This is a genomic window from Terracoccus sp. 273MFTsu3.1 (genome assembly GCF_000383675.1).
Taxonomy (GTDB): Bacteria; Actinomycetota; Actinomycetes; order Actinomycetales; family Dermatophilaceae; genus Terrabacter.
The window spans coordinates 1-57,249 of sequence record NZ_KB911822.1; the positions used below are offsets into that span (position 1 = coordinate 1).

Sequence of the window (57,249 nt, forward strand, 5' to 3'; positions counted from 1 at the left end):
AGAGGCTCCCAGCCAGACTACTGGGTTGATAGGCCGGATGTGGAAGCACAGCAATGTGTGGAGCTGACCGGTACTAATAAGCCGATAACTTGACTTACAAAGATGCTCCGCGTCCACTGTGCAGTTCCCGAGATACAAACGGGAACACCACCCACGTGATTTGATATCTCCATAGAGTTTCGGCTGTCATAGCGAAGGGGAAACGCCCGGCTCCATTCCGAACCCGGAAGCTAAGCCCTTCAGCGCCGATGGTACTGCACTGGTGACGGTGTGGGAGAGTAGGACGCAGCCGGACAACCATTCACGACAACCCCGCCAGGACACCTGGCGGGGTTGTCGCATTCCCACACCCTTTTCACGCCATTGTTTCTGTGCAGCACAGGCACGGGCGTTCACAGCCGAGGCTCCCGCCGCTATTTTGGGGGGCACCCTAGCGCTAGGAGGGCCTCGTGGGCACGGTGGTCATATACGCATCGGTGTCGGTGGACGGCTTCATCGCTGATGACGGCGACCAGCCCGGCCCCCTCTTCGACTGGCTGACCGACGGCGACGTCCCCTTGGACGAGAGTGGCGTGCTGAAGGTGTCACAGGCCTCCTACGACTACGTCCGGCCGTACTGGGACCCAGATCGGCGTGACCGTCGTCGGCCGTCACGTCTTCGACCTGACGGACGGCTGGGACGGGAAGCCTCCGGGCGGGATCGACCACGTCGTCGTCGTGTCGCATCGGGGGCCGCCCGACGGCTGGGACCCCGAGGCGCCGTTTCGCTTCGTCGACGGCGTCGAGGCAGCCGTGGCCGTGGCGCAGGACCTGGCGGGTGGTCGGCTCATCGAGGTCGCCGCCGGCGACGTCGGTGGTCAGGTGCTCGCCGCGGGCCTGGTCGACGAGGTGCGGATGGATCTCGTGCCCGTCGTCTTCGGTTCCGGCAAGCGCTACTTCGGGTCGGTGAGCGCACAGCACCTGTTGGACGATCCTGACGTGGTGCTCCAGGGCGACCGGGTGCTTCACCTGCGCTGGCGGGTGCGCGGCTGATCGAGCAACCGACCCGAGCGCGGCGCGAGCACGTCCCCTCGGACGGTGACACACGGCCGGTTCAGTGGCCGAGCGCCCCGGCGGGATCGCGGACGAGCTCGTCGAGGGCGAGCAGAGCCGCGCCCGTGGCGCCGGGCGCGGGGTCGTCCGACGCGATGACGACGCGGGGACTGATCCAGCGCGCCGACAGCACCCGCCGGCCGAGGATCTCCTCGACGTCCGGGGTGAGCAGGTCACCCACCTGCGCGAGGTGTCCGCCGAGGACGACGGTGGGGATGTCGAGCACGTTGACGACACCCGCGAGGGCGACTCCGAGGGCCCGGGCCGCCGACTGCGTGGCCGCACGCGCCTCCTTGTCGCCGGCGTGGGCCCGCTCCGCCAGCTCCGACGGCGTGGTGGACGCGTCGAGTCCCGCGGCGTCGAGCATGGCGAGCCTGCCGGCATACTGCTCGAGGCAGCCGGTGGAGCCGCAGCGGCAGGGGGGTCCGTCGGGGTCGACGCAGACGTGGCCGATCTCCCCGGCCCAGCCGTGACGGCCGGTCATGACCTCGCCGTCGACGACGACAGCTCCGCCGATGCCCACCTCGCCGCTGAGGTAGACGAAGTCCTGGGGCTGGCTGTCGCGGCCGGGCGCCGGATGGGCGTACGCGTGCGCGGCGAGGTCGGCCTCGTTGCCGATGCGCAGGGGCAGACCTCCGAGGGCGGTCTCGAGCGCGGCACCGGGCGCGACGCCTTCCCAGCCGAGGTTGGGGGCGCTGAGCAGGCGGCCGTCCTCGACGTCGACGATGCCTGGCAACGCCAGACCCGCGCCGACGACGTGGCAGCCCGCGGGAGCGCCCTCGAGGACCCGGCCGGCCATCGTCCCCAGACGCCGGAGGGTGCTCCCGGGCCGTGAGCCGGCGAGGTCGGCGGTCACGAGGCGCTCGGCGAGCACCGCCCCCGTCAGGTCGACGAGGCGTGCCGCGAGGTGACCGACGCCGACCTGGAGGCCGAGCGCGGCGAAGCGACCGGTCGAGGCCCGCAACGGGGTCGCCGGACGGCCCGGTCGCCCCGGCCCGCCGACGACCGACTCGACCTCGTCGAGGATGCCGCCGGCGACGAGCTCGTCGACGAGGCGCGAGACCGTCGACCGGGTCAGTGAGGTCGCGGCCGCGACGTCCGCGCGCGACGGCGGGGTGTCGGCGGCGAGGACGGTACGCGCGACAAGGGCGAGGTTCGCGTGGCGCAGGCTCGCCTGGCGCAGGTTGGCCATGCCTTGACCCTAGCCGGTCCACGACGTAAGTTGCATGACAAAACTAATCCCTCTCGAGGAGTCGCAATGACGCGCCAGCCCACCCCCGACGACAAGTTCTCCTTCGGTCTGTGGACCGTCGGCTGGACCGGCACCGACCCCTTCGGCGGCCCGACGCGTCCCGTCCTCGACCCGTGGGAGTACTCCGACAAGCTCGCCGAGCTCGGTGCGTGGGGCATCACCTTCCACGACAACGACGTCTTCCCCTTCGACGCCGACGATGCGACCCGCGCCCGCATCACCGGCCAGCTCAAGGACGCGACCGACCGCGCCGGCCTCACCATCGAGATGGTCACGACGAACACCTTCAGCCACCCCGTCTTCAAGGACGGCGGCCTCACGGCCAACGACCGCGGCGTACGCCGCTTCGGGCTGCGCAAGGTGCTGCGCGCCGTCGACCTCGCCGCCGAGATGGGTGCGTCGACGTTCGTCATGTGGGGTGGCCGCGAGGGCAGCGAGTACGACGGGTCGAAGGACCTCCACGCCGCCTTCGACCGCTACAAGGAGGGCCTCGACACCGTCGCCGGCTACATCAAGGACAGGGGCTACGACCTGCGGATCGCTCTGGAGCCCAAGCCGAACGAGCCGCGCGGCGACATCTTCCTGCCGACCGTGGGGCACGCGCTCGCCCTCATCGCCGAGCTCGACCACGGCGACATCGTCGGCCTCAACCCCGAGACGGGGCACGAGCAGATGGCCGGCCTGAACTACACGCACGCGCTCGGCCAGGCGCTGTGGAGCGACAAGCTCTTCCACATCGACCTCAACGGCCAGCGCGGCATCAAGTACGACCAGGACCTCGTCTTCGGGCACGGTGACCTCGTCTCGGCGTTCTTCACCGTCGACCTCATCGAGAACGGCTTCCCCGGGGTGCCCGACGGGCCGCGCTACAGAGGCCCGCGGCACTTCGACTACAAGCCGTCGCGCACCGAGTTCATGGACGGGGTGTGGGAGTCGGCCAAGGCGTGCATGGCGATGTACCTCCTGCTCGCCGAGAAGGCGGCCGCCTTCCGCGCCGACCCGCGCACCGCGGAGGCGTGGGCGTATGCCGGTGTGCTCGACCTCGCCGAGCCGACCCTGGGTGCCGGGGAGTCGCTCGAGGACTTCCTCGCGACGGACGACGGCTTCGACGCGGAGAAGGCGGCCGAGCGCGACTACGGCTTCGTCCGGCTCAACCAGCTGGCGCTCGAGCACCTCGTCGGCTGAGCCGCGCGAGCGTCATCCCGGCAGCCGGTGTCAGTCGACGCAGAGGCAGAAGGGGTGCCCGGCCGGGTCGAGGAAGACGCGGAACGACGTGCCCGGCTGGTTCTCGTGCCTGGTCGCACCGAGCGCGAGCACCTCCGGCTCGGCCGCGTCGAGGTCCTCGACCATGACGTCGAGGTGCATCTGCTGCGGCACGACCTGGCCGGGCCACTGGGGCGTGGTGAAGTCCTCCACCTGCTGGAAGCAGATGCACTGGCCCGTCTCCGTGTCGCGGATCTCGCCCCACCCGTCGGACGCCTTGACCGTCCAGCCGAGCAGGGTGCCGTAGAAGGTGGCGAGTGCCTCCGCGTCGGGGCAGTCGATGACGAAGCTGGGGTAGCGAGCGATGGCCATGGCGAGAACGTTATGACCTCTCCCGGACGAAAGGCGTCCGTATGCCGCGGGCGTCTTTCCCGTCCTCGTGGCGGTCCGGCGTCGGCGGGCCTCGCTACCCTCGGAGCATGGGGCACCGCATCTTCACCACCTCCGTCGCGTCGGTCTATCCGCACTACGTCGCCAAGGTCGAACGCAAGGGCCGCACCAAGGCCGAGCTCGACGAGGTCATCGAGTGGCTGACCGGCTTCGACGAGAACGCCCTCGACGAGCACCTCGCGTCCGAGACGACCTTCGAGGACTTCTTCGGCCAGGCGCACCTCAACCCCAACGCGTCCGCGATCACGGGCACGGTCTGCGGCATCCGTGTCGAGGAGGTCGAGGACCCGCTCATGCAGAAGATCCGCTACCTCGACAAGCTCGTCGACGAGCTCGCCAAGGGCAAGGCGATGGAGAAGGTCCTCCGAGCCTGACGCGCCCCGCTCTCACGTCACGAAGGTGGCCCCGCTGCTGCGGGGCCACCTTCGTGCTGTTGCGACCGGACCGCGCACCTGTGGTCAGGCGGCGTCCCGAGTCTCGAGTGCGGCGACGGCCTGGGGGCGGAAGCCCTTGAAGGTCATCCAGATGCCGACGCTGAGCTCCCAGGCCGCGATGGGCAGGGTGAGCAGGAACGAGGCCGTCGAGACCTGGTCGAAGATGCCGAAGAGGTTCGCGATGAACGCGGCGAACAGCAGGGGCGCGCCGACGAGGCCGATGGTCGGGATGAGGCGGGGCACGAGGCGCGAGCGGTAGAGCAGGGTGCCGAAGAGCAGGGCGTTGAAGACGGGCATCAGGCCGGGGCCGAAGAGGAAGGTCCAGTTGCGGACCTCGACGAGGGCGTTGGCGGTGACCGTCATCGCTGCCGGGTCGGCGCCGGAGCCGGCGAAGTCCTGGCGCATCGTGACGACGGCGAGCAGGCTGACGACGCCGATCATGACGACGGCGGCCTCGACGAGGCGGGAGGTCACGAAGCCGAGGGCCAGCGACCCGTTGACCCGCTTGACCACCGAGTAGACCGCCACGGCGGACCCGATCGCGGTGAGGGCGTTGACGGCGTCGAGCAGGCAGCCCACAGCACGCGGGTGTCCTGGCCGGCGCCGGTGACGTAGGCGGCGTCGCTGAGCACCGGCCCGATGAGGATGAGCGCGGGGATCGAGGAGAGGAAGGTCAGCAGGTAGAAGATGCCGGCCGCTCGGGCGTGGTTGCGGGTCGGGTCCGCTGTCGTGTCGGACGGGTGGGTGGCGAGGGATGGCGCGGTGGTGGTCATGTCAGGCTCCTCTGGGGGTGGTGTCGGGGTGGTGGGGTGGGCACGGCTCAGCAGCGGTCTCGACCTGGCAGACGGAGACGAGCGGCAGTCCGATGTCGCGCAGCCGCAGCAGCAGGCCGTGCAGGGCCGCCTGGTCGACGACAGGACCCACGAGTCGGGTGATGCCGTGACCGGTGGTCAGGGTCATGCCCTCGAAGGTGGCTTCCCAGCGGGGGTCGAGCCGGCCCTGGAGGCGGATCTCGTACCACCCGGATCCGTCCGGGTCGGGGGCTGCGGTGTTCATGTCCCGCACGCTAGGAGCCGACGTGGTGAGCGGGGATCACCTCATGTGGTGAGCGCCGTGGTGATCCCTCCGGGACCTCCGCGCTCGCGCCGTCCTCAGAGCAGCCCGAGCTCGCGCGCCTTCGTCACCGCCGCCCGCCGCTCGTTGACGCCGAGCTTGGCGTAGACGTTCTTCGTGTGCGTCCGCATGGTGTTGAGCGAGACGTAGAGCTCGCTCGCGATCGCCGGACCGCTGAGGTCGCTGGCGAGCAGCCGGAGCACGTCGAGCTCGCGCGCGCTCAGCGGGTCGACGAGCCCATGCCGCGGCGCCGCGGGGCTGACACCAGCGAACGCGTCGAGGAGGCGACGGGGATAGCGCCACCCGGGGTCGCGTCGGACGAGGGCCCCGAGCAGGTCGGCCATCGGTGGTCCCTCGCCGACGAAGACCCGTGCGTAGCCCTCCCTCTCGGCCAGACGCAGCGCCAGCGTCAGGGTGTCGAGCGCCCGCTGGGGGTCGCTCCGCCTGGGGCTGGCGTGTAGGGCGAGTGCCTGCAGGGCGAGGATCTCGATCAGGGTGCCGGTCCGCCCACCTTCCTCGGCCGCGACCCGCACCCGGTCGAGGAGTCCGTATGCCGCAGCGCGCGCGGCCCCGTCGGCGCCCTTCTGGCACAGCAGGATCCGGGCGAGGGTGAGGTGCTCGAACTCGCGGACGTAGGCCAGGTCGTCGTCCGCCGTCAGCTGCCGCGCGCGAGCCCAGTCGAGGGCCTCGTCGAGGCGGCCCTGCCTCACGAGCACTCGTGCCCGCCGCGCCGCGACGGGGCACACGTCCGGCGAGAAGTCGCCGACGTAGACCCGCTCGGCCTCCTCGAGCAGGGTCGCCGCGCCGGAGAGGTCCCCCTCGGTCTCGAGGAGCCGTGCACGGGCGACTCGCCACCGGTAGGGGTGCTGCGGCAGGCCGAGGCCCTCGCCCAGAGCCGCGACCTGCTCGAGGTGTGCCGTCGCCGCCGCGATGTCGTTGCGCTCCAGCGCGATCTGGCTCAGACCGACAAGCATGTCGGCCTCCCCGCGCAGGGGTCCGTCGACCTCGTGGACCGAGGCGAGCCGGAGCGCCTCCCGGTAGGTGCGCTCCGCGTCCGACAGGCGACCCTGGGTGACGCGCAGGTCGCCGAGGGTGATGGAGCAGCCGAGCACGTCCGAGATGTTGCCGGCGCGCTCGAGGCCTGTGACAGCAAGCGAATACGCCCGGTGGGCCGACTCGAGCTCCCCGCCGGCCCAGGAGGCGAGGCCGGACAGGGCGGCCGCCGCTGCCACGGTCAGGTCGTCGCCGGGCGCGGCTCGGGAGATCGCGAGGTCGGCGTGCGCGACCGTGCCGGCCGCGTCGCCGCCGACGAGGGCGAGGGCCGCGCGGTAGGTCTCCATCGCCCCGGGCAGGCGGGCCAGCTCGTGCTCCTCGAGCACGACGAGGTCGGCGGGTGGCTCGGCCAGCACGTGCTCGAGCTCGTCCAGCCGTCCCGGGACCGTCCGGAAGTCGCCCGTCGACATCAGCGACCCGATGAAGCCGACCGCGAGGACGGGTCGGCGGCGCACCACCTCGGCCGGCAGGTCGTCGACCCAGCCGCGGACCGTCGCCTCCTGCCGCTGGCGCAGCAGGCCGATGGCCGACCGCTCCATGACGTCGGCGGCCAGCTCGAGATCGCCGGCGGCGAGGGCGTGCCGGACCGCGGGCACCGGCTCGGCGTCCACGGCATACCACCGCGCGGCGCGGCGGTGCAGGTCGGAGACCCGGCCGGCGGCCTCGGTGACGAGGTGGGTGCGCAGGACCTCGGCGAAGAGGTGGTGGTAGCGGTACCAGTGGCGGGTGCCGTCGAGCGGCACGACGAAGAGGTTCGACCGGTCCAGCCTCTCGAGCATGGCTCGCCCGTCGTCCTGCTCGGTCACGGCGTCGCAGAGGGGGCCGCTGAGCCGTTCGAGGATCGAGGTCTCGAGCAGGAAGCGCCGGACCTCGGGCGGCTGCCGGCCGATGACCTCCTCGACGAGGTAGTCGACGAGGTAGCGGTCGTCGCCGGCGAAGCCCTCGATGAAGCCGGCGACGTCCTCACGGCCGGTGAGCGACAGGGCGGCCAGCTGCAGCGCCGCGATCCAGCCCTCCGTGCGCCCTTCGAGGGCCGCGATGTCGCTCGTCGTGAGGTTCAGGCCGGCGACCCCGTTGAGGTAGGCCGCCACCTCCTCGACCGTGAAGCGCAGCCCCGCGGCGCGCACCTCGACGAGCTCCCCGCGCGCTCGTAGCCGCGCCAGCGGGAGAGCCGGGTCGGCCCGGGTGCTGATCACGAGGTGCACGTGAGGAGGCAGGTGCAGCAGCAGGAAGGCGACGTCGTCGGCGATGGCCGAGCCGTCGGCCAGGTGGTAGTCGTCGAGCACGAGGTCGAGGCCCTCGGGTCGGGCGCTGAGATCGTTGAGCAGGAGCGTGAGGACGGCCTCGACGGGCGGGTTCGCGCTGCCCAGCAGGGCCAGGGCACCGGCGCCGACCCCGGGCGCGGCGCCGTCCAGGGCGGTCACGACGTAGCGCCAGAACGAGGCGGGCTGCTGCTCGGTCTCCTCCAGGGACACCCAGGCGACGGCGCGGCCGGCGGCCCGGGCTGCCTCGGCCCACGAGGCGAGCAGCGTGGTCTTGCCGAAGCCGGGAGGTGCGGAGACGAGGGTCAGTCGCAGGGGTGACGTCCGCGCCGGGCCGTCGACGAGCCGTGGCCGGGGGACGAGCCCCCGGCGTACCTCGGGGATGTGCAGCTTGGTCAGTACCAGCGGGTTCGGCATCGCCCCTCATTCGCCGCGCGGCGATCCTCAGGCCCAGTAGAGCACGGAACGGTGTGGCGGTCGGCCGGCTCAGGGAGTCCGCGTGGCCTTCGGGCGGCTCACCCGAGCCTCGAGCGCGTCGAGGACGAGGTCGAGGCCGTAGTCGAACTCGAGACCGAAGTCGTAGCCCGGCTGCAGGACGTGCCCGGTCGTGAACTCGAGCAGGTTGGGGTAGTCGGCGGCGAGGTACTCCAGCATCATCGACTCGGCCACCTCGCCGACGGTCTCCGGGCCGTTGATCGGCAGCGAGGCCTCGGACATGGCGAAGCCGTAGACGTAGGAGTCGATGAGCGCGTAGGCGTGTGCCGTCAGCTCGAGCGAGAAGCCGGCCCCGCGGAGGCAGCCGATGACGGCGTCGAGATGGCTCAGGGTCGCCGGGCCCGGCCTCGTGCGTGACTGCAGCAAGGGGATGGCCCACGGGTGGCGGCGCAGGACCGTGCGCGCAGACGAGCAGCGGCGGTGCATCTCCACTCGCCAGTTCCCCTCAGTGGCAGGCAGATCCATCTCGCCGAAGACCTGGTCGACGATGCCGTCGATGATCTCCTCCTTGCCGCCGACGTAGTGGTAGATCGACATCGGCTTCGTGCCGAGCTGCTCGGCGACGGCACGGATCGTCAACGCGCCGAGCCCCCCGTCGTCGGCGACCCGCATGGCCCCGTCGAGCACCCGGTCCCGGCTCAGCGGCGCTCGTGTCGAGGGCGCGTGGCTGCCGCCTCTGGTCGTCGTCACGTCGTGCCTCTCGTCGCTCGTGGGGCTGGCCCTAGCCAGCTTCGTACTTAGTACGCTACCGTCTTCGTACTAAGTACGACGCGACGGACGCGCCGTCGACGAGGGAGAAGCAGTCATGAAGGATGAACCGGACCCCGTCATCGGTGGGAGCGCGTCAGGCCCGACGGATTCGGGCGCGAGCACGATGCGGGCCGTCGTCCAGGACGGCTACGGGACGTCTGACGTGCTGCGCGTCGCCGAGGTCGCCCGTCCCGTCATCGGGCCGCGTGAGGTGCTCGTCGAGGTCCGCGCCGCCGGTCTCGACCGGGGCACGTGGCACCTCATGCAGGGCAAGCCGCGGCTGCTGCGTCTCGTCTTCGGCCTCCGCTCGCCGAAGCAGCCCGTCATCGGCCGCGACGTCGCCGGCGTCGTCGCCGAGGTCGGTGCCGAGGTGACGGCCTTCGCCGTCGGGGACGAGGTCTTCGGCGTCGCTCCCGGATCGGTCGCCGAGTACGCCGTCGCCCGCGAGGACAAGCTCGCCCACCGCCCGGCCCACGTGACCTGGGAGCAGGCCGCGGTCGTCCCCATCTCCGGGGGCACGGCCCTGAAGGCCGTCGTCGACGTCGGTCGGGTGGCCGCTGGGCAGAAGGTGCTCGTCACCGGCGCCTCGGGCGGAGTCGGGTCGTATGCCGTCCAGCTCGCGAAGGCGGCCGGGGCCGAGGTCACCGGGGTGGCCAGCGCCGCCAAGGCCGACCTCGTCCGTGCCCTCGGTGCCGACCACGGGCTCGACTACGCGGTCGACGACGTCGCCGACGGGACACGCCACTACGACCTCATCATCGACATCGCGGGCCTGTCCGAGCTCTCCCGGCTCCGGCGCGCGCTCACGCCGAAGGGCACCCTCGTGCTCGTCGGTGGCGAGGGCGGTGGTGACTGGACCGGCGGCACGATCGGGCGCCAGCTCCGGGCGCGGCTGTCGTCGGCCTTCACCGGTCAGCGTCTGACGAGCGTCATCGCCAAGGAGCAGGGCGCCGACTACGTGCGGCTGGCCGCGCTCCTCGAGTCGGGGCAGGTCGTGCCGAGTCTCGATCGGGCCTACCCGATGGCCGAGACGGTCGACGCGATGAGGCACCTCGAGGCCGGCCGGGTGCGCGGCAAGATCGCCGTCACGGCACGGTCCGACGCATGACGCAGTTGGTCAGGCCCTTGGGCCGGACGTAGTCGAAGCCGGTGCGTTCGAAGAGAGTGCGGGTGCCGCTGTAGAGCACGGCCTCGCGCTTGCCCCCCTTGTCGTGCGGATAGCCCTCGACGGTGCCGCCACCGGCCGCCGCGATGAGGTCGACCACGCCCTGGAGGGCGAGGTCCGACAGGTGCTTCCGGCGGTAGCGCTTGTCGACGAAGATGCACGTCACCCGGTAGTCGGGCAGGACGTCGGTCTCCTCCTCGTACTGCTTGCGGTGGCGGATGTTGGGCAGCTCCGCCGGCGAGCCGAACTGGGCCCAGGCGACGGCCTCGTCGCCGTCGAAGACGAGCGCGGCATGCGCTCGGCCCTCCTCGACGAGGCGCTTCTTGAGGGCCCGGTTCGCGTCGTGCTCGCGCTCCTTCTCCCAGCTCATGGTGTGGAACCACGTGCACCAGCAGCCGCCGAAGACCCCGCCGTGCCGCTCGATCATGGCGGCGTACGCGTCCCAGGTCTCCGGTGTCAGCGCCTTGACCTCGTAGTCCGTCATCGTCCCCTCCTCGATCGGTCCCGGTGGTCAGCCTTGGTCGCCGACACGTGTGGAACTGGATGACTGCTGGTCGGGCACCAGGGAGCGCCGGTGCCACCACCACCATCCGGCTCGCGCAAAGATCGAGACGGTCGAACCGTCGGCTCGCGCGGCCGTGAGGAACCGAGCCCGGACCTCGTCGAAGGCCGGACTCGCAACGCAACTCGCGAGAGTGCGGATCAGGCCGGAATCGGCCATTTGCGGAGAGCACACGAGCTCCGCGCGAGCCACGGCCTTCGTCAGCTCGCTGCTCAGGGTGCCAGTGACCGCGTGCGCGTCGTCCGCTGCCTCGAGGAGCTTGGCCAGCGCATCCCGCCGCTCCTCGATGAGCTTCTCAGTGATGCGCTGGTAGCCGCCGACGAGCCACCCGACGACGAGACCCACGATGCCCACAGCGACGGTCCAGCCCTGATCCGTCATGGTTCCCCCTCAGCTTGGACCGCTCCGACCACCGACCTGAAGATGATTGTGGACCGCCGACGCCTCGGGGCGGGCGATCATGCCCGGGCAAATGATGCAGGGGGTCCTCACGCCGGGATCGGGAGGTTCATCGGGCGTCTAGTCGTCCATGGCCTCGATGCCGAGCTCGGCCAGCTCGCCCATCCGGGAGCGGATGTGCTCGACCATCTCCGCCGGCGGGGGCTCCCAGCCGACGACCTCCTCGACGACGCGCAGCGGCTCCGTCGTGCGGTAGGAGCGGGTCGGGTTGCCGGGGAAGCGCTTGTCGGTGACGTTCGGGTCGTCCTCGATCGTGCCGACCGGCTCGACCCGGTAGACGCGCGGCGGCCCGTCGCCGCTGGCGAGCTCGGCGGCGAGCGGTGCCCCGTTGGGGCTGGCCGTGAGGTAGATGTGCTTCGACGGCCGCCCCGACCCGTAGTTGGACCTCCATCCGGGCGTGAGCAGCCCACCGACCGCGACGTCGGCCCGGGTCCCGTGGAAGAACGGGCCCGGGTCGTCGACGACGCGGGGTGTCGGCGGTGGGTCACGGAGCAGGCTGTCGAGTCGCGTCATGAGGGCGGCCACCCGGGTGTGCCCGTGCGGCGCGCGCGGGTAGCGACCGAGCACGTCGAGCAGCTCCGGTGTCGCCCGCTTCGCCGCGGCGGTGACGACGTACTCCGCGACGACCGGGTCGTCACCCCGGGCCAGCTCGGCCGCTCGGGCGGCATGCGCGGCCGCGCCGAGGATGTGGCGCACCTGCGTCGCCTTCGCGAGCGGGTGGAGGTATGCCGCCGCGGCCGCATCGCCGGCAGCCGTCGCCGCGTACCGGGCGGGCTCCGTCGAGGCCTCCTTGCCGGCACGGTGCGCATCCGTGGCGGCCGTCCTCTGCAGGCGTGAGCGGGGTGCGCCGTCGACGAAGGCACGGGCTGCGGCGAGCGCGGCCGCCGGGCGGGGGTCGTCGGGCTCAGCCCGCTCGAAGAGGACGAGGGAGGGCTCGGCGCACGACACGGCATACGCCACCACGGCTCGAAGGTCATCCGTCGTCAGCTCGAGGTCACCGGTCTGCATCCTTGGGAGTTTTCCACGAAGGCGGCCCGGCAGCAGGCGGTGCGAGCCGCCGTTCTCGAACTGTGTCGCGACGGCATGTCACATCCGTGGCGTGGCCGGTGTCTTCATGTCGACGCAACCCCCGACGTTCCCCCGAGGAGGAACCATGACCACCAGGATCCAGCCGAAGCCGATCGCCGGCGCGTACGGCGCAGTCGTGAAAGCGTTCAGCCGCAGGATGTTCGGCCAGGTGCCGGAGTCTCTCGGCGTCATGTGGCACCACGTCCCGGCGCTCAAGGCCGGCATGCGCTTCGGGCAGCAGCTGCAGAAGTGGGACACGTGCGACGAGGGCCTCAAGTCCTTCGCGCACATGGCCGTGGCGTCTCTCGTCGGGTGCACGTGGTGCCTCGACTTCAACTACTTCATGGCCAAGAACCACGGGCTCGACGTCGAGCGGGCCCGGGAGATCCCACGGTGGCGCGAGTCCGACGTCTTCACCCCGCTCGAGCGGGAGGTCATGGGGTACGCCGAGGCCATGAGCCAGACGCCGCCCACCGTCACCGACGAGATGGTCGAGAGCCTTGCCGGTCAGCTCGGGGAGGCGGCGCTCGTCGAGCTGACGACGGTCATCGGCTACGCCAACCTCACGACGCGCTCGAACGTGGCCCTCGGGATCGAGTCGGAGGGCTTCGCGTCGGCGTGCGGCCTGGGGCCGATGGCGGAGCGCTCCGCCGTACGCTCGACGGCATGAGCCGGGACCCGTTCCTCGACCACCGCAGCCTGCTCTTCACGGTCGCCTACGAGATGCTCGGCTCTGCGGCCGATGCCGAGGACGTCGTGCAGGAGACGTGGCTGCGGTGGGCCGACCTCGGAGACGACGCGCGTGCCGAGGTGCGTGACCCGCGGGCCTACCTCGTGCGCATCGTCACCCGGCAGGCGCTCAACCGGCTGCGGACCCTCGCCCGTCGGCGGGAGGACTACGTCGGCGAGTGGCTGCCGGAGCCCCTGCTCACGAGCCCGGACGTCGCCGAGGACGTCGAGCTCGCCGAGAGCGTGTCGATCGCGATGCTCACGGTGCTCGAGACGCTGACCCCGACCGAGCGGGCGGTCTTCGTGCTGCGCGAGGTCTTCGACGTGCCCTACGACGAGATCGCCGAGGCCGTGGGCAAGGGGACGGCGACGGTGCGCCAGGTGGCCCACCGCGCGCGCGAGCACGTGGCGGCCCGTCGCCCGCGGGTGTCGGTCGACCGGTCGGAGCAGGAGCAGGTCCTCGAGCGCTTCATGGCCGCGGTCACGACGGGCAACGTGCAAGGGCTCATGGACGTGCTCGCCCCCGACGTCGTCCTCGTCGCCGACGGTGGAGGCCTGGCTCAGGCCGCCCGGCGCCCGGTCACCGGGGCCAAGCGGGTGGCGAACTTCCTCTCGGCCTTCCCCCGCGTCGGCGACGGAGCGCAGATCGCGACCCTGTCGCTCAACGGCGGGCGCGCAGTGCGGATCGACCTGCCCGCGTTCGGGACGACCGTCGTCAGCGTGGCCGTCGAGCACGGCCGGATCACCCACGTCTACGCGATGCGCAACCCGACCAAGCTCGAGAGGCTGGGGCAGGAGGCCGAGCTGACCCGCTGACCTGCCACACGGCATACGCGATCGGTCTCGGGCGCGTATGCCGTCGGGAGCGCTCGCCGCTGTCGCGTATGGGGCATGCTCGACGCATGGTCGAGCCTGCTGACTGGTTGCTGACCCGGGTCGAGCGCGGGAACCCGACGACCCGGGTCGACGACCTCCACGGTGACCGGGCGTGGTCCGAGGGCAACCACGTGCGTCCACTCATCCACGGCGCCACGTACTTCCGCGCGCTGCACGACGCGCTCGAGGCGACGGGGCCGGGCGACCTCGTGCTCTTCACCGACTGGCAGGGCGACGGCGACGAGCGGCTGACCGGAGAGACCGGCAGCGAGGTGGTAGAGGTGCTCTCCCGTGCGGACCAGCGCGGCGTCGACATCTACGGGCTCGTGTGGCGGTCGCACCTCGACCAGACCGGCTTCTTCGCCACGGAGAACCGTCACCTCGGAGAGCAGCTGGAGAAGCGGGGCGCCAAGGTGCTGCTCGACATGCGGGTGCGGACTGGCGGCTCGCACCACCAGAAGTTCGTCGTCATCCGGCATCGTGACGACCCGACCCGCGACGTGGCCTTCGTCGGCGGGATCGACCTCGCGCACAACCGGCGCGACGACGCGAGCCACGAGGGTGACCCACAGTCCCAGCGCCTCACCGACGAGTACGGCGCGCACCCGCCGTGGCACGACGTCCAGACGGCGATCCAGGGGCCGGCGGTCCACGACGTCGAGACGGTCTTCCGGGAGCGGTGGGAGGACCCGACGCCGCTGTCGCGCGCTCCGTGGCGACGCGCGGCCGACAAGGCCCGCGGGCTCGCCACCGCGCCGGCCCCACTTCCGGAGCAGTGGCCGCCCCCTCCGTCGGCCGGGGACCACACGGTTCAGCTCCTCAGGACCTATCCCGACCTCAGGCACGGCCGCGACTACCCGTTCGCGAGGGGCGGGGAGCGCAGTGTGGCCCGCGGCTACGCCAAGGCGGTGCAGCGCGCGGAGCGTCTCGTCTACGTCGAGGACCAGTACTTCTGGGGCCACGACGTGGCGCGCGTCTTCGAGGACCAGCTGCGCGTGCAGCCCGGGCTGCACCTCGTCGTCGTCATCCCGCTCGTGCCCGACCTCGACGGCATCAACCGCGTGCCGCAGCTGCTCGGTCGTGAACGCGCCCTCGCCCGGCTCAAGGCGGTTGCTCCCGACCGCGTGGCGGCATACGGGATCGAGAACCGTGCCGGCGTGCCCGTCTACGTCCACGCCAAGGTCTGCGTCATCGACGACACGTGGGCCGGCATCGGCTCGGACAACTTCAGCCGCCGCTCGTGGACGCACGACTCGGAGCTGTCGGCCGTCGTGCTCGACGAGGCGTATGCCCGCGACCTGCGGCTCACCCTCGCGGCCGAGCACCTCGACCGGCTGAACGAGGTCGGCGAGCACGGCCTCGAGGCGACGATGGCCGACTGCCTGGACCCGGCGGGGATGTTCGAGGCCTACGCGAGCCGGGCGGCGGAGCTCGAGGCCTGGCACGCGGGCGGCAGGTACGGGGTGCGGCCACCCGGGCGGCTGCGCGTCCTTCCGATGCCACAGCTCACGGCAGGACAGCGGGCGTGGGCGGCTGTGCCGCTCGACGTCGTCCACGACCCCGACGGCAGGCCGGGGGCGCTCCGGAAGGCCGACCGCTACTGACGTCGGTCGGTGCCGGGGCGGCGACGCCTCGGTCAGGCGTGGCCGCTGAGCTGGCCGAGACGGGTGGCGAGGGCGTCGACCATGGCGCCGGCACGCTTCTCGGGGAGGGGCGACTTGCGGTCGCCGCCCTGGCTGGAGACGGGGAGCACGTCGATCGAGAGCTTGGCGCCGCCGGCGAGGGCGCGCAGGGCGTCGACCTTGTCGCCGAAGGGCGTCCCGCTGCCGGGGGAGTAGTAGTGGACGGCCTCGTCGACGGTGTCGGGGTAGAGGTCGGTCTTCGTCACGGCGATGATGAGCCAGATCGGCTTGTTGCGGCGCACGGCCAGCGAGGCGATGCGGTGCGAGGTGATGGTCCAGTCCTCGAGCTCGGCGGCGAGCTGCTCCTCGCGGGTCGCGGTGGCGACGCCGCTCGTGCCGCCCGCGCGGCGCGGGGTGGCGTGGCCGTTGGCGACGACGTGGATGAGGCCGTCGACCGGCTCGTCGTGGAAGACCTCGTCGAGGGCGGCGAGGCGGGTGGCGGCGTTGTCGCCCGGGACGACGAGGAAGCGGAAGCCGTGCAGCTTGGCGCCCTTGCGGGTGCGGCGCTCCATGGTGGCCGAGCCGACCTCGGCGGCGGCGTCGTCGGTGGAGCGGCGCGAGAGCCGGTCGACGAGCTGGCTCTTGCCGACGCCGGTCATGCCGGTCACGGCGACCATGGGGTAGCGGTCGCGCAGCAGCCGGCTCAGGCGCTCGGGGGCCTGGGCGAGGGCGGTCAGCAGACCGGTGGCGACGGTCGCTCCCAATGCGGTGCGACTCGACGTCGGCAGGATCGTCCTGATCCGGGATGAAGTCTGAGACACGGTGCCTCCTCGGCGTGCTGGTCTGGGGCCAGTTGACCCTAGAGCCTACGTTCCGTACCCATGCCGGCGGTACGCGCACCTGCGGGCAACGAACAACACCCCGTCCTGGCGAGAGGACAGGGTGTTGCGTCTCCGACTCTAGTCCGCCGGCGCCGGGTGTGCTGACGCGGTCGGTGCAGGGGGTGCGGGCGGCGGGGCGGGGTCTGAGGCGAGCCTCCCCCGCAGAGCCCGGCCGACCGAGGAGCCGACGAGCAGGCCGAGCGCGATCGCGATGGCGACGCCGAGCAGGCCGAGGGCGACGTCGGTGGCCGACTCGCGGCCCGCCGCCAGCTCGGTGACGCCGACGAGTCCGAGACTGCCCGGGACGAGCAACCAGAAGGCCGGGAGGAAGAGCACGAGGCGGGGCAGCTGTGGGCGGCGCAGCTCGACGATGCTCGCGCCGAGGCTGGCTGCGATGGCACCGAGGAAGCCGCCGAGGGCGACCCCGCCGAGCTGCTGCCCGGCGAGCTGGGCGCCGAAGGCGAGGCTGAGCACGAGGAGCACCCAGCCCTGCATGCGGAGCGGGACGCCCTCCATGAGGCAGATGCTCGCGCCGATGAGGATGAGGCCGACCGGGGCGCCGACCCAGCCGATGTCGTCGACGCGCAGGTTGACGAGGGTTGGTGTCGGTACCCGGAGCACGGCGGTGGCCATGAGCAGGCCGAGCGCGAAGAGGCCGAGCTGGGCCAGGCCGTAGGTGAGGCGGGCCGAGCCGGCCTGCATGTGCCCCGAGGCGAGCTCGGACATGCCGTTGACGACGAGCGCCCCGGGGAGCAGGACGGCGAGCGGGGGCAGGACGGTGCGCAGCGGACCTTCGAGCAGTCCGGCGTTGGCGGCGCCGAAGACGACGAGCGAGACGGTGACGGCGGCGAGGGTGGGCAGGAGGGCCTTGACCACCTCGTACCGCTCAGCGAGGTGGACGAGCGCGAGGACGATGAGGGCCCCGACCGCCGCCGCGGCGATGTTGGCCCACCCGGGCTGCAGGATGAGGGCGATGCCGACGGCGAGCACGGGCCAGGCGAGGGCCACGAGCCAGGCGGGCTGCTGGACGGGGCGCTTGGCCGTGGCGGCGAGCTCGTCGCGGGCGGCGGCCGGGGTGAGCTCGCCGTGGACGAGCTGGTGGCGGATGAGTCGGACGCTCGCCGACTGGTGCAGGCGCAGGCCGGGCGGCGCCGACCGGAAGGTGGTCGGGCCGCCGGGGGTGAGGCCAACCATGAGGCCGGTGGGCCCGACGGCGGTCTGGACGTCGGGGTAGCCGAGGCGGACGCTCACCTCGGTGAGCTCCTCCTCGATCTCCTGCACCGGCTGCCCGGTGGCGATCATCGCGGTGCCGAGCTCGGCCAGCAGGGCGCGGGTCTCGGTCTGCCGGTCCGCGTCGTCCTGCATGGTCGCCATCATGTCAGCGGATGGGCCGCCCGGAAGAGTCGTCCGGGGAGCGGCTCCTCACCCGCCATGAGGTTGCGACTTTCCCGACCGCGCGCTGTCCGACAGGAGGAAACTGCAGGGTGCAGCGCATCGAGGCACCGAGGGTGGGGAGCGGCGCATGGTCAAGTCCGGAGAGGCCCCGGAGGACAGCATCGCCGTGATGTCGCGCCAGGCACTCGTCGGGCGTCTCGCGCAGGTCAAGGAGCAGTTCCGGGCGACGAGCGACATCCTCAAGGTGCTGACGAGCTCGTCGGGAGACCCCGACAAGGTCTTCGACGCCGTCGTCGAGAACGCCCGGACGCTGCTCAACGCAGCCGTCGCGCAGATCTACCTCGTCAAGGGGGAGACCTACGTCATCGCGCGCCAGAGCGGCATGTCGGACGAACACCGACGACTCCTCGAGGAGCACCCCATCAAGCGCGACCGCGGCACCCTCGTCGGCCGCGTGACCATCGACCGCCAGATCCACCACATCACCGACGCCCTCGCCGACCCGGAGTACAGCCGGTCCGACCTCCAGCGGATGGCCGGCTTCCGCTCGATGATCGGTGCGCCGCTCATCGTGGGAGACGAGGTGGTGGGCGCCCTCAACGTGATGCGGAACCGCGTGGCTCCCTTCGACGACGTCGACGAGCGCGTGCTCGCGACCTTCGCCGAACAGGCGGCGCTCGCGCTGCGCCACGTCGACCTGTTCGCCGCGCTCGAGAGCAGGTCCGCCGCGCTCGAGAGCCGGTCGGCCGAGCTGGCTCGCAAGGTCGAGCAGCTGGAGGGTCTCGCCGACGTCGGTGCCGCGATCAGCTCGACCCTCGTGCCCGACGAGATGCTCGCCACGATCGTGTCGCACGCCGTCGAGCTGTCCGGCACCGACGGCGGCTCGCTGATGGAATACGACGAGTCGACCGGGCTCTTCAAGGTGCGCACGGTGTACGGCACGAGTGACGACACGGTCGCTGCCCTTCGAGCGGCTGAGATCCACATCGACCGGACGTGGGTGGGCAGGGCTGCTCGGACCCGCCGGGTGCTGCAGATCCCCGACCTGGACGAGGCGCCGCTCGACGAGCACCTGGCCGTCCTGCACGCGGCCGGCTGGAAGTCGCTCGTCGCCGTCCCGCTCGCCAGCCCCGACCGGGTCGTCGGCGTCCTCGTCGTCCGGCGGAAGCGGACCGGATCCTTCAGTGGAGAGACGTGCGACCTCCTCGACACGTTCGCCAGCCAGTCCGCCGTGGCCCTGACGAACGCCCGCCTCTACCAGCAGCTCGAGCTGCAGAGCGCCGACCTGGCCGAGGCGAGCAGGCACAAGTCCGAGTTCCTCGCGAGCATGTCGCACGAGCTGCGCACTCCGCTTAACGCCGTCATCGGCTTCTCCGAGGTGCTCCTCGAGCGGATGTTCGGCGACCTTAACGAACGGCAGGAGGACTACCTCAAGGACATCCACTCTGCCGGCCGCCACCTGCTCGCGCTGCTCGGCGACATCCTCGACCTGTCGAAGATCGAGGCGGGCCGGATGGAGCTCGACCTCACGACGTTCCTCGTGGACGACGTCATCGGCGAGGCCCTCGCGCTCGTGCGCGAGCGGGCCACCCTGCACGGCATCGACCTCACGCTCGAGGCGGAACAGGGCCTCGGGCTCGTCACCGCGGACGAGCTGCGCCTCAAGCAGGTGCTGCTCAACCTGCTGAGCAACGCCGTCAAGTTCACGCCGGACGGGGGCTCGGTCGCGGTCCATGCCCGTCGCGAAGGGGGCGACCTCGTCGTGACCGTCACCGACTCGGGCATCGGCATCGCACGGGAGGACCAGGCCCGCATCTTCGACTCGTTCCAGCAGGGCAGCAGGTCTGCGTCGACGACGGAGGGCACCGGCCTCGGGCTGACGCTGAGCAAGCAGATCGTCGAGCTGCACGGGGGCGCGATGTGGGTGCGGAGCGCACCCGGGGAAGGCAGCACGTTCGGCCTCAGGATCCCTCAGGCGCCTGCGACCGCCGAGGCGCGTGAGGAGCGGTGGCCCGCCGACGACCTGTCGGGGGCCGGACCGATCGTCGTGGTCATCGAGGACGACCCGAGATCGGCCGAGCTCGTCGCGCTGCACCTTCACGGCGCCGGACTGCACCCGGTGGCCGTCGGCACCGGTGAGGCGGGCCTCGAGGCCGTCCGCCGTCTGTCGCCGGCCGCGGTCGTGCTCGACATCCACCTGCCGGGCATGACGGGATGGGACGTGCTGGAGGCCCTGAAGGCGGACCCCTCCACGGCTGCCGTGCCCGTCGTCGTCGTCAGTGTCGAGCCCGAGCGCGGCCGCGGATTCGCCCTGGGGGCAACGGAGTACCTCGTCAAGCCGGTCGCCGGAGAGCACTTGCTGGCAGCGGTGAGCCGAGCGCTGCAACACACGCGGACACCCGTCCGGGCGGGGGCCCTTGCAGAAGGTCGTAGCGTCGTCGTCGTCGACGACGACCCGCTTGCCCTCAAGCTCGTGCGAAGCACTCTGGAGCCGCTGCGCTGGACGGTGCACACGTGCTCCGGCGGCCTCGACGCCGCCGAGCTGGTGCGCACGGTGAACCCGTCGGTCGTCATCATGGACCTGCTCATGCCGGATGTGGACGGCTTCGCGGTCATCGACGAGCTGTGGGCCGACGGCTCGCCCAGCGGCCCACCCATCGTCGTCCTCACGGCGAAGTCGCTGACGGCGGAGGACCTGCGCCGCCTCGAGGGACGGATCGCCTTCGTCGCGGAGAAGGCGGGGGTCGACCTGGCGAGCCTGGCTCGGCGGCTGGCCGACGTCGCCGCGGGCGAGGCCGCGTCGGGGACCGGGAGCGCGACCGGGACCGGGAGCGGAAGCGCGAGCGGGAGCGGAAGCGCGAGCGGGAGCGGGACCGGCATGGAGACCGGCGAGGGAGGGGTGCCATGAGCGCCGCGCCGCTGGTCCTCCTCGTGGAGGACAACCCACGCAACCTCAAGCTCGCCCGGGACGTCCTCGAGTTCGCCGGCTTCACGGTGGCGTGCGCCGACTCGGGCGAGGGCGGCGTGGCGCTCGCCGCCTCCGCGCTCCCTGACCTCATCCTCATGGACATCCAGCTGCCCGGGATCGACGGGTATGCCGCGCTGGAGCAGATCCGGGACAACCGCGCCACGACACACATCCCCGTCATCGCCCTGACGGCCTTCGCGATGGACGGCGACCGCGATCGGGTGCTGTCATCCGGCTTCGACGGCTACCTCGAGAAGCCGATCAGCGTGCGCGACTTCCCGACCGAGGTTCGCCGCCATCTCCACGAGGCTCAGCGGCGGCGCTGACCCTGTCAGCTCAGGAGCCGGCGAGGCTGGCGGCGACGGCGAGCTCGTCGACGAGGTCGTTCATCTCGTCACCGGAGTGTCCCTTCACCCACTGGAAGGCGATGTCTTCGCGCTCTCTGACCGCGCGGACGAGCGGCTCCCACAGGTCACGGTTGGCGACCGGCTTCTTCTGCGAGTTGGTCCAGCCGCGCGCCAGCCACCCGGCCCACCACTGGTCGCGGAAGCAGTTGACGACGTACGTCGAGTCGCTCACGACGACCAGCGGGCCCGGGATGGCCGTGACGGCTTCGAGTGCGGCACGGACCTCCATGCGCTGGTTCGTGCTCGGTCTCTCGGACCCCGACGCGAACCGTTGCCGGTCGATCGCCCACGCCCAGCCTCCGGGTCCGGGGTTCCCTGAGCAGGCGCCGTCCGTGTAGACGAAGGTCGCCCCGTCCGGGATCGTCATGGGCGCCTTGGGAGTCCGAGGCTTGGCCGCCTTGGCCGCCTTGGCCGCCTTGGCCGACGTGGCGCGGGCCGGCGGGGCCGCCGTCGTCCGACTCGGCGACAATCCGGGAAGGGCCAGCTCCGCGCCGCAGTCCGCGTGCGCCCACGTGGTGGCGTCACGGCCGGCGCTGACGATCTCATCGCCGGGTGCGATGGACGCTTGGCACTGGGCACAGCGACCCGGGTACTTGGCCAGCACGGCTCTCCTCGTGGCTCGGTCGACGTGGGGCGCCGACGGCATACGCCGGCTCCTCCCTTCTGCGGCTCCGAGCGTACTGACGACGGCGGACACCACCGCACCGCCGTCCTCCGCGCCCCTCGGATATGACCCCTCAGAAGAAAGTCGGCGCGGGCTGCATCCGGAGGCATCCCTCGTGCGGAAGAACCGACGGATGGGTGACACGCACCCACCAACAGAAAGGGATGTCTCATGAAGCGCATTCTCGCCACGGGGTCCATCGCCATTCTCGCCCTGGTCGGCTTCGCCGGCAGCGCCTCCGCAGCACCGTCCGCGTCGGCGTGCTTCGGTCAGGTGCACAAGACGGTGAACAGCGGCGGGGTCCCCGGATTCGAGAACGTGGGGCAGCTCGTTCAGGCCGTCGGCGGGGGCCAGGCCAAGAACGCAGTCGCGGAGTCTCTCTGCTGAGAGGCCGGCTCCTCACCAGGTGAATGACAGCGGCGGCTCGGATCCTGACTCCCTCGGACCCGAGCCGCCGCTGCGCGCGTGTCCGGCGTGAGCACGCTCGGGGTTTCGCGCCGGATCGGTGATTGGATCGAGGCATGCGCATCTTCTTCACGGGCGGCAGCGGCAAGGCCGGCAAGCACGTCTCGACGTTCCTCGCCGAGCAGGGGCACCAGGTCACGAACGCCGACCTCGTGCCGCTACGGCATACGGCCGTCGACGACCTCAAGGTCGACCTGACGGACGCCGGCGAGGTCTACTCGGCGCTCGCGGGTCTGGCGCGCTTCGACGAGCTCGACCTGCCGGCCAAGCCGGCCTACGACGCCGTCGTGCACTTCGCTGCCGTGCCGGCGATCCTGCTCACGTCGGAGGCGAAGACGTACGCGACGAACGTGCTCAGCACGTACAACGTCCTCGAGGCCGCGACGCGGCTCGGCGTGCGCAAGGTGATCTTCGCGTCGTCGGAGACGACGTACGGCGTGTGCTTCGCGCAGGGTGAGCGGCGGCCGCTCTACGTGCCGGTCGACGAGGAGCACCCGACGGTGCCGGAGGACTCCTACGCGATGTCGAAGGTGGCCAACGAGGTGACGGCGCGCTCCTTCCAGACCCGCACCGGCTTCGACGTCTACGGCCTGCGCATCAACAACGTCATCGAGCCGCACGAGTACGCCGAGATGTTCCCGCCGTTCCTGACCGACCCGGCGCTGCGGCGGCGCAACATCTTCGCCTACATCGACACCCGCGACCTCGGCCAGATGGTGCAGCGCTGCCTCGAGGTCGACGGGCTGGGCTACGAGGTCTTCAACGTCGCGAACGCCGACATGTCCGTCGCCGCGACGACCGACGAGGTGCGCGAGCGCTTCTACGACGGGGTGGAGCTGCGGCGGCCGATGGGGCGCAACGAGACCTTCTACTCCATCGACAAGGCGCGCGACCTGCTCGGCTACTCGCCGCAGCATTCGTGGCGCGACGTCCTGGACGACCCGAACGCGTCGTGAAGGCCGTCGTCTACGACGACTACGGGCGTATGCCGGAGCTGCGGGACGTGCCGGAGCCCGAGTGTCCGTCGGGCGGGGTCGTGATCGCCGTCAAGGCGACGGGCGTATGCCGTTCGGACTGGCACGCGTGGAAGGGGCACGACCCCGTGTCGTTGCCTCACACGCCCGGTCACGAGCTGGCCGGTGTCGTGGCCTCGGTCGGGTCTGGCGTGCGTGACTGGGCGGTCGGTGACCGCGTGACGGTGCCGTTCGTGTGCGGGTGCGGCCTTTGCTCGTGGTGCCTGGCCGGCGAGGCGCAGGTGTGCCCCGACCAGACGCAGCCCGGGTTCACGGGGCCCGGGTCGTTCGCCGAGCTCGTGGCGATCCACGGCGCCGACACGAACCTCGTGCGGCTGCCGGCCTCGGTCGACTTCGTGACGGCGGCGTCGCTGGGGTGCCGCTTCGCGACGGCGTTTCGGGCGCTGACGACGCACGGGCGGCTTGGTTCTGGTGAGTGGCTGGCGGTGCACGGGTGCGGCGGGGTCGGCCTCTCGGCGGTAATGATCGGGGTGGCGCTCGGTGCGCGGGTGGTCGCCGTCGACGTGAATCCGGCTGCGCTGGAACGGGCTTCGTCGCTGGGTGCTACGGCAGTCGTCGATGGTGGGGCTGTCGAAGACGTGGCCGCGGCGATCCGGGAGGTCACGGGTGGCGGTGCGCACGTCTCCATCGACGCGTTCGGTTCGCCCGAGCTGGCCGTGGCGTCGGTGCGCAGCCTGCGACGGCGTGGTCGCCACGTGCAGGCGGGCCTGCTACTCGGTGCTAACGCGACCCCGCCGCTCCCGATGGACCTCGTCATCTCCCAGGAGCTCGAGATCTACGGCTCACACGGCATGCCGGCTCGCGACTACCCCGCGATGCTCGCTCTGATCGACGGCGGCACCCTCCGCCCCGCCGACCTCGTCGGCCAGGTCATCCGCCTCGAAGTCGCCGGTGCGGCCCTGGCCACATCGGATCAGGCCTCAGCCGCCGGGATGACCGTCGTGAGCCTTGGCGACAGCCACCCCGGGGAGCGCTAGGGCCGTGGACGTTCGGGTCGGGCTGTGTGGGTGGACCGTGTCGCAGGCGTCGTACGTGCGGCGCTTTCCGGTCGTCGAGGTGCAGAACACCTTCTACGACCCGCCGTCGGACGCCGTGCTGACCCGTTGGCGCAGTCAGGTCCCGGCCGACTTCGAGTTCACGATGAAGGCGTGGCAGATCGTCACACATGAGTCCAACAGCCCCACCTACCGGCGCCTGAAACAGCCTCTGCCAGAGAGCGCTCATGGACAGGTGGGAGGTTTCCGGACGACGCCCGAGGTCCTTGCCGGGTGGAAGCGGACTCTCGAGTGCGCCCGCATCCTGCGGGCGACCGCTGTGCTGCTCCAGTGCCCGAAGAGCTTCCGCCCGACAGCCGAGAACGTGCGGCGGCTGCGTGACTTCCTGTCGCAGGTGGAGCGTCCGGCCGGTCGGCTGCTGTGGGAGCCTCGCGGCGAGTGGCCCACTAAGCTGCTCGAGGAGCTCTGCGGCGAGCTGGACCTGGTGCACGTCGTCGACCCCATGCAGACCGAGACGGTGACACCGGAGCAGACCTACTACCGACTGCACGGCACGACGGGCTCGCGCCACGTCCACACGGATGACGAACTCCGCCGGCTGCGGGACCTGGTCGACGGCCGCCCGAGGCCTTACGTCATGTTCAACAACCTGCCCCGCACCGGCGACGCAGAGCGATTCCTCGCCCTCCTCTCTGGCGAAGGTGCCTGAAAGTGCGATCCAAGAGGCAGACGCCTATTCGCGGCGGATAGACGCAGCCAGCATCCCCGGCCAGGCCCACGCATGCACCACGATGCGGGACGACCGAGCCCGTAAGTAGCTCGACCAACAGCCCGACTGCATCCTCTCCGCGACCAAAGCCCACCGGTACTTGAACGGAGGGCCACACGGCGCGTCCAGTTACCCGACAGCGCGACTCGGTTCGCCCCTTCCGGAAGTAGACCGTCCTCTTTGCTGGGTACCTTGCCGGCATAGCTCATGAGAGGACCAGAAGGATGAAGATCATCAGGCAGGTCACGGTCTTTGATGCGGCCGACGTCGACGCCGAAGGCGCATTCTGGGCTGGCCTCGTCGGCGGGCACGTATTCGGAGACGAGCAGTTCCAGTGCGTCATCGACGAGGCCGGAAACTGGAGAATCGGCGTCCAGCACGCCCCGAACCATGTCCCACCCCATTGGCCTGACGGGTCCCCACAGCAGGTGCATCTCGACCTGCACGTGGAGGACGCAACTCAGGCTCATGAGCGGGCCATGATGCTCGGAGCTCGCTTGCTCAAGAAGGCTCCTGACCTTACGAGCGAGGAGGGCCACCAGGTCTATGCAGACCCGGCGGGTCACCCGTTCTGCATCGGATGGGGTCATCCCTCACAAGAGGCAATCGCGGCTTTCGTCGCACAGAGACTCGAGTGATCGACGCAAGCGGAGCTGCCGCGGACGGGAAGTCACCTCGCGGCGGATAGACGCACCCCAAGTCTTGTCTGACATCTGCCGAAAGAACGATTGTCAGTCCTGGCCTCTACGGTCGGGCCGTCACTCGTCGATGGAGGCACCATGGCAAGGAAGGGGCGCGGCGCAGCGGCCGTGAACGAGCCTGACTTGTTCTCATCCGCGCCGGAGCCGCAGCTAAGTTTGCTGTTGGGTCGCATGCGCTGGCCTGACCCGACGCTCTTCCCGGTGAACCACTTTGGGAGTCGCGTGCGGGATCAGGTTTGGCGCGACCTGGTTTCCTCGCAGTCGCCTTTGGTGCTGGCGGGATTCGCATCGATCACCAAGATCATCGAGCTTGTTGCGGCTCTGGGTCACAAGCCGGAACCGCGCTCGGTACGGATTCTGCTCGGAACAGAGCCGTTTGCCACCGAACGTGTGTCTTTCGGCTCATCGGCGAAGGCGTTTACCGACGACGTCCGCGCCTACTGGATGGAGCAACACGGCGTCTCGCTGCTCCTTTCGGCGAAGATCGTGCACGCCATCGAAGCCCTCGATGCTGGCTGGTTCGAAGTGCGCTTCGTCCCCGGGCGCACGCGCCTGCACGCGAAGATCTACGTGGGCGACTCCGCAGCCACCGTGGGTTCTAGCAACTTCACGGAGGCGGGTCTCAGCTCTCAATTCGAAGCCAACGTGCGGCACCACCGGACCACGGACCGGGACGGCTACGATCGCGCCCGCCAGGCGGCCGAGAACTTCTGGTCCGTGGGCGAAGACTGGGCCGACGAGCTCCGGACGCTGTTGCGGGACATGCTGCAATTCGTGTCGTGGCAAGAGGCACTCGCTCGAGCATGCGCGGACCTACTTGAGGGTCAGTGGGCTGCCGGCTACTTGGGTTCAACGGCGGGCATTTCACGGTTGTGGCCGAGCCAGGTCGCCGGGATCGCAGAGGCGTTGTGGGTCGTCGACAACGTGGGCAGTGTGCTCGTCGCGGACGCGACAGGGTCACGCAAGACGCGAATGGGCGCCCACCTAGCCAGAGCCGTGCGGGACCGGCTGTGGAGCACCGGACGGGTCCGCGGCGATCTGACGGTCTTGGTGTGCCCTCCGGCAGTCGAAGAGCAATGGCGCCGCGAGGCGGTGTCCTGCGGTTTGACCGTCAACACGGTGTCGCACGGCCTGCTAAGCCGCGAGTCCAAACAGGGACCGCGTGTTGAAGAAGACGCCGTCGCTGCCGCGCAGATTCTCGCGATTGACGAAGCGCACAACTTCTTGGCCCTCAGTTCCAACCGCACTCATCACGTGCGGGGATCATCGGCCGATCACGTCCTGATGTTCACGGCAACCCCGATCAACCGTAGCGCGCAAGACCTGCTGTCCCTTGTGGATCAGCTCGGGGCCGACAACTTCGCCGACGAAACCCTGACGATCCTGGATCGGCTGCATCGGTCCGCGGCTGACTGGAGCCTGACCGAGGAGGAACGATCCCTGCTCCGGGCCGAGATTCAACGCTTCACCGTGCGTCGCACCAAAAGCATGCTCAACCAGCTCGTCGACGCTGAACCGCAGGCGTACAGGCATCCGGTCACCGGACGCATCTGTCGCTATCCAACGCACGTCAGCGCCTCCTACGCCACCGGCGAGGGCGAGGATGAATGCGCTATCGCTAAGCAGATCAAACAGGTAGCTGCCGCTCTGACCGGCGTTGCACGCATCGGCAAGATGATCAGCCTGCCCGACGGATTGCGTAGGACCTACACCGAAGCGCAGTGGCTCGACAGCCGGGTCGGAGCCGCTCGAGGGCTGGCTGCCTACCAAGTACGTGCCGCGATGCGCTCATCCCAAGCGGCCCTGTTAGAGCACATCGTCGGGACCGAGCAGGCTGTCACGCGCCTGGGGATCGTCGGGCTGGTTAAGCCACAACCCACCGGCAACATGCTCGCCAAAGTGACGGCGGCCATGGACGCCGGGCCACCTCCGATCGAGCTCACCTGCCCCATCCCGGACTGGCTCACCGACCCTCAAGCATGGCGCTCAGCCTGCAACGAGGAGCTTGAGCGCTACTGCGAGCTCGAACGACTCGCCCACGAGCTGGGGAGCCGGCGGGAGAAGAGGAAGGCCGACTTCGTTGCCGACCTCGCGAGCCGTCACGACAGAGTTCTCGCATTCGACCACCACCCGATCACGCTGGCCGTGATCCGGGAACACATCGGAGACGTCGAGGCACAGGTCGTCGTCGCTACGGGTGGCGCTACCAGCGAACGCAAGGCGGTGCGACGCATCTTCGCCGCCGACTCCACGGCGCGCGGAATCGCGCTGTGCTCCGACGCCATGAACGAAGGAATCAACCTTCAGGGGGGCTCCGCGGTCGTGCAGTTCGACATGCCAACGACTCTGCGAGTAGCAGAGCAGCGGGTCGGCCGAGTCGACCGCATGGACAGCCCCCACGACCGCATCGAAGTGTATTGGCCTGCAGACTCGCCGGCCTTCGCCACACGCGCTGATGACCTTTTGGCCGCCCGCAATCAAGAGAGCGCCTCGCTCTTAGGTTCAAACTTGCCCATCCCGGCGGCACCCGGAGCGCTCGTCCGCCCCATGGACTTCGCCGCCATCGCGGAAGCGAACCGCGATCAATGGGATGGGCTTCAAGATGCGCTCGAGCCCGTGCGAGCACTGGTGACGGGTCCGACGGCGCTCATCGACGTTCAAACCTACGCGGCGCACCGTGACACCCGCCAGCGCGTACTCGCGCGGATCAGCCCGATACGCACACCCACCGCATGGACCTTCCTCGCAATCCGTGGTGGAGCCACCGGGGCCCCGCGCTGGCTTCTCCTCGAAGACGGACACTCGAAGCCCGTCACTGGGCTCAACCACGTCTCCGACCGCCTTCGGGAGCTCCTAGCCGACAACCCGCGCGGTGCTGAGTTCGACGACCGCTGCGAGGACCTGCTCAGCCGCTTGCTCGCACGAGCCGAGCGAGCGGAGGTGGGGCTCCTCCCTCGCAGGCACCAACGCGCTCTCGACCAGATGCACCGGATGACGCGACGCTGGGCTGGGCTTGCGCGTGCGCAAGGCCGAGCCGACGAAGCGGAACGCTGGGAGCATCTCGCGGCGCTGGCGGCGGGTGACTCTGAGACAGGTCGTGTGGACCTTCACCAGGCCGCCGACCTGTGGCTGAACTGCGTCAAGCCAACAATCATGGCAACGAGGAATTCGCGCAGGCGCAGCCCGTATAGCCGCCTGAAGGACATCGAACCAACACTCGAACGTGTCCCTCTGGAGCTGGCCGCCATCGAGGAAGGCATGACTCGCCTAACCGTCGTCGAGCCGCTAGCCCAGCGAGTGGCGGCCTGCATCCTCGGAGTACCTGGATAGTGGCAGCAGACCGGCCTGATCCGCCCAGTACCCACTGGCCGTCAGCCGCTGGTTTGGCGGCGGAAGGATGCAGGCGAGTGGGCTGCTGTCAGGCGCGGGTCGTCCGGCGAGGACGCGCCGACTCACTATGCTCACCACGGCTAGCCTTTGTGCGTGACAGTCGAGGCGTACTTGAACGGGACCGGAGTCGGTGCCTACCCGAACCTTCTCGTGCCCGACCTCACGGGTGGACACGTATCGCCGGTGGACGTCGTGATCCTCCTTGAGTCTCCTCATGTCGACGAGCTGCACGCGAAGCACCCCCTGGCCGGACGCGCCGGAAGGGACGCCCTCGCATTCTTGGCGGGGACTTACTCGGACAGATCTCTCGGACAGGAAGTTGCCCACCGACAGAAGCGCGGCGATTTCCGTGTGGCAATCGTCAACGTCAGCCAGGCTCCACTGCAGCGCCAAGCCATCACGACGGCAACTCCGCTGGATGACAAGCAATGGACTCAAGTCGAGGGTCTACGCCGATCGCGTGCAAGGGAGATCTGGAAACTGAGAGCGCCTCGAAGGCAGCTGGCTGAGCTCCTCCTTCAGGACCTCGAGCGCCGCATCGCTTTGATGGCCATCGGCCCTGCGACGACGGTGGCGGCAGCGGGGAGGTTCGCCCAGATGTTCTGGCGTTCGCTCCCGTCAGCGCCGGTGTGCGCGCTGCTCGAAGTGCCGCATCCGGCCCGTCGGCAGTGGGCACGAGCCACCGGAATTGATGCTGACCGTCTTGGGCTACTCAGCGAGCGTTTTCACGTCGCCTCAGCCCCGCTCGCCGAGTGATCCGCAGCTCGATCCGGCGAGGGGACGACCGATTGCGACTCTTGGCCGATCACGACACGCCGCCATCTACCGGGCCGACCGGCACGCGGCAGAAGGACACTGCCGCTTCCCGGCGGGCAGACTGACGAGCCCACCGAAGGGCCCACCGACGTCGCAGTCGCTGAGTGCAGTGGGTGCCCTCGCGCAACCTTCATGCCTCTCTTAAGCGCTCAGGAGTCACTCGACGGCCCGGCCCAGCATGACCCGCTGCGAGGGGGGCGAGTCGCCCCAACTCCAGCATCGCGCCCCTTCGAACTGCGTCCATTCTGCTGCATGGCGGCCGTCCCGCGGGCATCATGGCGGGCATGTGCGCTGCTCTGCATGTCGAAGTTCCTCAGGCGTTGGCAATCCTAGATCCACCGCGCGACGTCGTCCGGGCTCTTCACATCGGAGAGCTGATGGTCCTTGGAGGTCTAAGCGAGGACGAAGGCCAATCCTTTGGGATCACCGATTTCCGCGTGACCGAACTGATCGAGGGCACGGAGTCCTTCACTCCGGAAGAACGACCGCTGGTTACGGCCATGTGGCACTCGAGCAAGGTTGGCGGAATCGAGTGGCTGCAGTCAATGAACACCCTTCTCGAACCGATCGACGAGCCCTGGCGAGCGGCGCTCGCCGTCGTCTGGGCCGTGCGCAACCAGTTCCTGCCCGGGCCGGGTCCAGACTCCGGTGGCACCGGCACAAGAGCAAATACACTGCTGTACCTGTCCGGGATGGACATGTCGTGCTCCGACATTCAGGCGTACTACCGGGCGTTGGCCGACGACATTGCTGAAGGCAAAGTCTCGACAATGGAGAACTTGGCCTTTGTCGTGGGCAGCGCCGCTGCGGGAGCAACGGTGGGCTTCTTCACGATGGGTGGCGGCATCGGGGCAACAGCCAAAGCGGTGGGATGGCTGGGAGGCAAGTTCACTGAAACCGACGACTGGGTTCTGGATTTGTCCCTCAGTTTCCTAGTAGCAAACATATTCGCTGAAGTGGACCCGGGTCGCGTTCGAGCAGTCGCCGAAGCGTTCTATCGGAACGCAGGTGAGATGAGCCGCAGTGAACCAAACAGCGCTCAGGGGCGTCGGATTCGAATGTTGTTGGCCGCCTATAAGGAACTGACGCTGGACGCGCAGGGGCCCGACGAAGCGGCGACTCTCATGGTTCCAAACCTTGTCGGGATGCGGCTCGGTGATGCGAAGAACGCGCTGCGAGCCCTAGGGATCAACGAGATGCGCTTGGTAGACGCAGTGGGGGCAGACGGTCAGGAGCGCGGGACCATGATGGAGAACAGGTGGGTTGTCCGCGCTCAGCTTCCCGCACCAGGAACTGCGAGGGACGCTCGGGTCACTCTGGCTTATTCGCGACCGGGGGAAAGGATTGTCGCGCACCTGCTCCAGGATCGCCTCCAGACCGCCGCGCGCGCTTGATTGTGGTCTTCTGTGCGCATGGGCGGTCCAATCGCGGCGGTAAGACGCGCCCCCAAGGTCGCCGGCAGAGACATGGTGAGTTGAGTCGCCGGGCCGTGCGGGTGGGACGCCCGCCCCCCGACTGTCCAGCGCACGCGGGGCAAACGACTCTCTGCCGTGTCGGGGTGGTTCGGACGGCCAACTACTGATTCCGGAACCGCACTAAGTCGCTGCGGAGGCGACTAAGTTCGGACGCGAGCTCGCGACATCTTTCCTCTGTAGTGATGAGAACTCGGACGCGTTGGTACTGCCCAGTCTCAACCCAGACATCGAAACGATCGACCTCGTCGATTTGAATCTGTCCCACTTCGGACAAGCGGCACGTAAATAGGGGAGCCTCCGTGATTACGATCGGGATCGCCGCCGTCACAGGCGTAGTCCCTTCCGGGTCGTCAGCAAAGGATCCGTTCAGCGTGGAGCGACCGCGGGCGAAGCTCACTGCTTGACGCGCTGCGTCCATCACAGAGTTCACGCTGTCCTTACCCATCGCTGACAGGGCGTGCGTAGGCATTTCCACACTTCTGAGAACACCGCTATTGCTGATTGCTGCGGCCAAAGCGTTCAAGTCGTCCTTGGGCCAGGCGCCCCCGATGGAGGCTAGTTCGTCAGGCAGGTCGGGCCTCACCCATACGTCATCGAAGAAAGCTACCCAGGGATAGCCTTTGCCGGACTTGCACTCGATGGTTGCCTCGACCGTGATTGATAGCCCGTCCGCGATCCAGTGGTACCCGGCAAGTACGTCGCCCTCACGCGTCGTACTTGGAGTGTTTGGATCCTGGAATGGCATCGACTGACGCACGTACTTTGCGCCCCCTTGCTTTGTGAAGGCTCGAGCGACTCGAAGTTCGAGTGCCCGGCCGCTGTCCTCCACCCACTGGAGCAACTTCTCTGTCAGGTCTTCAGGCATGGGCTAAGCCTGCACGTCGGGCGGGTGATCGATGAGGCGACCCACCGTTGGCTACGCCCGACCCGCACGCGGTAGAGATCCGGAAGTGTCCCTGAGGCGGCGGAGTGACGCAACACATTGGCATTCACGCGCGCGGCGTCTATGTCACCAACGATGGGCGATCAGGCTTCGCGCTCGGGGATCTGCGCCTCCGTTAAGGCGCAGCCGCGGCCAGTGCCAGTGCACATGGCACGGACCACGGTCCACCGCACAGGTTCCGCGAGCTGGTCAACCATGATCGGGTGGTCGATCACCGTGAGCGCCCCAGCGCAGCTCGGGCACTCCAATTCCCGTATTTCGTCTCGCATGGCGCCACTCTGCCACGCAATCGAGATTGAGCCCGCCAACTTGCTCTGCAGTTTTCGGGACCCGGGACGCGCGTGGGGTGTTCTTGGCGCCCAGCCACTGATCTCGTCGAGATCATCAAACCCCATGGTCAATCTCGGCTGACTACTCAGGCCCAAGATGGGATCCCACTGAAACGGCACACCGGGTGATGAGCCGCCACCACGTGCGGGGTGAGTGGCGGGCCGTTCGATCGGCGCCGGCATGACGCACCTTGCGACCGTTGTTGAGTGAGACCTCGACGTGTCCATCCGCCCTGAACCACAGGGGCATCAGGCGACGTCGTTCCCGGAATCTCAGGCGGACCGCCGCGCGTCACGATGCCTACATTTGGCCGCGGATCCAGGGGAATAATTGTGGTGCACCGTTCGAGTATCGCATCATGTGCATGGCGACATGGCCGGGCAGCAGTGCTCGATCAATCATCCTGATCGCGTCGTGTGGAAAATTCGCTCCGAAGACAATATGGGTGAGCGCCGCTTCTATTTCGATGTAAGCGTCATCATGCTCCGTATCGAGGAGTAGGAGTCGATACTCATTTTCGGGGCTCCAGTCTCTGTACTTGCGGAAGAAGAGGGAGTTGGCTCTTGCGGCCGCGTGATCAAGAGCGGCTCTCTCGATCCCAACACTGAGGGCAGAGGTTGCCAGGGTGAAGGGCATGTCTCCTGGGGCCGAGTCGCTGTAACGTACGGGGGCATGGAGCAGGGTTCCGCGCTCCCCAAGGCATGTTTTAAACGATTCGATGAGCTTGATGCGATCGAATCCTAAACATACGCCCGAATGACCTTGCGCATATCTATCCCACATGCTCGGATGTGCATACCCGGGTCCAAACTGCCAGTTGATGCTGTCCGGATCGTAATCAGGGTCATCTTGAGTCAAGCAGAGAATCTTGACCCCACTTCGCATCGCGCGGTTCAACTGAGCAACAATTTCGAAGAAGTCGAACTTCGCCTCGGACGCGACTTCCGCATCGTCCGAGAGCGACAAGCTCCAGTCCATGCTCTCGCGCGGGTCGTTGAGTCGTGCCAACTCGGAAAGCCGAAGCCTCCTTGAAGGCAAAATGTATGCAAGAAAGGCCGACTGCGTTGTGTAGTGAAACAGCGTTCGTTGAGGCTCAATTGGCACAGAGCCAACCCTACCTTGCGTCACCGCGAAACCAAGGCGGAAGCTTGGACGAGGGCCCTGGCGGTGCTTAAGCCCTATATCTCGGCCATACGGCCACTTCATCCCCCCGGCACGAAGGAGCCTCGGCTATCAACGACTGCTGTGCAGACTGGCCCCGCATCGCCAAGGTGGCTGCGCCCAGAAATCCATTCTGTACCGGTTCGGATTCGGCCGTGCGCTTCGCAAGGCCACCCCGAGGAGGCCGCAGACCCCGGGATGTCGGTAGTGAAGTCGGGGCGGTTCCAGGCGCTCGACGTGCACTTCCCGCCCTCCGCGCGGACAGAACCGCACTCAGATGACTGCGGGTGAAGGAAGGGCGAGGCTGTGGGCTTGGCCCGGATCGCGGCGGTGTGACGCGGGGCGCCACTCCCATGCCTGTCCTTTGGATCACTGGCTTCGGGCGAATGAGGCGTTGGCACGATCGACAGCAGGCGGGCTCGGGCGCAAGGCGATCCTGGGGCAGCTAAGCGCCCTCGACGCGCCGATTCGGGTACAAGCATGACGACCACTCTCGGCGCATACTCAACCCTGTGGGCGATGAACCGTCTGCCGGAAGGAAGGCTGCAGAGGATGGCAGCCTCGCGACGCTGTCGCAATTCGTCGCGAAGATTCTGGAGCAACTCAGTCTGAGCGCCTGGCTGCCTGCGGCCGTCTTCGCCTCTACCTTCACGGTGGAGTATCAGTTTCGTTATCCAGAGGTGCACGAGCTTGGCGATGCGCTGTCGCGAATTACGAGAGATGTGGGCGCCTTCCTTCTTCTCGTAATCCCGGTCATGGTCTTGACCACGATGATTACGCAAGCCTTTTCATACGGCTCAATTCGCGTACTAGAAGGATACTGGATAAGGCCGAGTCCACTGCGGTTCGTTCGCAGTACTCAAGTTAAGCGCCAAGCTGCGAGATTCGCTAGGCTTCAGGAGCAACGCAAGGAAGCTGGGGTTCGCGCTTTCGCTTGGGCGCGTCCAATTCTATTGCGCAAGAACGTGCCGATCGAGGTCATCAATAACCTGGAACTCGAGGCGGCCTCCGGTAGGAGGACCCCGCTAGATGAGGGACCAATCAAGGACACGTACGGACAAATTCGGTGGTGGAGCTACTGCCGGCCGTGGGAAGTTGTCAAGGTCGAGCAACTCGATATTCAGCTGGCTGACTATACCGCCGCCTCGGCTCGAAAGCTTCCGACACGACTCGGCAATGTCCAAAGACGCTATGAAGATTCCTTGCAAAATCCAGGGAGCGATCTTCGCACTTTTGTCATGCGGAACAAACAGTTGGTCTCAGCATCCGTTCAGCTGCAACATGATCAATTTCGTGCGCGACTTGACATGTATTGCACTCTTGTATTTGTCTCGATTGCGTGCGTCGGAACTACGCTCGCATTGCTGGCGACAAAGGTGTCGGGTTGGACGCTTGCTGTAGTTTGTGCGGCGTTCGCACTGTTTGGCTGGATCGCTTACCTCTCGGCAATCGCTAGCGCGCATGGTTACGGGGCCACGCTCCAGGTTATGGACGACGCAGCGGGCCAGCCCAAGGCGCTCTAGTGGCTAAGGGGCGGCGAAGCCGCGAGGGGGACATAAGTCACTTGATCGTCGTCGCAGAACGGCGCCTTGGACGCAGTTGCCCTCGCCTTACACATCGGGCATTGCCAGACGGTTCCCTCTGGTCCCTTGCCCTCGCCGGCAAGTCGGTCGTCCCCCACGCAATGGATGATCCTCGCCCCCCCGTCGTGGGTCAACAGGGACAGGGGATTGGGCAGAGTCTCCTCATCCGTTGGGGCGAGCCTGCGGCACAAGTTTGCGTCGAAGGTTCTGATGGGAGTCGGACAGACCGCTTGTAGGGCCAGCTTGCCTACCTCGTCAGCGCAAACCCTTGTGCCAGGGCCTGAAGGGGCGGAATGACGCATCACATCTAAGGTGTCCAGACGAAAGCGATCTGTTGCGGCGCAAGTGGCTCGGGTAGCTCGTTATGGCGGTTGGCATCTGCACGGCCATGTAAAGGGAGGCCAGACGCAGGCTTGGTGTCGCCGCACACGACTGGCACAGCATTCCCCTTCCTGCCTGCAATTCGCGTTCAACCTCCGCGCCGTCAAGCCGGGACGCTCACTGCGCGACTCACCTCGTCGATCCATCGGGGCATCTGGTCTATCAGTTCCTGAGCAGGCGGAAGCTGCTTCATTGCGAAAGCGTCCTTTAGAGCCTGATCGGTTCTGCGCTCATCCGACATGGCCGCCCAGTGTTCCTTGAGTTTCGAGCGCTCAGGAAGACGGCTGATCATGCCCCAGCCCTCATCGGTGCCAATATCAAGGTCTTCCCCCGTGTAGAGGGGCGCCACGATCAAGGAGTGGAGTGCCACCAAGCCGCCGTCACGAGTAACAAGCGCTGTCGGCTGGGGTCCGGGTCCAGGCTTACCTCGGCTGATCGTTTCTCTGTAGCTGCGCAGCATCTTGAGGTCAAAGGTGACGTTCCGGGACACTCGCCCGACGCCATGCTTGGCCCACTCGCTTCGCTTCAGCAACGCGGTTTCATGGATGCGTTTCTCTGCGATGACCTGTTCTGCGCCGCCGAAGAAGACGTATTGGGCGAGCATCTTGACTTCGGCACTGGCTCCAACACCCCGCAACGCCCGGAGGTCCCGCCACTCCTCGGCTAGGGCACTGCGCACCTTGACAGACTTGGTAGCGGCGGCGCGATCAAGGAATGGAAGGAGCAGGAGCACAGAAGCCCAGTCGCCCACAAACTCAGGAAGGTAGTCGAAGTCGACTCGTCGAAGCTCCCCCCGGATATTGGCGAGGCGTTGCTTATCGACCGGCACTGGCCGCCCTACCGCAGCCCGGCCACGACGATCTCGGAACGTGCTCCTGTCCCACATGGCAATAGCCGCGACTTGGGAGAGGTACTCGGCCGCCTCGTCCGCGACGGGCCCCCCCTCGCCATGCCTCCAAGAAAGCTCGAGGAGGGCCGGAGAAGTAAGGGGCAAGCACCACTGGTCGCCGATCGCTCCCCGCCCCTTGCGTACGACCTCACGAATCCATTCCCAGAGCTCGGCGACCTCTGCCGGGTTTCTAGAGTCGCCGCGGAACCAAGTTCGGGTATCGATAAGGACGTTGCTGTCCAAAACAACACGAGTGCAGTCGGAGGGCCTCACCTCCGGAGGTGTCTGCACCCAGTAGGGACCAATGCGGACAGCATTCGCGACCTGCGCGTCGCTGATCGGACTCATGGGTGCATCAAAGCAGATGACTCCTGCATCGCCGAAGACCTATGCAATGACCGTCGCGTCACAGGAACCCTCGCTCGCATGTGCCGCGCGGTTGGCGCAGTCCAGTCCCGGTGGATCTATCTCATCGCGCCGCTATCGATTTGGGCGCCCTCGAGCCCCTTTGGCGTTGGGTGCTCAGTGGCTTGCTGGCCACGTATCGGCCGCTCGTAGGAGCAATCGCGGCGGTGTGACGCTCCCTTCTGTGGAGCGCAGATCTAAACGCTGAAGGGTCTAAGTCCTACAGCGGATGAAAGCTAGGCACCTCGTTCGCCGGTCTGAAAGGCGACCATGAACTGGTCGTGGAGGTCACGAAGCGTGTCAGCGGCGCCGGGCGCGAGGACGATGTTGGGTGCTCGGTCGATGACCGCGTATGCGAGGGCGACCTTGCCGATCGCGGCGCCGTTGTCGTCCGCCCACTTGTTGATCGACCATCCTGCTGTTTGGGATGCCTTGAAGATTTTTGCTGTCGGCCGCAATGCGCCACTTGGTAGCAGTCTGGCGATAACGTCCAGCAGGAAGTCTCGGTCGAGCAGATCCTCAATGGAAGTGCCGGGAGGAAGCGACTTCAGTCGGGACTCGGGCACCGCTTGCTTGCGGAGGGTGGCCAGGTAGGCGGAGCCGGGCTTATCGCCGTCGACCAGGTAGATGACCCGCGCGGCGACCTCCTCGACGTCGAGGCCGTGCCCGTGGGCGTGCGAGAGCCCTGGGGCTACTTGGTACGGGACGTCCTCTAAGCCGGTCGCGATGCGAATGAGGGTCGGTAGCAGGATCATTTCGGACGCTCCTTCGCCAAGCACAGCCCAGCGACATCGCGAGAAGGCGGCCGCTCCCGCACCCATCGCGTAGAGCAGTGGACCGAATCCCGGTTCCTGATTCGTCCAAAAGTGTGACTTGATCTCGCTCTTCTCTCCGTGCCGTTCGAGCAGCCGAATGCCGGTCCCGAGGTCGCTTGGCAGACATGCCGGTGAGTGGGTGGTGTGCCAGACTTGGGTTGCGTTGACCTGCTTTAACAGTCCGCCCACCAAGTCGGCCTGTGCGTCCGAGTGCAGGTGCAGCTCGGCCTCGTCAATGAGCAGGATGGGAGGGACGTCGAGGTCCTGCGACCCGAGGAAGACGGCGAGCGTGATGAAGGCTCGCAGACCTTCGCTTCGTTCTTCGATCCTCGTGTAGCGTCGGGTGTCCAGATCGATGACGTGAGTAAGGAGACCTGTTTCGTCGACGTCGATGTTTACCGATATGTTCGACTGATTCCAGGCTTGACCGAAGAAGTCATCCAGTCGTCTATTGCCGGTGTCCAGCTGTGTCCTCTTCTCGCCTGAGTCACCGCTCTGGTGGGCCCGCCACACGGAATCGACGTCGACTCCTGCCACAGCGAGGAGGTTTTCGATCGCGGAAGGCGTCTTCGAACGACTCGAGACATCCACGGGCGTGACGGTCGGCAAGATCCGGTCGTCCTCGCGAAACAGCAGGAATGCCGGGATGCGCTTATGCAACAGCTGGATGCCGGTGTCTCGCGGGTGCGGCTGACGTCCTATCGACGCTGCGGCACGGATCAGGCCCGCGGCCTTCGAGTCTCGCGGTTTCGTACCGCGAGGCGGCGGCTCGTCGAGCCAGACCGCCAAACACTCGGCCGCCTGCTGGTCCGCTGGATCCCAATCGACTTCTGGATCGTCAAGTCGCTCAACGACCCTGGTGATCCAAACCTCGGGGCCCTGCTCCTCCTCGTCTTCGTCCAGCGCAACGCCGGTCTCCTGAATCTGCTTATGGAGCCGTTGCTTGGCGCGGGCCAAGACCGCGGTGGCGGCCGCGAACGGCGCGGGGTCGCGCTTCGGGTCGCGCGGGTCTCTAAACGCAGTGAGGAGTTCTCCGTCGGCCTGTTTCCAAATGCTGATCGTGGTCGGTACCTCTTCAAACCCGAGCGGACTGAGCAGATCGATCTCGGCGTCGCCGAGCACAAACTCTGCGCCGACGACCCAACCCGTCTCTTTCTTGTTGGTCCGTGCCCGATCGAGTTTGTCCAGCGGGGTCTGCTCGTCCTCAGAGAGCCATTCCAGACCTGTCAGCACTGAGGACTTCCCGGATTCGTTCTGCCCGACGAAGGCGAGCAGATAGGGGCTCACATTGCACGACGTCTTCGCCAACCGCTTGTATCCCTCGAAGTGGATTCTGTGGCACCGCAGCCGCTTCCCTGGGGTAACCCCTCGCTGGATAGCCATACGGTTCCCCTGCCTCTCGACAACTACTTCGGCCATCATCATGCATGAACGAGCCGACGCTCACCTGCAGCCACATCGCAGTCCGCCCATCAAGTCGTCAGATCGACGAGCGGCGGAGTAGGGAGCCCGATCGCTAGAGGCCAGGGTGTACAAACGCTCCGTGGCCGAACTGTCCTCCGACGTCGAATGGTCGCCTGCAGACCACCCCTACGCGATTGCCGTTTCAGAGGCGGGTGGTGGCGTCGCGCCGTTCAGCTTGCGATCCGGAGGCTCGACGAGTCAACAGACGAGCGAGTTGGCATGCTGGGTGCCCAGCAGATTGAGGCGCGAAACCTAGTCTTCGCACTTGTTCAACTGCTCGCCGCTGAGGGATTGGAACAGAGAGCACTCGCCGAGCTGGGAGTGGCCACGTCTGTCGGCGACGCACTTGCCAGCGCGCGGGAACGCTACCTTGAGGCTCTGCCAGGGATCCGAGAGATGCGGAACGCGATCACCCATTTCGACGATTGGGCCATGGGCGAAGGGCGCGGTCTTCAGAAGCGTGGCGTGGACGCAGGCGTTTCACGCCGCGATGCTGAAGCTCACTTCTGGGGCCTCGGCTATCACTTGGACATGAGCGTCGTGAGGCTAGGGCCATATACCATCGAGGTGGAGCGCGCCGAGTCAGCGGCGAAGGACCTCGATCGGGCCATCTATGCAGCCGCGCAAGCTGTCGATCGCCACCACAAGGCGACTCCTCCTGATGACTGATGAGGCAGTTCCATTACCGCCCTTACGGAGGAGTCCGCGAACGTGCGGGGCGTTTGGCCGCGGTTTGGCGCACTCGGGCTGGGCCTCGTCGCGCCGGGTTCGGCAGGCGCCCCCAGCCAGCGTGCCGGGGCCACCCCGGCGACGCGATGTGAACTGTGCTGCGCGAGTTCTCACACGCCTCCCCGCGAGCAGACAGGATGGCTCCATGCGCGACATCAGAGACTTCATCAACGTCATGCTCGCCGACGACTAGGCGGTCGCGCGCTCGTGGATGTCGCCGGCCCAAGCCCCCTCGCGGCGCTTTGACGCGGATCTAAGCTCTTCAGGCAGCCGGTTCGGCGGCATGGCTCACCAACCGACGGAGGCCTTCGTTAGGCGTGGCAGCTACCGCGGACAGCGATTCGGCGGCCGCCTTATCCGGCGGCTTCTCTTTGCAGGGCAGGTCCGCCCTGGCCCGCACATTGGGGCAATGGCGAGTCATCTCTTGAGGGCTTCAAGCTGGCTCACCATGTCGTCCATCGGCACCTTCACCACACCCGGCTCGACTGCACTGCGGGGAAGCTCACGATCCGGCGCGATGCTCTCCTTTCGAAGCTCATACAACATGTGCAGGCTCGTCAGCCAACGGAACATTGAGTCGTCGAGCTTCCGCATGTCGGGTAGATCCGCCGCGCTCACAAAACGTTCGATGCGCAGGATCTCATCCATCTTTTTCTCCTCTTCCTCCAGCGCCTCCAGAAGCTCATTGGAGAAGCGGCCGTAGAAGGGTCGCAAATTCGCCCTGTACTTCTCGGCGAGTTTGCCCCAGTGCCGCAGAACCCTTCCCCAATCTCCTGACCATCCGGGCGCGTCGTCGCGGAGACTCCTGGTGCCGCAGAGCTTTGACACGTCCGCGGCGTCAAAGTCAAAACAGTCTTGGCGAGAGCCGCCTGTGTCTTCGCGGATGGCGTCTCTCATCTCTAGACCGAGCGAGATCAGGCGATCGATTCGGGGAGCCATGAGCGCATTGAAGCTCCTACGTTCTCGCTCTGCGGGCACTACTACGACGAGAAGTTGGAAGGCCCAAGCAGTAATCCAGGCGAGTCCCAGGTCGTACAGGACTTCTCCGACTTCGGCCATCCAAGGCAACGGCTCGGGAAGTGCCAGCAGGGTCGTTCGCAATACCACTACCAAGGCTGCGACCGCGGCGCTTAGGTTTATGACACGTTCGTGTTCCACCAATTGCTTACGCACAGTTGTCGATCCTAGCCAGGGTCCTAGCCCTGACAGCGGGCCCACTGCTGAAGCAGCATCCCGGAGTCGCCGACGCGGCGGACGGTCGCCGGTGACGGAGTGCGTGACCGTGAGTGAACGATGGACTTCCACCTTCATGCCACCTCGCGCCGGTCCAGACCAGTGCGAGTCGCGGCCGATTAACGCATGCCTCGAGTTCGGAACGGGACATCGAGCTCATCCGGGTGTCACGCGGCGCGCGGTAATTGCATGCCGTGACTGAGGTGCCTGCCAGAATTGCGGCTGTACCGCCGGAGAGTTTCGCATTCAAGTGTTCACCCCTCGTGCGGCGGTGCAGCGTTCGGAAGCGAGGCTCTGCTTCATGGTGGGTCAACGGGTGGTTTCATGGGCGGCGCAAACGGAAGGAGCCCAGCGTGCGGCTAGGGCAGGTCTCAATCCCCGAGGAGGTCCTAACGGCCCTCGACGATGAGCGGTTGGTCATCTTCACTGGCGCTGGCATCTCGCTGGATGCACCCTCGTCTCTTCCCACGTTCGTGGGGTTGGCGGAGCGCATCGTGGAACGTGTGCAATCCAACCTTGTCCCGAACTCCATTGAGTGGCGAGACCAGGTTGGACACACTGCTCGGCCAGTTGGATGAAGACCCCGAGATCGCGGTCCACGACCTCGCCCGGCTGCTGGTGAACGCACCTGACTCTCGGCCGAACGCCAATCATCAAGCGTTGGTTCGCCTCGCCGCCCGCGGGGTTCCACGCATTGTCACCACCAACTACGACCTTCACCTGTCGACAGTCGCCGACTCGCTTGGTCTTCACCTCGAAACGCATCGTGCGCCCGCCCTGCCACTTGGCCACGACTTCCGCGGACTCGTCTACCTCCACGGCGCCGCAGATGGGCCTTCCGATCGTCTAGTGGTCACGGACCGCGATTTCGGCCACGCGTATCTGCGTCAAGCTTGGGCAACCCGGTTCCTCAGCGAACTGTTCAGCAACTACACCGTGCTCTTCGTGGGCTACAGTCACGGCGATCTTGTGATGCGCTACCTGGGCCTCGCTCTGGGTCGAGACACAGCGCGATACGTACTCACCCATCAGCCGCAGGATCCGATGTGGGCGCGATTGGGCATCAACCCCGTGGGTTACCCAGTCGAAGACGATGACCACAGCGCGCTAACCGAATGCCTGGCCGCATGGGCTGATCTCGCAGAGATGGGCCTTCTAGACCACCGGCAACGTATCCGCAGTCTCCTCGAGACCGCCGCGGAACTCTCGCCCCCGGAACAGTCCTATCTCGAGGCATCGATTCGCCGTCAGGACCGCGTTGACTTCTTCTGCTCCGGCGCCGAGCGCCTCAAATGGCTCTCATGGGCGGCGACCCAGCATGTCTTCCAAGCCTTGTTTAGTGCAGATCAGCCCCACGACGAAGTCCTCCGCAGGCTTGCCCGCTGGTTCGCAAACAACTATGCCGTGTCGACAACAGAGCACAGCGATGCGGCCTGGAACACCCTCACTGGTGCCGGCGGAGAAGTCAGCCTCACACTGTGGCACGCGCTCGCCCAAGCGCTGAGCTCGGCCCAAGATGGCTCTCGACCAGCACACCACCGTCGATGGCTCCGGCTGCTCATGTGGCAGGACCGACCGGAATGTCAGGTCGACTTCCTCGAGTACGCACTGATGGATACCGATCCCGACAACGACCCCGAGATCGCCCTTGAACTCTTTGAGCACCTCATCGAGCCCCGGTTGCTTCCGAAGCGCGGCTACGGGCTATTCGGTCCCACACTCGAAGCAGCCACTCGCGGCTCCGAGCACTGGCTGACCGAAGGCTGGAACAAGGTCATCAGCCAGATGCTTCCGGATCGCGCAACAGACATCCTGGCCCTGGCCGAGGCGTCCATTCGCAAGCACTACACCTTTGAGAACGTCATTGCGGGCAGAACCTTGGACCGCTTCGCATTTCGACGCTCAGCCATCCAGCCGCACGCTCAGGACCAGTATCGCGAACCGTTCGACGCCGTCATCGACGCGGCGCGCGACAGTATCGTGTCGATGGCATCTGATCGGCCCGAAGAAGCTGCCCGCGTGCTTCAACGGTGGTCCGCCAGCCGACAGGCGCTGTACAAACGTCTCGCCTTGCATGCCTACACCGTCTCCGACCTGCTCACGCCCGACCAAAAGCTGGGTCTAGTTGTCGCCGATGACTTACTCCTCGATCGTGAGGTAGCCCAAGAACTGTACGAACTTGTGGGCTCCGCGGCTCCCCAGGCGGGGCGAGAAGCCATCGACTCTTTGGTTCTGGCGCTGCCTCTTGCAGGGCCAGATGACGTCACTCGGTACGCGTGCTTTCAGCTGCTCGCTTGGCTCCATAAGCATGGCGCTAGCTCCGACAGGCTCACCGCGGCAATTGCACAGATGCAAGAGGTCGACCCCACGCTCACGCCCGAGGAACACCCGGGCTTCCGCAGCTGGATGGAAGTCGGGTGGCACGAGAGCGCCCCGCCCATGACCACTGAGGGCTTCCACGCCAAGGTCCTTGACGACCCCAAGGCCGCAACCGCGTACCTCCAGACCTTCGAGCCCTCCGCATACCCGCGTCAGGACCTGCCAAGCCTGGACGACGCCTTGAGCATGCTCGCCGACACAATCCGCATGCATCCGCGCGACGGCCTCGCGCTTTGGCGCCATGTTCAGGAGGCACCGGAACTGCGGGACACGATCATCAGGGCATGGACGTTCGTCGAGGACCCGGACGATCAAGTTCAGGTCATAAACCTGCTCCTTGACCTAGATCTACGTCTTCATTTGAACGCCATGACCCAGTTCTTCATGAACGCTAATCGGGACGCTCCCGAGCGTTGGGTCGGCACGCCGCACACGGAGGAGTTGCTCTGGACCACGTGGGAGGCAACAGCCGCCAACTCCGACGATGACCGGACCGGAGACTGGGTCAGCCGGGTGATTAACAGCCCAGCTGGCTGCCTCATTGACTTCTGGTTCCAGACCTTCTATCAGGCGTGGGCCAAGGAACGCGAAAACTGGACCGGTCTGCGAGAAGACCACAGAGCGTTCCTGGACATGATCCTCAGCGGTACTTCACCGCAACGCCTCCCAGCGCTTACCCAGATCGCGGGACGAATCCATCACCTTTACGACGTCGACCCACAGTGGTGCCGCAGCGCTTTGCTCCCACTCAGTAATTGGGACACCGATCCACGCACAGCGGCGGCTTTCTGGTGGGGCGTGCTTAGCTTCGGCCGATGGAACCTCGAGCTCCTAGACGATGGACTCCTCGACGGCCTTCTGTCGACGATCGCCCGGCTCGATGAGTTCGGCAATGACCAGCGGCAACGGTGGGCGGGCATGCTCGCATCGGTTGCCCTCACCGCCGACCCCACTGCCGAACCTGTCTGGGTAAACCGGCTGACGGCGGCCGCCTCGAGCGAACAACGAACCGCATGGCTTCAGTCCATTAGTGAGCAATTCCGTGAGCTGCCCCTCGAGGCCAGGGGACAAGCATGGCGGATCTGGATCCGCGACTATTGGACCCAACGGAATCGGGCAGACCCTATGGTCCTGACTGCTGGCGAGGCTTCCGAACTCGCCGAATGCGTACCTTGGCTTCCCGCAGCTCAGCTGGAGGAAGCAGTAGCGCTAACCGTGAGGTCGCCTGCGAGGCTAAACGCGCACGCGGACCTTCTCGCAGAACTCCCGGACGACTTCCTCAAGCAACCGCCGGAGGTGCTTTCGACTTTCTTGACCGCCCTTATGGAGCGCACTGTAGAGCCCTTCTACGGCGACTACTACCTGCGGCCCCTGCTCTTCAATCTAGTCAAGCGGGAGGGGAACTGGGACACGCTCCGCGAGGCAGCCTTGCGTTTGGGGATATTGCTCGACTAGAGCGTGGCGCGACCCACGTGCGCACCCCGCGGGCGGGCGTCATCGCGTCAAAGTGGGCGGAATCGGCGTCCAGTTGTGAGGCAATCACTTGGCCGCCCGCGGCCTTTCTGCTCAGAGCCGGTCCCCTGGGTTGCGCATTGCGTCCGGGCGGTCAAGCGAAGGCGTTGACGCAGGCGGCCAATGGGCCGGGGCGCCTACTCGGACCATGTCTGCGCCGTCTCCACAACTGCATGAGGCCGTCGACTAGGGCGTGCGGATGGCCAAGGATACTGCTGGGCGACATTCACTTCTGCCCTCGGCTGGACCAGGGCGGGTCTGCGGGACGTAACGTGTCGAGGTGATGTTCAGTCGCGAACTGCGAGACGCGGTGGCCCGCGGGGAGATCACCGTGACGATCCGCCGGTGGGACCGTCCGCAGGTCAAGGTCGGGGGGCGATACCGGACCGCGGGGGTCGTCGTAGAGGTCGACTCCATGGAGGTCGTGCCCTTCTCTGCCGTGACGGACGAGGACGTGCGCGCATCGGGCGAGACCGACCTCGAGGCGCTGCGTGACCGAGCCGCGCACTCCGGGCCGATCCGCGACGGCACCTTGGTCTACCGGATCGAGTTCCACGTCGTCTGACCGCGACGGGTCGCCACCGCTCCCTGACAGCGGAGATGCCCCTGCGGCGGTCAGACACTCCTTCTCGCGATCCGCCACGTTCTGGTCAGTGTGTTCCCGTGCGCACAGACATGGCGCAGTGGCCGGCCCACAGTGGGGGATCCGGAGTTCTCGTAGGACTGGAGGTGGACTTCGATGACCACCACGAATCGAAGCCAAAACGTCTGTGGCACAGAGTCCTTCACCACCGGCACCATGCCCGCAGCAGTGAGGCGGCGTGGTCCGGCGCGCATCCGACGCCGCGCGTCGATCGCACTCTTCGTCGCCGTGGCAGCTCTGGCAGTGCCACACCCGGCGGCCGCGCTCGTGCCCATCCCACCCGCGCCGGTGAGGTTCCCGATCGCGGACGTCGGGCACGCCATCCTGACGCTCGCCGAGCAGTACACGCAGGTGCCGGTCACCGACAAGGGCCCACTCCACAACGAGATGGTGCTGCTCATCAACATGGGCCACGCGGCGATCTGAGCAACCCCGCCTCAGCAGACAAGTGCATCCCGCCGGGTAGGTTCCGGATGTGAGCGAGAGCGACACCGCACCCCACCCGGCTGCCGTGCATGGACGCGCGGCCCACGTCCGCGGGCTCGTCCTTGCTGCCGGCGCCGGCAGGCGCATGGGAGGCCCAAAGGCTCTCGTTCGCCGCCACCCCAATGAGCCGACGCTCGTCGAGCGCGCTGTCTCACTGCTGCACGCCGGGGGATGCTCCGGCATCACTGTCGTCGTCGGTGCCGCCGCCGAAGAAGTCACCGCCATCGTCACAGCCCTCGGCCGCGACGTCGACGTCGTCACCTGCCCAGACTGGGACGAGGGCATGGGCGCCTCCCTCCGCGCCGGGCTCACGGCGCTGACCCGCTCCACCCACGAGGGCGAGGGCTGCGTCGACGCCGTGCTCGTCACCCTCGTCGACCTGCCGGACCTGACGCCCGAGGTCGTCGCCCGCGTGCTCGACGCCCCCGGCCACGTCGACAACGCGCACTCGCCGCACCCCACCCCCGACGAGCACGCCGTCGAGCTCCCGGACGCCACCGACACCCCAGCCCCCACCAATCAGGAGCTCCGAGCAACGCTCCGCCGGGCGGCATACGACGGCGTCCCCGGTCACCCGGCGCTCATCGGGCGCGACCACTGGGAGCCGGTCATCGCCTCGGCGACCGGCGACCACGGCGCCCGCCACTACTTCCGCACCACCCCGCACGAGCTCGTCGAGTGCGGCGACCTCGCGACGGGCCGCGACGTCGACACCCCCGAAGAGCTCGACACGTCCCGCTAGACGGGCGCTCCGCTTCCGCAACCCCTGTTCATGAGTGATGCTCAGGGGATGGATCACCTGTTCACCAGTGCCGACGACGTCACGACCGCCCTTGGCGGCACGGGCTACCTCGCCGACGACGCGCTCGCGACGATCACCTTCCTCGCGACCCGGCTGAACCGGCCGATCCTGCTCGAGGGTGAGCCCGGCACCGGCAAGACCGCCCTCGCCGAGGGCCTCGCCCAGGCGCTCGACCTCAAGCTCATCCGCCTCCAGTGCTACGAGGGCATCGACGCGACGCAGGCCCTCTACGACTGGGACTTCCCGCGCCAGATCCTCCACCTACGCACCGTCGAGGCCCTCAGCCACGAGGAGCACCACGACGCCAAGGCGCTCGAGGCCGAGCTCTTCGACGAGCGCTTCCTCCTCGCCCGCCCCGTGCTCCAGGCCCTGCGGGAGGCCCCGTGCGTGCTGCTCATCGACGAGATCGACCGCGCCGACGACGAGTTCGAGGCCTTCCTCCTCGAGGTCCTGAGCACCTGGCAGGTGACGATCCCCGAGCTCGGCACCATCGCTGCCAAGACGCCGCCGATCGTCGTCCTCACCTCCAACCGCACCCGCGAGCTGCACGACGCGCTCAAGCGCCGCTGCCTCTACCACTGGATCGACCACCCCGGCCTCGCCCGCGAGCTCGAGATCGTCCGCACCCGCCTGCCCGAGGTGAGCGCCGCACTCGCCGAGCAGGTCGTCACCCTCGTCCAGCGCCTCCGCACGAACGGCGAGCTCATCAAGCCCCCGGGCGTCGCCGAGACGCTCGACTGGGCCCGCGCCCTCGAGACCGTCGGCGCCACCCGCCTCGACGCCGAGGTCGCCGCCGCCACCCTCGGCGCCGCCCTGAAGTATCGCGAGGACTCCGAGAGGATCCGCGCCTCGCTCGACAAGCTGCTCACCGCATGACCCGAGACCTCACGCCCGCCGCGCGCCCCGCCCCAGCCGCAGCCACCCAGCCCCCGACCGAGCCCGCCGTCGACGAGCTGCTCCTCGGTTTCGCCCGCGCCCTGCGCGCCGCCGGCGTCAACGTCACCGCCGACCGCGAGCGCACCTTCCTCGTTGCCGCGGCCACGGTCGGCATGGGCGAGCGCACCGGGGTCTACTGGGCCGGCCGCTCGACCCTCACGTCCACGCCCGCGGACTTCCCGGCATACCACGAGATCTTCGAGCGCTGGTTCGGCGGTGAGTCCATCCCGCAGGGACGCCGCGTCGACATCCAGCGCCCGCCGGTGAGCCAGGCACCCCTCGGCGACGGCGAGGGGGAGGCCGGCGACGGCGACGCCGACACGATCCAGGCCAAGGCGAGCGCCCAGGAGGTGCTGCGCCACCGCGACGTCGCGAGCCTCAGCGCCGCCGACCGCGCCGCCGCCGCGCGCCTCTTCGCCGGCCTCGACCCGCGCTCGCCGCTGCGCCGCGCCCGCCGCCACGTCCGCGCGAGCAGCGGCACCGTCGACGGCCCCGCCACGCTCCGCGAGCAGCTGCGCCGGATGGGCGAGCCCGGCCGCATCCACCACCGCCGCCGCGGCACCCGCCCACGCCGCATCGTCCTGCTCATCGATGTCTCCGGCTCCATGAGCCCGTATGCCGACAGCCTCCTCCGCCTCGCCCACGTCTTCGTGCGCACGGTGCCCCACGTCGAGGTCTTCACCATGGGCACCCGCCTGACCCACGTGACCCGCGCCCTCACCGAGCGTGACCCCGACCGGGCGCTCGCTGCCGCCGGACGCGTCGTCCCCGACTGGTCGGGCGGCACCCGCCTCGGCGAGGCCATCGGCGCCTTCCTCGACCGCTGGGGCCGTCGGGGTATGGCCCGGGGCTCCGTCGTCGTTGTCTTCTCCGACGGCTGGGAACGCGAGGGTCCGGAGGTGCTCGGTGAGCAGATGCGCCGGCTCAATGCCCTCTCGCACCGGGTCGTGTGGGCCAACCCGCACCGCGGGAAGGTCGGCTACGAGCCGGTGCAGCAGGGGATCGTCGCGGCCCTGCCGCACATCGACGACTTCGTCGCAGGGCACTCGCTCGCGGCGTTCGAGGAGCTGATCGAGGTGGTGGCCCGTGCGTGAGGTGATGGACGAGCTGATGCAGTGGTGGTCCGCCGGCGAGACCGTCGGCGTCGGCACCGTTGTCGGCACATGGCGCTCGGCGCCGCGCCAGGCCGGAGCCTCGATGCTCGTCGGTCCCGGCGGCGAGGCCGTCGGCTCCGTCTCCGGTGGCTGTGTCGAGGGCGCCGTCTACGAGCTGAGCCAGGAGGTCGTCGAGACCGGCAAGCCGGTGCTCCAGCGCTACGGCGTCAGCGACGACGACGCGTATGCCGTGGGGCTGACCTGTGGGGGCATCCTCGACGTCTTCGTCGAGAAGGTGAACCGCGAGACCTTCCCCGAGCTCGGCGACGTCGCCGCCGACATCGCCGCTGGACGGCCCGTCGCCGTCGTCACCGTCATCGAGCACCCCGAGCCCACGTGGGTCGGGCGCCGCGTCGTCGTGCACCCCGAGGCCGACGGGGTGGACGACGGCGACGCGGACACCTCCGTGCTCGGCTCGCTCGGCAGCGGCCGCGCGGACGATGCCGTACGCGACGACGCCCGAGGCCTTCTCGCACAGGGCCGCTCGGCGATCCTCACCTACGGCCCCGACGGGGAGCGTCGGGGTGAAGGGATGCGGGTCTTCGTGGCCGCGCACGCGCCGAAGCCGCGGATGCTCGTCTTCGGAGCCATCGACTTCGCCGCCGCCGTCGCGCGGGTCGGCAGCTTCCTCGGCTACTACGTCACCGTGTGCGATGCCCGGCCCGTCTTCGCGACGAAGACGCGCTTCCCCGGCGCCGACGAGGTCGTCGTCAAGTGGCCGCACGACTACCTCCAGAACGAGGTCGACGAGGGCCGCATCGACAGCCGCACCGTCATCGCCGTGCTCACCCACGACCCGAAGTTCGACGTGCCGCTCCTCGAGGTCGCGCTGCGCCTGCCCGAGGTCGCCTACATCGGCGCCATGGGCTCGCGGCGCACCCACGAGGACCGGCTCGAGCGGCTCCGCGAGGCCGGCCTCACCGACGACGAGCTGGCCCGGATGAGCTCACCGATCGGTCTCGACCTCGGCGCTCGCACGCCCGAGGAGACCGCCGTCTCGATCGCCGCCGAGATCATCGCCCTGCGCTGGGGCGGCGCCGGCGAGCGGCTCGCCGCGACCGAGGGTCCGATCCACCACCACCATCCCGCGCACGACAACCCGCTCGGTCACTGAGCACTCCGCCGGAGCCGGCGCCGCCGGCGCCGCCGTCGGTCGGCTACTCCTCCGACGTGACCCGGTCACGGGCGCAGGAGACGACGGCCGTGAGGTCGAGCCCGTAGGTGGGCCCTCCGCTCCCGGCATACTGCTGAAGCCTGCCGACGCCGCGCTCGAGCAGCCGGTGAGCCCCGACCGCGTTGCCCCGGGCGGCGTGCGTCAGGGCGACGCAGAGCTGGGCGAGGCCCTGCCAGAGGTCACGCTCGTCATCGGGCCCGGCCTTCCAGCGGGCCTCGAGGACCTCGTGCGCCGAGAAGGGTCGCCCCTCCTCGACGAGGGCCTTGGCCGAAGCCAGGGTCTCGAGCGGAGGGAGCGGCTCCTCGGAGACCGGCTCGACCCCTTCGGCGCCATACGGCAGCGGCCGGCCGAGGGCATCGCGGGGCCGCTCCTGGCGGGGTCGCCCGGCCGCGTCGCGGTCGCGGTTGCTCGCGCCGGTCACCGCAGGGTCCGCAGGGCGTGACGTCGGGTGGGCAGCCTCATGCGGTCCACCGTAGGCCCTTGCCCAGCAGTCCAGTCCTGCCAGGCGACTCGGGCCGCGGACGTCGCGGCCCGCGGGGTCGAGGGCTCAGGTGCGCGGGCGCCAGCGCTTCCAGAGCGCCTCGGCCTGCGCTCGCACCTTGCCGTCGAAGCGCAACTCGATCGAGACCGTCATCTGGGGCTCGTCGGACTCGGTGACGGTCGCGAAGAGCTCGACCTCTTCGTGCAGGGGAGCCGGTCGCAGGTAACGCACGTCGAGCCCGGCCGTGACGTAGGAGAGGTCCGCGCCCGGCAGCGGCGGCCAGCCCCGGCGCTCGGCCTCGAGCATGACGGCCGCCGCGCTGTGGCAGTCGAGCACCGTGCCGATGATGCCGCCGTTGAGGTAGCCGAGGCCGTTGTCGTGCTCGGGCCACGGCGTGAACGCCGCCGTCACACCCCCGTCGCCGCCCTCGCCGAGGGGGTAGCTCTTGAGCTGCAGGCCCTTCGCGTTGCCCGGCCCGCAGCCGAAGCACGGGAGGTTCGGGTAGAGACGCTCCTGGATGCTGAGCCCGCGGGCAGCCACTGCGGTGTCGACGTCGGTGTCCGGCATGCGCCCAACCTACAAGCGTGCGCCCGGTCACGAATTGGTCCAACCTCTTGATGAGTTGACGCGAGCGGTGTCATCCTCGAGCGCATGAGCCAGAGTGGATTCAGCCCCGTCCCGCGCCGGTCGGTCTCCGACGAGGTCTTCGCCGAGCTGCGCGACGCCGTGCTCACCGGCCGCTTCGCCCCCGGTGACGCGCTGCCGCCGGAGCGCGAGCTCGCCGCCTCCTTCGCCGTCAACCGGCACGCCGTCCGCGAGGCCCTCCAGCGCCTCCAGCTCGCCGGCTTCGTCCGCGTCGTCCACGGCGGCGGCACGACGGTCCTCGACGTGCGCAGCACCGCGGGCCTCGACCTGCTCGCCCACCTCGCGCGCTCCGGCGACGGTCTCGACCCGATGATCCTGCGCGACGGCCTCGAGATGCGCCGCTGCATCGGCGTCGAGGCCTCCAGCCTCGCGGCGACCCGGGCGACCGATTCGGCACGGGCGAGCGTCGTGGCGGCAGCGGCGGCATACGGCTGCCCCGACATCGACGACGCCGACCGGGACTTCTGGCTCGCCGTCGTCGAGGCCAGCGGCAACCTCACCTTCCGGCTCGCGCTCAACTCGCTCGTCCACGCCATCGACGGCAGCCCCGAGGTCATGGACGCGCTGCTCGCCGGCGACCGCGCCGACCTCCTCCCGCACGCGCCGCTCGCCGACGCCATCGCGACCGGTGACACGGCCGGGGCCGCGCGGCTCGCCGACGCGATCCTCACCCAGGCCATCGACGTGTGGGCCTCGCTCACCGACGACGGGCGCACGCTCGACCCGATGACCAAGGGGGCGTGATGGTCGACATCATCCTCACGGCGATCCCCTTCTTCATCGCCTTCATCGTCATCGAGGTGCTCTCGCTGTGGCTCGCGCCCGACGACGACGAGGTCGGCTACGAGGTCCGCGACACCGTCACGAGCCTCACCATGGGCATCGGGAGCGTCGGCGTCGGGATCCTCTACAAGGCGTCCCAGCTCGTCGTCTACGCCGCGTTGTATGCCGTGACCCCGCTCCGCCTCGACACCTCGCTGTGGTGGGTGTGGGTCGTCATCTTCTTCGCCGAGGACCTCGCCTACTACTGGTACCACCGCGCGCACCACGAGGTGCGCATCCTCTGGGCCAGCCACGTCGTGCACCACTCGAGCCAGCGCTACAACTTCTCGACCGCGCTGCGCCAGACGTGGACGCCCTTCGGCGGCATCCCGTTCTGGGCGCCGCTCGCGCTCCTCGGCGTCCCGGTCTGGGCCATCTTCCTCCAGCAGTCGATCTCGCTGCTCTACCAGTTCTTCCTCCACACCGAGCGCGTCGGGAAGCTCTGGCGCCCAGTGGAGTTCGTCATGAACACGCCCTCGCACCACCGCGTGCACCACGGCATGAACAACGCCTACCTCGACCGCAACTACGGCGGCATCCTCGTCATCTGGGACCGCCTCTTCCGCTCCTTCGAGCCGGAGGGCGAGCGCGTCGTCTACGGCCTGACGAAGCAGCTGCGCACCTACAACCCGCTCGTCGTCGCCACCCACGAGTACGCCTCGATCTGGGCCGACGTCCGCAGCGCCCGCTCGTGGCACGACCGCTGGGGCTTCGTCCTCCGCGGCCCGGGCTGGCAGCCCCGCACCTGACTCGGCGCGGCTGGCCGAGGCCCGCCGTGAGGGCCACGATGGAGGGATGGGAGCGGCCCCCGCTCCCGGGACCAGGAGGACCCATCGTGAGCACGTACCAGGTCGGCTACTTCGTCGGCAGCCTGTCATCGACGTCGATCAACCGGACGCTGAGCAAGGCGCTCATCCGCCTCGCGCCGAAGGACCTCGAGTTCACCGAGCTGCCCATCGGCAACCTCCCCCTCTACAGCCCCGACTTCGACGCCGACTACCCCGCCGAGCCGGCCGCGCTCAAGGAGGCGATCGCTGCCTCGTCGGCCGTCCTCTTCGTGACGCCCGAGTACAACCGGTCGATCCCCGGCGCCCTGAAGAACGCCATCGACTGGGCGTCGCGCCCGTGGGGGCAGAACTCCTTCAACCACGTGCCCGCCGCCGTCATCGGCGCCTCGCCCGGCCAGATCGGCACCGCCCTCGCCCAGCAGAGCCTCCGCGGCGTCCTCAGCTTCTGCAACGCCCGCCAGATGACCTCGCCGGAGGCCTACGTGACCCTCCGGCCGGGGCTCGTCACCGATGACGGCGAGGTCACCGACGAGTCGACCGCGACCTTCCTCACCGACTTCATGCAGGAGTTCCGCGACCACATCGAACGCGTCCTCACGGTGCTGCCCCGCGACTGAGTCCGCACCGACCGACGGACGTCACGCCCATCCGGAGGCACCTCACGCGGCATACGGCCCGGGATCCGTCGGACGAAGAGCCACCTACGGGCCGTGCGGCGGGGTTACCGTGGCGGGACCTCGGGGGAACGAGCCGCGCGCCCCGGCGCGCCCGCCCCTCGAAAGGTCGACTCACATGAAGAAGATCTGGTTCGCGATCGTCGCGGCCCTCGCCCTGCTGCTCGGGGCGTCAGCGCCCGCGGGCGCCGTCACCAACGGCACGCTCGACGGCAACGGCCACCCCTACGTCGGGCTCATGGTCGCCCAGGACGCCGCCGGCAACCCCTTGTGGCGCTGCTCCGGCACGCTCCTCAGCCCCACCGTCTACCTCACCGCCGGACACTGCACCGAGGCTCCCGCTGCCCACGTCGAGATCTGGTTCGCCGCTGACGTCGAGCACGGCATCCCCGGCAACGGCTACCCGCTCAACGGCGATGTCGGCGGCACGCCGCACACCATCCCGTCGTTCGACACGGACGCGTTCTTCCTCCACGACGTCGGCGTCGTTGTGCTCGACACGCCGATGCCCATGGCGGTCTACGGCGCCCTGCCCGCTGCCAACCAGCTCGACGCCCTCAAGCCGAGCCGCTCGACGACGTTCACCTCGGTCGGCTACGGCCTCCAGAAGGCCTTCCCCGACGCCGCCGCCTGGAAGGAGTCGGCGCTGCGCATCCGCATGGTCGCGCACCCGCACCTGCTCCAGATCAACACCGGCTTCACCGGCCCCCAGTCGCTCCTGCTGTCCAACAACGCCAACACCGGCGGGACCTGCTTCGGTGACTCCGGCGGCCCGAACTTCCTCGGCACGAGCAACGTCGTCGCGGGCGTCACGTCCTTCGGCATCAACCCGACGTGCGCCGGCACCGGCGGCGTGTTCCGCGTCGACCGGCCCGACGTCCTCGCGTTCGTCAACGGCTTCCTCGCGGGCTGACGGCCGCAGCTCGCCACCGCTGCCACGGGCACGGGTGCATATGCCGTGTGCCCGGGTCCGCTACGTCAGTGCTCCGCGTGGCGAAGCACTGACGTAGACGGCGTCGGCCGGGACCGCGCTGAGGCGCGGTCCCGGCCACCCGGCATACGACCCGAAAAGGTCAGTGGGCGCTCGAGGTTTTCCAGAGGTTGATGCCGCCCTCGACCGCGTGCTGGTCGATCGTGTCGAGCTCCTCCTGCGAGAAGTCGAGGTTGTCGAGCGAGCCGAGGCTGTCCTCGAGCTGGGCGACCGACGAGGCCCCGATGAGCACCGACGTGATGCGCTGGTCGCGCAGGATCCAGGCGAGCGCCATCTGCGCGAGCGACTGACCGCGCGACTGCGCCATCTCGTTGAGGGCGCCGATGTGCGTGAGGTTCTGCTCGGTCAGCAGGTCGGTCGAGAGCGACTTGTCCTGCGACGCGCGCGAGCCCTCCGGCACGCCGTTGAGGTACTTGCTCGTGAGCATGCCCTGCGCGAGCGGGCTGAAGGCGATGCAGCCGACGCCCTCCTCGCCGAGCACGTCGAGCAGGTCCTCCTCGACCCAGCGGTTGAGCATGGAGTAGCTCGGCTGGTGGATGAGCAGCGGCGTGCCCATCGACCGCAGGATCTCGACGGCCTCGCGAGTGCGCGGCCCCGAGTAGGAGGAGATGCCGGCATACAGTGCCTTGCCCTGGCGGACGGCGGTGTCGAGCGCGCCCATCGTCTCCTCGAGCGGCGTCGTCTCGTCGAAGCGGTGGGAGTAGAAGATGTCGACGTAGTCGACGCCCATTCGCGCGAGGGACTGGTCGAGCGAGGACAGGACGTACTTGCGGCTGCCACCACCCTGGCCGTACGGGCCCGGCCACATGTCGTAGCCGGCCTTCGTCGAGAGGATCAGCTCGTCGCGGTAGCGCTTGAAGTCCTGCGCGTAGATCGCGCCGAAGTTGCGCTCGGCGCTGCCGTAGGGCGGTCCGTAGTTGTTGGCGAGGTCGAAGTGCGTGACGCCGAGGTCGAACGCGCGGCGCAGCGTCGCGCGCTGGCGGTCGAGCGGAACGTCGTCGCCGAAGTTGTGCCACATCCCGAGCGAGACGGCCGGCAGGTCGAGCCCCGAACGGCCGGTGCGGCGGTAGGTCATCGAGTCGTAGCGGCTGCGCGAGGCCTGGTAGTCGTCGGCGTGAAGAGTCATGCGACCCAGTCTCGTCCCCATGGCGTATGCCGCCAAAAGCCGGGTCACGCTGTGGCCGTCGCGCCGGCCGGCTGGGGGATCCGCAGCGGATGCTCGGCGGATGTGGAGGGTTCTCCCCGTTGCCCTTGTGCAGTAGTTGAACGCGAGTCAGACTGCGCGTGGGGAAGTCAACGATGTCAACTGCAGCGTGGCAGGAGGACCGACAGCATGACCCGAATCAACATGACCGTCGACGGGGTGAGCTACTCCGACGAGGTCGAGCCCAGGACCCTTCTGGTCCAGTACCTTCGCGAGAGCCTGGGGAAGACCGGAACCGTCATCGGATGCGACACGAGCAACTGCGGTGCCTGCACCGTGCACCTCGACGGCACGAGCGTGAAGTCGTGCAACGTCCTCGCCGTCCAGGCGGACGGCCACGAGGTGACGACGATCGAGGGGCTCGCCACGGACGGTGAGCTCCACCCGGTGCAGCAGGCCTTCCACGAGTGCCACGCCCTCCAGTGCGGCTACTGCACCCCCGGCATGATCATGCAGGCGTGTGACGTCCTCAAGAACAACCCCGACCCCAGCGAGCAGGAGATCCGAGAGGGTCTCGAGGGCAACCTCTGTCGCTGCACCGGCTACCACAACATCGTCAAGGCCGTGCAGCAGGCGGCCGGTGCGATGAGCTCAGCGAGTTCGGCCAGCTCGGCGAGCGCGCAGGCGGTGTCGTCATGACGATCACCGAGGACCGCCCGTCCGACGCTGCGACACCCGAGATCGGCAGGTCGCGCGCCCGCAAGGAGGACCAGCGCCTCATCACGGGCCGCACCCGGTGGACCGACAACATCCAGCTCCCCGGCATGCTGCACCTGGCCATGGTGCGCAGCCCCTTCGCCCACGCCACCGTCACCGCCATCAACACCGACGAGGCGAGGAAGGCCCCGGGTGTCGTCGGTGTCATCACCGGTGCGGACATCAAGGACGTCCAGGGCGCGGTCGCCAACGCGTGGCCGCTCAACGGTGAGCAGAAGACCCCGAACCACCTGCCTGTCGTCGTCGACCACGTCGCGTGCGCCGGCGAGATCGTCGCCGTCGTCGCGGCGCGCACCGCGGCCGAGGCGAGAGATGCCGCCGAGCTCGTCGACGTCGACTACGACGAGCTGCCGGCGGTCCTCG

At 68.3% G+C, this 57,249-nt stretch carries 51 protein-coding genes, 2 rRNA genes and 1 pseudogene (1 of these 54 only partly in view); 34 read left to right on the plus strand and 20 right to left on the minus strand.

The window, feature by feature from the left end:
* From H283_RS0110275 to H283_RS24680, 3 genes and pseudogenes are all read left to right on the plus strand, one after another.
* Positions 1–97 (plus strand): 23S ribosomal RNA (locus H283_RS0110275); the annotation flags it as partial.
* 81 nt (positions 98–178) lie between these two features.
* Positions 179–295 (plus strand): 5S ribosomal RNA (gene rrf / locus H283_RS0110280).
* 154 nt (positions 296–449) lie between these two features.
* Positions 450–1,032, plus strand: a pseudogene (locus H283_RS24680) (dihydrofolate reductase family protein).
* A gap of 61 nt (positions 1,033–1,093) precedes the next feature.
* On the opposite strand, the gene H283_RS0110290 reads toward H283_RS24680, so the two are convergent.
* Positions 1,094–2,284, minus strand: coding sequence for an ROK family protein (locus H283_RS0110290; protein WP_020143434.1), 1,191 nt, complete (start codon positions 2,282–2,284; stop codon positions 1,094–1,096).
* Positions 2,285–2,350: 66 nt separating this feature from the next.
* Here H283_RS0110290 and xylA point away from each other — a divergent pair, with 66 nt between their 5' ends.
* Entirely contained in the window at positions 2,351–3,529 is a 1,179-nt protein-coding gene (gene xylA, locus H283_RS0110295) for a xylose isomerase (protein WP_020143435.1), read from the plus strand.
* 30 nt (positions 3,530–3,559) lie between these two features.
* Here xylA and H283_RS0110300 read toward each other — a convergent pair whose 3' ends face one another.
* Positions 3,560–3,919: a VOC family protein gene (locus tag H283_RS0110300; RefSeq protein WP_020143436.1), complete on the minus strand. Its 360-nt coding sequence runs from the start codon at positions 3,917–3,919 to the stop codon at positions 3,560–3,562.
* A gap of 107 nt (positions 3,920–4,026) precedes the next feature.
* Between H283_RS0110300 and H283_RS0110305 the strand changes: the two genes are divergently transcribed.
* On the plus strand, positions 4,027–4,371 hold the full coding sequence (locus H283_RS0110305; protein WP_020143437.1) for a DUF2200 domain-containing protein: 345 nt from the start codon (positions 4,027–4,029) through the stop codon (positions 4,369–4,371).
* A gap of 84 nt (positions 4,372–4,455) precedes the next feature.
* Here the strand turns inward: H283_RS0110305 and H283_RS24685 are convergent, their stop codons facing one another.
* From H283_RS24685 to H283_RS0110325, 4 genes are all read right to left on the minus strand, one after another.
* A complete protein-coding gene (locus tag H283_RS24685) occupies positions 4,456–5,010 on the minus strand; it encodes a DUF4386 domain-containing protein (RefSeq protein WP_020143438.1) in 555 nt (184 codons plus the stop codon).
* A gap of 195 nt (positions 5,011–5,205) precedes the next feature.
* Entirely contained in the window at positions 5,206–5,487 is a 282-nt protein-coding gene (locus H283_RS24690) for a hypothetical protein (RefSeq protein ID WP_020143439.1), read from the minus strand.
* Positions 5,488–5,582: 95 nt separating this feature from the next.
* Positions 5,583–8,276 (minus strand): LuxR C-terminal-related transcriptional regulator, encoded by a 2,694-nt coding sequence (locus H283_RS0110320; protein ID WP_020143440.1) that lies wholly within the window; start codon positions 8,274–8,276, stop codon positions 5,583–5,585.
* A 69-nt stretch (positions 8,277–8,345) separates the two neighbouring features.
* Positions 8,346–9,044 carry a TetR/AcrR family transcriptional regulator gene (locus H283_RS0110325; protein ID WP_231372263.1) on the minus strand — a complete coding sequence of 233 codons (699 nt, stop codon included), beginning with the start codon at positions 9,042–9,044 and terminating at the stop codon, positions 8,346–8,348.
* 115 nt (positions 9,045–9,159) lie between these two features.
* Between H283_RS0110325 and H283_RS0110330 the strand changes: the two genes are divergently transcribed.
* Entirely contained in the window at positions 9,160–10,212 is a 1,053-nt protein-coding gene (locus tag H283_RS0110330; protein ID WP_020143442.1) for an NAD(P)-dependent alcohol dehydrogenase, read from the plus strand.
* On the opposite strand, the gene H283_RS0110335 is transcribed toward H283_RS0110330, so the two are convergent.
* The 3 genes from H283_RS0110335 to arr all read right to left on the minus strand — a co-directional run bounded on the left by H283_RS0110335 (position 10,190) and on the right by arr (position 12,298).
* Positions 10,190–10,753 (minus strand): hypothetical protein, encoded by a 564-nt coding sequence (locus H283_RS0110335; RefSeq protein WP_020143443.1) that lies wholly within the window; start codon positions 10,751–10,753, stop codon positions 10,190–10,192. The genes H283_RS0110330 and H283_RS0110335 overlap by 23 nt on opposite strands.
* A 27-nt stretch (positions 10,754–10,780) precedes the next feature.
* The gene (locus H283_RS0110340; RefSeq protein WP_156023113.1) at positions 10,781–11,176 is read right to left on the minus strand and encodes a hypothetical protein; all 396 of its coding nucleotides are present in this window, start codon (positions 11,174–11,176) and stop codon (positions 10,781–10,783) included.
* Positions 11,177–11,350: 174 nt separating this feature from the next.
* Positions 11,351–12,298 (minus strand): NAD(+)--rifampin ADP-ribosyltransferase, encoded by a 948-nt coding sequence (gene arr, locus H283_RS28680; protein WP_020143445.1) that lies wholly within the window; start codon positions 12,296–12,298, stop codon positions 11,351–11,353.
* A 145-nt stretch (positions 12,299–12,443) separates the two neighbouring features.
* Here arr and H283_RS0110350 point away from each other — a divergent pair, with 145 nt between their 5' ends.
* The 3 genes from H283_RS0110350 (at position 12,444) to H283_RS0110360 (ending at position 15,567) form a co-directional block, all read left to right on the plus strand.
* Positions 12,444–13,028, plus strand: coding sequence for a carboxymuconolactone decarboxylase family protein (locus tag H283_RS0110350; RefSeq protein ID WP_020143446.1), 585 nt, complete (start codon positions 12,444–12,446; stop codon positions 13,026–13,028).
* Positions 13,025–13,903 carry an RNA polymerase sigma-70 factor gene (locus tag H283_RS0110355; RefSeq protein WP_020143447.1) on the plus strand — a complete coding sequence of 293 codons (879 nt, stop codon included), beginning with the start codon at positions 13,025–13,027 and terminating at the stop codon, positions 13,901–13,903. Before H283_RS0110350 ends, H283_RS0110355 begins: the two co-directional genes overlap by 4 nt.
* Positions 13,904–13,989: 86 nt before the next feature.
* Positions 13,990–15,567: a phospholipase D-like domain-containing protein gene (locus H283_RS0110360; RefSeq protein ID WP_020143448.1), complete on the plus strand. Its 1,578-nt coding sequence runs from the start codon at positions 13,990–13,992 to the stop codon at positions 15,565–15,567.
* A gap of 32 nt (positions 15,568–15,599) precedes the next feature.
* Here the strand turns inward: H283_RS0110360 and H283_RS0110365 are convergent, their stop codons facing one another.
* Both H283_RS0110365 and H283_RS24695 read right to left on the minus strand, forming a co-directional pair.
* Positions 15,600–16,406 (minus strand): GTPase, encoded by an 807-nt coding sequence (locus H283_RS0110365; protein WP_028785488.1) that lies wholly within the window; start codon positions 16,404–16,406, stop codon positions 15,600–15,602.
* 138 nt (positions 16,407–16,544) lie between these two features.
* The gene (locus H283_RS24695) at positions 16,545–17,831 is read right to left on the minus strand and encodes a threonine/serine exporter ThrE family protein (RefSeq protein WP_156023114.1); all 1,287 of its coding nucleotides are present in this window, start codon (positions 17,829–17,831) and stop codon (positions 16,545–16,547) included.
* Positions 17,832–17,988: 157 nt separating this feature from the next.
* Here H283_RS24695 and H283_RS26610 point away from each other — a divergent pair, with 157 nt between their 5' ends.
* Both H283_RS26610 and H283_RS0110380 read left to right on the plus strand, forming a co-directional pair.
* On the plus strand, positions 17,989–20,769 hold the full coding sequence (locus H283_RS26610) for a GAF domain-containing protein (protein ID WP_020143451.1): 2,781 nt from the start codon (positions 17,989–17,991) through the stop codon (positions 20,767–20,769).
* Positions 20,766–21,155, plus strand: a complete 390-nt coding sequence (locus tag H283_RS0110380; protein WP_020143452.1) for a response regulator — start codon at positions 20,766–20,768, stop codon at positions 21,153–21,155. The genes H283_RS26610 and H283_RS0110380 overlap by 4 nt, the downstream gene beginning before the upstream one ends.
* 10 nt (positions 21,156–21,165) lie before the next feature.
* Here the strand turns inward: H283_RS0110380 and H283_RS28110 are convergent, their stop codons facing one another.
* A complete protein-coding gene (locus H283_RS28110; protein WP_020143453.1) occupies positions 21,166–21,882 on the minus strand; it encodes a ribonuclease H in 717 nt (238 codons plus the stop codon).
* A 189-nt stretch (positions 21,883–22,071) separates the two neighbouring features.
* Here H283_RS28110 and H283_RS0110390 point away from each other — a divergent pair, with 189 nt between their 5' ends.
* The 8 genes from H283_RS0110390 (at position 22,072) to H283_RS0110425 (ending at position 31,464) form a co-directional block, all read left to right on the plus strand.
* Entirely contained in the window at positions 22,072–22,287 is a 216-nt protein-coding gene (locus H283_RS0110390; RefSeq protein WP_020143454.1) for a hypothetical protein, read from the plus strand.
* Positions 22,288–22,421: 134 nt separating this feature from the next.
* Positions 22,422–23,321 (plus strand): NAD(P)-dependent oxidoreductase, encoded by a 900-nt coding sequence (locus H283_RS0110395; protein WP_020143455.1) that lies wholly within the window; start codon positions 22,422–22,424, stop codon positions 23,319–23,321.
* The gene (locus H283_RS0110400) at positions 23,318–24,376 is read left to right on the plus strand and encodes a zinc-dependent alcohol dehydrogenase family protein (RefSeq protein ID WP_020143456.1); all 1,059 of its coding nucleotides are present in this window, start codon (positions 23,318–23,320) and stop codon (positions 24,374–24,376) included. The genes H283_RS0110395 and H283_RS0110400 overlap by 4 nt, the downstream gene beginning before the upstream one ends.
* Positions 24,377–24,413: 37 nt before the next feature.
* Positions 24,414–25,103, plus strand: coding sequence for a DUF72 domain-containing protein (locus H283_RS0110405; RefSeq protein WP_020143457.1), 690 nt, complete (start codon positions 24,414–24,416; stop codon positions 25,101–25,103).
* A gap of 284 nt (positions 25,104–25,387) precedes the next feature.
* The gene (locus H283_RS0110410; protein WP_020143458.1) at positions 25,388–25,801 is read left to right on the plus strand and encodes a VOC family protein; all 414 of its coding nucleotides are present in this window, start codon (positions 25,388–25,390) and stop codon (positions 25,799–25,801) included.
* Positions 25,802–25,942: 141 nt separating this feature from the next.
* Positions 25,943–29,194 carry an SNF2-related protein gene (locus H283_RS24705; RefSeq protein WP_020143459.1) on the plus strand — a complete coding sequence of 1,084 codons (3,252 nt, stop codon included), beginning with the start codon at positions 25,943–25,945 and terminating at the stop codon, positions 29,192–29,194.
* Positions 29,195–29,347: 153 nt separating this feature from the next.
* Positions 29,348–30,010, plus strand: a complete 663-nt coding sequence (locus H283_RS0110420) for a hypothetical protein (RefSeq protein WP_156023115.1) — start codon at positions 29,348–29,350, stop codon at positions 30,008–30,010.
* Positions 30,011–30,354: 344 nt separating this feature from the next.
* Entirely contained in the window at positions 30,355–31,464 is a 1,110-nt protein-coding gene (locus H283_RS0110425) for a PASTA domain-containing protein (protein WP_156023116.1), read from the plus strand.
* Positions 31,465–31,645: 181 nt separating this feature from the next.
* Here the strand turns inward: H283_RS0110425 and H283_RS27665 are convergent, their stop codons facing one another.
* Together H283_RS27665 and H283_RS27185 are read right to left on the minus strand one after the other, a co-directional pair.
* Positions 31,646–32,410: a hypothetical protein gene (locus tag H283_RS27665; RefSeq protein WP_156023117.1), complete on the minus strand. Its 765-nt coding sequence runs from the start codon at positions 32,408–32,410 to the stop codon at positions 31,646–31,648.
* A gap of 708 nt (positions 32,411–33,118) precedes the next feature.
* Positions 33,119–33,922, minus strand: coding sequence for a DUF2971 domain-containing protein (locus tag H283_RS27185; protein WP_196805962.1), 804 nt, complete (start codon positions 33,920–33,922; stop codon positions 33,119–33,121).
* A 569-nt stretch (positions 33,923–34,491) separates the two neighbouring features.
* Here H283_RS27185 and H283_RS27670 point away from each other — a divergent pair.
* Positions 34,492–35,502: a hypothetical protein gene (locus H283_RS27670; RefSeq protein ID WP_156023118.1), complete on the plus strand. Its 1,011-nt coding sequence runs from the start codon at positions 34,492–34,494 to the stop codon at positions 35,500–35,502.
* 544 nt (positions 35,503–36,046) lie between these two features.
* Here the strand turns inward: H283_RS27670 and H283_RS0110445 are convergent.
* Complete coding sequence (locus tag H283_RS0110445; protein WP_020143465.1) at positions 36,047–37,180, minus strand: hypothetical protein; 1,134 nt, start codon at positions 37,178–37,180, stop codon at positions 36,047–36,049.
* 293 nt (positions 37,181–37,473) lie between these two features.
* A complete protein-coding gene (locus H283_RS0110450; protein ID WP_196805963.1) occupies positions 37,474–39,339 on the minus strand; it encodes an ATP-dependent endonuclease in 1,866 nt (621 codons plus the stop codon).
* A gap of 396 nt (positions 39,340–39,735) precedes the next feature.
* Here H283_RS0110450 and H283_RS24710 point away from each other — a divergent pair, with 396 nt between their 5' ends.
* On the plus strand, positions 39,736–40,185 hold the full coding sequence (locus H283_RS24710) for a hypothetical protein (protein WP_020143467.1): 450 nt from the start codon (positions 39,736–39,738) through the stop codon (positions 40,183–40,185).
* Positions 40,186–40,662: 477 nt separating this feature from the next.
* Here H283_RS24710 and H283_RS0110460 read toward each other — a convergent pair whose 3' ends face one another.
* Complete coding sequence (locus H283_RS0110460; RefSeq protein ID WP_156023119.1) at positions 40,663–41,403, minus strand: hypothetical protein; 741 nt, start codon at positions 41,401–41,403, stop codon at positions 40,663–40,665.
* 624 nt (positions 41,404–42,027) lie between these two features.
* Here H283_RS0110460 and H283_RS0110465 point away from each other — a divergent pair.
* The 7 genes from H283_RS0110465 to H283_RS0110495 all read left to right on the plus strand — a co-directional run bounded on the left by H283_RS0110465 (position 42,028) and on the right by H283_RS0110495 (position 50,504).
* On the plus strand, positions 42,028–45,312 hold the full coding sequence (locus H283_RS0110465) for an SIR2 family protein (protein ID WP_196805964.1): 3,285 nt from the start codon (positions 42,028–42,030) through the stop codon (positions 45,310–45,312).
* A gap of 340 nt (positions 45,313–45,652) precedes the next feature.
* Entirely contained in the window at positions 45,653–45,934 is a 282-nt protein-coding gene (locus tag H283_RS24715; RefSeq protein ID WP_051103606.1) for an ASCH domain-containing protein, read from the plus strand.
* A 234-nt stretch (positions 45,935–46,168) separates the two neighbouring features.
* Positions 46,169–46,438 carry a hypothetical protein gene (locus H283_RS0110475; RefSeq protein WP_156023120.1) on the plus strand — a complete coding sequence of 90 codons (270 nt, stop codon included), beginning with the start codon at positions 46,169–46,171 and terminating at the stop codon, positions 46,436–46,438.
* A 49-nt stretch (positions 46,439–46,487) separates the two neighbouring features.
* Complete coding sequence (locus tag H283_RS0110480) at positions 46,488–47,240, plus strand: NTP transferase domain-containing protein (RefSeq protein WP_020143472.1); 753 nt, start codon at positions 46,488–46,490, stop codon at positions 47,238–47,240.
* A gap of 48 nt (positions 47,241–47,288) precedes the next feature.
* Complete coding sequence (locus H283_RS0110485) at positions 47,289–48,176, plus strand: MoxR family ATPase (RefSeq protein ID WP_020143473.1); 888 nt, start codon at positions 47,289–47,291, stop codon at positions 48,174–48,176.
* Complete coding sequence (locus H283_RS0110490; protein WP_020143474.1) at positions 48,173–49,330, plus strand: VWA domain-containing protein; 1,158 nt, start codon at positions 48,173–48,175, stop codon at positions 49,328–49,330. The genes H283_RS0110485 and H283_RS0110490 overlap by 4 nt, the downstream gene beginning before the upstream one ends.
* A complete protein-coding gene (locus H283_RS0110495) occupies positions 49,323–50,504 on the plus strand; it encodes an XdhC/CoxI family protein (RefSeq protein WP_028785492.1) in 1,182 nt (393 codons plus the stop codon). Before H283_RS0110490 ends, H283_RS0110495 begins: the two co-directional genes overlap by 8 nt.
* 43 nt (positions 50,505–50,547) lie before the next feature.
* Here the strand turns inward: H283_RS0110495 and H283_RS0110500 are convergent, their stop codons facing one another.
* Positions 50,548–50,985: a DUF309 domain-containing protein gene (locus H283_RS0110500; RefSeq protein ID WP_020143476.1), complete on the minus strand. Its 438-nt coding sequence runs from the start codon at positions 50,983–50,985 to the stop codon at positions 50,548–50,550.
* 126 nt (positions 50,986–51,111) lie between these two features.
* Entirely contained in the window at positions 51,112–51,612 is a 501-nt protein-coding gene (locus tag H283_RS0110505) for a PaaI family thioesterase (RefSeq protein ID WP_020143477.1), read from the minus strand.
* An 84-nt stretch (positions 51,613–51,696) separates the two neighbouring features.
* Here H283_RS0110505 and H283_RS24720 point away from each other — a divergent pair, with 84 nt between their 5' ends.
* The 4 genes from H283_RS24720 to H283_RS0110525 all read left to right on the plus strand — a co-directional run bounded on the left by H283_RS24720 (position 51,697) and on the right by H283_RS0110525 (position 54,887).
* Positions 51,697–52,434: a FadR/GntR family transcriptional regulator gene (locus H283_RS24720; protein WP_020143478.1), complete on the plus strand. Its 738-nt coding sequence runs from the start codon at positions 51,697–51,699 to the stop codon at positions 52,432–52,434.
* Entirely contained in the window at positions 52,434–53,261 is an 828-nt protein-coding gene (locus tag H283_RS0110515; protein WP_020143479.1) for a sterol desaturase family protein, read from the plus strand. Before H283_RS24720 ends, H283_RS0110515 begins: the two co-directional genes overlap by 1 nt.
* Before the next feature lie 86 nt (positions 53,262–53,347).
* Positions 53,348–53,917 carry an NADPH-dependent FMN reductase gene (locus H283_RS0110520; protein ID WP_020143480.1) on the plus strand — a complete coding sequence of 190 codons (570 nt, stop codon included), beginning with the start codon at positions 53,348–53,350 and terminating at the stop codon, positions 53,915–53,917.
* 175 nt (positions 53,918–54,092) lie between these two features.
* A complete protein-coding gene (locus H283_RS0110525; RefSeq protein ID WP_020143481.1) occupies positions 54,093–54,887 on the plus strand; it encodes a trypsin-like serine protease in 795 nt (264 codons plus the stop codon).
* Between the two features lie 160 nt (positions 54,888–55,047).
* On the opposite strand, the gene mgrA is transcribed toward H283_RS0110525, so the two are convergent.
* Positions 55,048–56,091 carry an L-glyceraldehyde 3-phosphate reductase gene (gene mgrA, locus H283_RS0110530; protein WP_020143482.1) on the minus strand — a complete coding sequence of 348 codons (1,044 nt, stop codon included), beginning with the start codon at positions 56,089–56,091 and terminating at the stop codon, positions 55,048–55,050.
* A 207-nt stretch (positions 56,092–56,298) separates the two neighbouring features.
* Here mgrA and H283_RS0110535 point away from each other — a divergent pair, with 207 nt between their 5' ends.
* A complete protein-coding gene (locus H283_RS0110535; protein ID WP_020143483.1) occupies positions 56,299–56,808 on the plus strand; it encodes a (2Fe-2S)-binding protein in 510 nt (169 codons plus the stop codon).
* Positions 56,805–57,249 carry the beginning of a xanthine dehydrogenase family protein molybdopterin-binding subunit gene (locus H283_RS0110540; protein WP_020143484.1) on the plus strand. Its footprint extends 2,042 nt past the window's final position, so only the first 445 of its 2,487 coding nucleotides appear in the window; the start codon lies at positions 56,805–56,807; its stop codon lies off the right edge, out of view. The genes H283_RS0110535 and H283_RS0110540 overlap by 4 nt, the downstream gene beginning before the upstream one ends.

What these genes read in the sequence shown, in the direction of transcription:
- H283_RS27665 (WP_156023117.1), bottom strand. Translation starts at nt 32,410, where the DNA reads ATGCCTGAAGACCTGACAGAGAAGTTGCTCCAGTGGGTGGAGGACAGC.
- H283_RS0110290 (WP_020143434.1), bottom strand. Translation starts at nt 2,284, where the DNA reads ATGGCCAACCTGCGCCAGGCGAGCCTGCGCCACGCGAACCTCGCCCTT.
- H283_RS0110395 (WP_020143455.1), top strand. Translation starts at nt 22,422, where the DNA reads ATGCGCATCTTCTTCACGGGCGGCAGCGGCAAGGCCGGCAAGCACGTC.
- H283_RS24710 (WP_020143467.1), top strand. Translation starts at nt 39,736, where the DNA reads ATGCTGGGTGCCCAGCAGATTGAGGCGCGAAACCTAGTCTTCGCACTT.
- mgrA (WP_020143482.1), bottom strand. Translation starts at nt 56,091, where the DNA reads ATGACTCTTCACGCCGACGACTACCAGGCCTCGCGCAGCCGCTACGAC.
- H283_RS0110355 (WP_020143447.1), top strand. Translation starts at nt 13,025, where the DNA reads ATGAGCCGGGACCCGTTCCTCGACCACCGCAGCCTGCTCTTCACGGTC.
- H283_RS24720 (WP_020143478.1), top strand. Translation starts at nt 51,697, where the DNA reads ATGAGCCAGAGTGGATTCAGCCCCGTCCCGCGCCGGTCGGTCTCCGAC.
- H283_RS0110490 (WP_020143474.1), top strand. Translation starts at nt 48,173, where the DNA reads ATGACCCGAGACCTCACGCCCGCCGCGCGCCCCGCCCCAGCCGCAGCC.
- H283_RS0110320 (WP_020143440.1), bottom strand. Translation starts at nt 8,276, where the DNA reads ATGCCGAACCCGCTGGTACTGACCAAGCTGCACATCCCCGAGGTACGC.
- H283_RS0110425 (WP_156023116.1), top strand. Translation starts at nt 30,355, where the DNA reads ATGTGCGCTGCTCTGCATGTCGAAGTTCCTCAGGCGTTGGCAATCCTA.
- H283_RS0110445 (WP_020143465.1), bottom strand. Translation starts at nt 37,180, where the DNA reads ATGAGTCCGATCAGCGACGCGCAGGTCGCGAATGCTGTCCGCATTGGT.
- H283_RS24690 (WP_020143439.1), bottom strand. Translation starts at nt 5,487, where the DNA reads ATGAACACCGCAGCCCCCGACCCGGACGGATCCGGGTGGTACGAGATC.
- H283_RS24715 (WP_051103606.1), top strand. Translation starts at nt 45,653, where the DNA reads ATGTTCAGTCGCGAACTGCGAGACGCGGTGGCCCGCGGGGAGATCACC.
- xylA (WP_020143435.1), top strand. Translation starts at nt 2,351, where the DNA reads ATGACGCGCCAGCCCACCCCCGACGACAAGTTCTCCTTCGGTCTGTGG.
- H283_RS0110485 (WP_020143473.1), top strand. Translation starts at nt 47,289, where the DNA reads ATGGATCACCTGTTCACCAGTGCCGACGACGTCACGACCGCCCTTGGC.
- H283_RS24695 (WP_156023114.1), bottom strand. Translation starts at nt 17,831, where the DNA reads ATGCAGGACGACGCGGACCGGCAGACCGAGACCCGCGCCCTGCTGGCC.
- H283_RS0110300 (WP_020143436.1), bottom strand. Translation starts at nt 3,919, where the DNA reads ATGGCCATCGCTCGCTACCCCAGCTTCGTCATCGACTGCCCCGACGCG.
- H283_RS24705 (WP_020143459.1), top strand. Translation starts at nt 25,943, where the DNA reads ATGGCAAGGAAGGGGCGCGGCGCAGCGGCCGTGAACGAGCCTGACTTG.
- H283_RS0110475 (WP_156023120.1), top strand. Translation starts at nt 46,169, where the DNA reads ATGCCCGCAGCAGTGAGGCGGCGTGGTCCGGCGCGCATCCGACGCCGC.
- H283_RS0110515 (WP_020143479.1), top strand. Translation starts at nt 52,434, where the DNA reads ATGGTCGACATCATCCTCACGGCGATCCCCTTCTTCATCGCCTTCATC.
- H283_RS0110410 (WP_020143458.1), top strand. Translation starts at nt 25,388, where the DNA reads ATGAAGATCATCAGGCAGGTCACGGTCTTTGATGCGGCCGACGTCGAC.
- H283_RS0110350 (WP_020143446.1), top strand. Translation starts at nt 12,444, where the DNA reads ATGACCACCAGGATCCAGCCGAAGCCGATCGCCGGCGCGTACGGCGCA.
- arr (WP_020143445.1), bottom strand. Translation starts at nt 12,298, where the DNA reads ATGCAGACCGGTGACCTCGAGCTGACGACGGATGACCTTCGAGCCGTG.
- H283_RS0110380 (WP_020143452.1), top strand. Translation starts at nt 20,766, where the DNA reads ATGAGCGCCGCGCCGCTGGTCCTCCTCGTGGAGGACAACCCACGCAAC.
- H283_RS0110525 (WP_020143481.1), top strand. Translation starts at nt 54,093, where the DNA reads ATGAAGAAGATCTGGTTCGCGATCGTCGCGGCCCTCGCCCTGCTGCTC.
- H283_RS26610 (WP_020143451.1), top strand. Translation starts at nt 17,989, where the DNA reads ATGGTCAAGTCCGGAGAGGCCCCGGAGGACAGCATCGCCGTGATGTCG.
- H283_RS0110335 (WP_020143443.1), bottom strand. Translation starts at nt 10,753, where the DNA reads ATGACGGACTACGAGGTCAAGGCGCTGACACCGGAGACCTGGGACGCG.
- H283_RS0110390 (WP_020143454.1), top strand. Translation starts at nt 22,072, where the DNA reads ATGAAGCGCATTCTCGCCACGGGGTCCATCGCCATTCTCGCCCTGGTC.
- H283_RS0110535 (WP_020143483.1), top strand. Translation starts at nt 56,299, where the DNA reads ATGACCCGAATCAACATGACCGTCGACGGGGTGAGCTACTCCGACGAG.
- H283_RS0110330 (WP_020143442.1), top strand. Translation starts at nt 9,160, where the DNA reads ATGAAGGATGAACCGGACCCCGTCATCGGTGGGAGCGCGTCAGGCCCG.
- H283_RS28110 (WP_020143453.1), bottom strand. Translation starts at nt 21,882, where the DNA reads ATGCCGTCGGCGCCCCACGTCGACCGAGCCACGAGGAGAGCCGTGCTG.
- H283_RS0110360 (WP_020143448.1), top strand. Translation starts at nt 13,990, where the DNA reads ATGGTCGAGCCTGCTGACTGGTTGCTGACCCGGGTCGAGCGCGGGAAC.
- H283_RS0110305 (WP_020143437.1), top strand. Translation starts at nt 4,027, where the DNA reads ATGGGGCACCGCATCTTCACCACCTCCGTCGCGTCGGTCTATCCGCAC.
- H283_RS0110505 (WP_020143477.1), bottom strand. Translation starts at nt 51,612, where the DNA reads ATGCCGGACACCGACGTCGACACCGCAGTGGCTGCCCGCGGGCTCAGC.